At 73.6% G+C, this 56770-nt stretch carries 51 protein-coding genes (1 of these 51 running past the window's edge); 26 read left to right on the forward strand and 25 right to left on the reverse strand.

The window, feature by feature from the left end:
* From ACFVVU_RS18725 to ACFVVU_RS18740, 4 genes are all read right to left on the reverse strand, one after another.
* Positions 1 to 129, reverse strand: partial view of a hypothetical protein gene (locus ACFVVU_RS18725; protein ID WP_387790989.1) — the 5' portion only. The gene continues 282 nt to the left of window position 1, outside the view; 129 of the gene's 411 nt are visible here — the first part of the coding sequence; it begins with the start codon at positions 127 to 129; its stop codon lies beyond the left edge, outside the window.
* A 132-nt stretch (positions 130 to 261) separates the two neighbouring features.
* Entirely contained in the window at positions 262 to 2058 is a 1797-nt protein-coding gene (locus ACFVVU_RS18730) for a trypsin-like serine protease (protein ID WP_387790990.1), read from the reverse strand.
* A gap of 52 nt (positions 2059 to 2110) precedes the next feature.
* Complete coding sequence (locus ACFVVU_RS18735; RefSeq protein WP_387790992.1) at positions 2111 to 2632, reverse strand: hypothetical protein; 522 nt, start codon at positions 2630 to 2632, stop codon at positions 2111 to 2113.
* Positions 2633 to 2747: 115 nt separating this feature from the next.
* The gene (locus ACFVVU_RS18740) at positions 2748 to 2951 is read right to left on the reverse strand and encodes a hypothetical protein (RefSeq protein WP_387790994.1); all 204 of its coding nucleotides are present in this window, start codon (positions 2949 to 2951) and stop codon (positions 2748 to 2750) included.
* A gap of 166 nt (positions 2952 to 3117) precedes the next feature.
* On the opposite strand from ACFVVU_RS18740, the gene ACFVVU_RS18745 reads away from it, so the two are divergent.
* Positions 3118 to 6453, forward strand: coding sequence for an ALF repeat-containing protein (locus ACFVVU_RS18745; protein WP_387791112.1), 3336 nt, complete (start codon positions 3118 to 3120; stop codon positions 6451 to 6453).
* A 101-nt stretch (positions 6454 to 6554) separates the two neighbouring features.
* Here the strand turns inward: ACFVVU_RS18745 and ACFVVU_RS18750 are convergent, their stop codons facing one another.
* From ACFVVU_RS18750 to ACFVVU_RS18775, 6 genes are all read right to left on the reverse strand, one after another.
* Complete coding sequence (locus ACFVVU_RS18750) at positions 6555 to 7445, reverse strand: dihydrodipicolinate synthase family protein (protein ID WP_387790995.1); 891 nt, start codon at positions 7443 to 7445, stop codon at positions 6555 to 6557.
* 1 nt (position 7446) lies between these two features.
* On the reverse strand, positions 7447 to 8262 hold the full coding sequence (locus ACFVVU_RS18755; protein WP_387790997.1) for an aldolase: 816 nt from the start codon (positions 8260 to 8262) through the stop codon (positions 7447 to 7449).
* 209 nt (positions 8263 to 8471) lie between these two features.
* Positions 8472 to 8657, reverse strand: coding sequence for a hypothetical protein (locus ACFVVU_RS18760; protein ID WP_380689715.1), 186 nt, complete (start codon positions 8655 to 8657; stop codon positions 8472 to 8474).
* A 332-nt stretch (positions 8658 to 8989) separates the two neighbouring features.
* Positions 8990 to 9433 (reverse strand): hypothetical protein, encoded by a 444-nt coding sequence (locus ACFVVU_RS18765; RefSeq protein ID WP_380689713.1) that lies wholly within the window; start codon positions 9431 to 9433, stop codon positions 8990 to 8992.
* Between the two features lie 68 nt (positions 9434 to 9501).
* Complete coding sequence (locus ACFVVU_RS18770) at positions 9502 to 14715, reverse strand: pre-peptidase C-terminal domain-containing protein (protein ID WP_387790998.1); 5214 nt, start codon at positions 14713 to 14715, stop codon at positions 9502 to 9504.
* A 388-nt stretch (positions 14716 to 15103) separates the two neighbouring features.
* The gene (locus tag ACFVVU_RS18775; protein WP_387791000.1) at positions 15104 to 15907 is read right to left on the reverse strand and encodes a hypothetical protein; all 804 of its coding nucleotides are present in this window, start codon (positions 15905 to 15907) and stop codon (positions 15104 to 15106) included.
* A gap of 445 nt (positions 15908 to 16352) precedes the next feature.
* On the opposite strand from ACFVVU_RS18775, the gene ACFVVU_RS18780 reads away from it, so the two are divergent.
* Together ACFVVU_RS18780 and ACFVVU_RS18785 are read left to right on the forward strand one after the other, a co-directional pair.
* Complete coding sequence (locus ACFVVU_RS18780; protein ID WP_387791002.1) at positions 16353 to 16994, forward strand: AAA family ATPase; 642 nt, start codon at positions 16353 to 16355, stop codon at positions 16992 to 16994.
* Between the two features lie 77 nt (positions 16995 to 17071).
* A complete protein-coding gene (locus ACFVVU_RS18785; protein WP_380680299.1) occupies positions 17072 to 17827 on the forward strand; it encodes a thioesterase II family protein in 756 nt (251 codons plus the stop codon).
* A gap of 96 nt (positions 17828 to 17923) precedes the next feature.
* On the opposite strand, the gene ACFVVU_RS18790 is transcribed toward ACFVVU_RS18785, so the two are convergent.
* Positions 17924 to 18412, reverse strand: coding sequence for a MarR family winged helix-turn-helix transcriptional regulator (locus ACFVVU_RS18790; protein ID WP_380680296.1), 489 nt, complete (start codon positions 18410 to 18412; stop codon positions 17924 to 17926).
* Positions 18413 to 18504: 92 nt separating this feature from the next.
* On the opposite strand from ACFVVU_RS18790, the gene ACFVVU_RS18795 reads away from it, so the two are divergent.
* From ACFVVU_RS18795 to ACFVVU_RS18810, 4 genes are all read left to right on the forward strand, one after another.
* Entirely contained in the window at positions 18505 to 18879 is a 375-nt protein-coding gene (locus ACFVVU_RS18795) for a DoxX family protein (RefSeq protein WP_380680293.1), read from the forward strand.
* A 208-nt stretch (positions 18880 to 19087) separates the two neighbouring features.
* Positions 19088 to 20914, forward strand: a complete 1827-nt coding sequence (locus ACFVVU_RS18800; RefSeq protein ID WP_387791004.1) for a S8 family serine peptidase — start codon at positions 19088 to 19090, stop codon at positions 20912 to 20914.
* 224 nt (positions 20915 to 21138) lie between these two features.
* Positions 21139 to 23121 (forward strand): LodA/GoxA family CTQ-dependent oxidase, encoded by a 1983-nt coding sequence (locus ACFVVU_RS18805; protein WP_380680287.1) that lies wholly within the window; start codon positions 21139 to 21141, stop codon positions 23119 to 23121.
* Positions 23118 to 24311, forward strand: coding sequence for a tryptophan 7-halogenase (locus ACFVVU_RS18810; RefSeq protein ID WP_387791006.1), 1194 nt, complete (start codon positions 23118 to 23120; stop codon positions 24309 to 24311). The genes ACFVVU_RS18805 and ACFVVU_RS18810 overlap by 4 nt, the downstream gene beginning before the upstream one ends.
* Here ACFVVU_RS18810 and ACFVVU_RS18815 read toward each other — a convergent pair.
* On the reverse strand, positions 24274 to 25074 hold the full coding sequence (locus ACFVVU_RS18815; RefSeq protein ID WP_380680281.1) for a DUF4389 domain-containing protein: 801 nt from the start codon (positions 25072 to 25074) through the stop codon (positions 24274 to 24276). The genes ACFVVU_RS18810 and ACFVVU_RS18815 overlap by 38 nt on opposite strands.
* A 329-nt stretch (positions 25075 to 25403) precedes the next feature.
* Between ACFVVU_RS18815 and ACFVVU_RS18820 the strand changes: the two genes are divergently transcribed.
* The 9 genes from ACFVVU_RS18820 (at position 25404) to ACFVVU_RS18860 (ending at position 35234) form a co-directional block, all read left to right on the forward strand.
* Positions 25404 to 25793, forward strand: a complete 390-nt coding sequence (locus tag ACFVVU_RS18820) for a hypothetical protein (RefSeq protein WP_380680278.1) — start codon at positions 25404 to 25406, stop codon at positions 25791 to 25793.
* Positions 25790 to 27763 carry a GMC family oxidoreductase gene (locus tag ACFVVU_RS18825; RefSeq protein ID WP_387791008.1) on the forward strand — a complete coding sequence of 658 codons (1974 nt, stop codon included), beginning with the start codon at positions 25790 to 25792 and terminating at the stop codon, positions 27761 to 27763. The genes ACFVVU_RS18820 and ACFVVU_RS18825 overlap by 4 nt, the downstream gene beginning before the upstream one ends.
* Positions 27760 to 28653: a hypothetical protein gene (locus tag ACFVVU_RS18830; protein ID WP_387791010.1), complete on the forward strand. Its 894-nt coding sequence runs from the start codon at positions 27760 to 27762 to the stop codon at positions 28651 to 28653. Before ACFVVU_RS18825 ends, ACFVVU_RS18830 begins: the two co-directional genes overlap by 4 nt.
* A 169-nt stretch (positions 28654 to 28822) precedes the next feature.
* Positions 28823 to 29356, forward strand: a complete 534-nt coding sequence (locus tag ACFVVU_RS18835) for an EF-hand domain-containing protein (RefSeq protein WP_380680270.1) — start codon at positions 28823 to 28825, stop codon at positions 29354 to 29356.
* Positions 29357 to 29416: 60 nt separating this feature from the next.
* The gene (locus tag ACFVVU_RS18840; RefSeq protein WP_387791012.1) at positions 29417 to 30571 is read left to right on the forward strand and encodes an isocitrate/isopropylmalate family dehydrogenase; all 1155 of its coding nucleotides are present in this window, start codon (positions 29417 to 29419) and stop codon (positions 30569 to 30571) included.
* On the forward strand, positions 30568 to 31188 hold the full coding sequence (locus ACFVVU_RS18845; protein ID WP_380680264.1) for a cysteine hydrolase family protein: 621 nt from the start codon (positions 30568 to 30570) through the stop codon (positions 31186 to 31188). Before ACFVVU_RS18840 ends, ACFVVU_RS18845 begins: the two co-directional genes overlap by 4 nt.
* Positions 31185 to 32189, forward strand: a complete 1005-nt coding sequence (locus ACFVVU_RS18850) for an SAM-dependent methyltransferase (RefSeq protein WP_387791013.1) — start codon at positions 31185 to 31187, stop codon at positions 32187 to 32189. Before ACFVVU_RS18845 ends, ACFVVU_RS18850 begins: the two co-directional genes overlap by 4 nt.
* Positions 32190 to 32288: 99 nt before the next feature.
* Positions 32289 to 32990 (forward strand): type 1 glutamine amidotransferase domain-containing protein, encoded by a 702-nt coding sequence (locus ACFVVU_RS18855; protein ID WP_387791015.1) that lies wholly within the window; start codon positions 32289 to 32291, stop codon positions 32988 to 32990.
* A 300-nt stretch (positions 32991 to 33290) separates the two neighbouring features.
* Positions 33291 to 35234 carry a glycerophosphodiester phosphodiesterase family protein gene (locus ACFVVU_RS18860; protein ID WP_387791017.1) on the forward strand — a complete coding sequence of 648 codons (1944 nt, stop codon included), beginning with the start codon at positions 33291 to 33293 and terminating at the stop codon, positions 35232 to 35234.
* Positions 35235 to 35408: 174 nt separating this feature from the next.
* On the opposite strand, the gene ACFVVU_RS18865 is transcribed toward ACFVVU_RS18860, so the two are convergent.
* From ACFVVU_RS18865 to ACFVVU_RS18885, 5 genes are all read right to left on the reverse strand, one after another.
* Positions 35409 to 35933 carry an AAA family ATPase gene (locus tag ACFVVU_RS18865; protein ID WP_380680252.1) on the reverse strand — a complete coding sequence of 175 codons (525 nt, stop codon included), beginning with the start codon at positions 35931 to 35933 and terminating at the stop codon, positions 35409 to 35411.
* 142 nt (positions 35934 to 36075) lie between these two features.
* Positions 36076 to 37167, reverse strand: coding sequence for a bile acid:sodium symporter family protein (locus ACFVVU_RS18870; protein ID WP_387791019.1), 1092 nt, complete (start codon positions 37165 to 37167; stop codon positions 36076 to 36078).
* On the reverse strand, positions 37164 to 37478 hold the full coding sequence (locus ACFVVU_RS18875; RefSeq protein WP_387791020.1) for a hypothetical protein: 315 nt from the start codon (positions 37476 to 37478) through the stop codon (positions 37164 to 37166). Before ACFVVU_RS18875 ends, ACFVVU_RS18870 begins: the two co-directional genes overlap by 4 nt.
* Positions 37475 to 38365 carry an oxaloacetate decarboxylase gene (locus tag ACFVVU_RS18880; RefSeq protein WP_387791022.1) on the reverse strand — a complete coding sequence of 297 codons (891 nt, stop codon included), beginning with the start codon at positions 38363 to 38365 and terminating at the stop codon, positions 37475 to 37477. The genes ACFVVU_RS18875 and ACFVVU_RS18880 overlap by 4 nt, the downstream gene beginning before the upstream one ends.
* A gap of 214 nt (positions 38366 to 38579) precedes the next feature.
* Complete coding sequence (locus ACFVVU_RS18885) at positions 38580 to 39482, reverse strand: LysR family transcriptional regulator (protein ID WP_380680240.1); 903 nt, start codon at positions 39480 to 39482, stop codon at positions 38580 to 38582.
* Between the two features lie 114 nt (positions 39483 to 39596).
* On the opposite strand from ACFVVU_RS18885, the gene ACFVVU_RS18890 reads away from it, so the two are divergent.
* On the forward strand, positions 39597 to 40427 hold the full coding sequence (locus tag ACFVVU_RS18890) for an oxidoreductase (RefSeq protein WP_380680237.1): 831 nt from the start codon (positions 39597 to 39599) through the stop codon (positions 40425 to 40427).
* Positions 40428 to 40502: 75 nt separating this feature from the next.
* Here ACFVVU_RS18890 and ACFVVU_RS18895 read toward each other — a convergent pair whose 3' ends face one another.
* The 3 genes from ACFVVU_RS18895 to ACFVVU_RS18905 form a co-directional block, all read right to left on the reverse strand.
* The gene (locus ACFVVU_RS18895; RefSeq protein WP_387791024.1) at positions 40503 to 41459 is read right to left on the reverse strand and encodes an acyltransferase domain-containing protein; all 957 of its coding nucleotides are present in this window, start codon (positions 41457 to 41459) and stop codon (positions 40503 to 40505) included.
* A 154-nt stretch (positions 41460 to 41613) separates the two neighbouring features.
* A complete protein-coding gene (locus ACFVVU_RS18900; RefSeq protein ID WP_387791114.1) occupies positions 41614 to 42444 on the reverse strand; it encodes a class I SAM-dependent methyltransferase in 831 nt (276 codons plus the stop codon).
* A gap of 273 nt (positions 42445 to 42717) precedes the next feature.
* Positions 42718 to 43260 carry a PadR family transcriptional regulator gene (locus ACFVVU_RS18905; protein ID WP_387791116.1) on the reverse strand — a complete coding sequence of 181 codons (543 nt, stop codon included), beginning with the start codon at positions 43258 to 43260 and terminating at the stop codon, positions 42718 to 42720.
* Between the two features lie 175 nt (positions 43261 to 43435).
* On the opposite strand from ACFVVU_RS18905, the gene ACFVVU_RS18910 reads away from it, so the two are divergent.
* From ACFVVU_RS18910 to ACFVVU_RS18930, 5 genes are all read left to right on the forward strand, one after another.
* On the forward strand, positions 43436 to 44800 hold the full coding sequence (locus ACFVVU_RS18910) for an MATE family efflux transporter (RefSeq protein ID WP_387791026.1): 1365 nt from the start codon (positions 43436 to 43438) through the stop codon (positions 44798 to 44800).
* 39 nt (positions 44801 to 44839) lie between these two features.
* Positions 44840 to 45040 carry a hypothetical protein gene (locus ACFVVU_RS18915; protein ID WP_387791028.1) on the forward strand — a complete coding sequence of 67 codons (201 nt, stop codon included), beginning with the start codon at positions 44840 to 44842 and terminating at the stop codon, positions 45038 to 45040.
* A gap of 20 nt (positions 45041 to 45060) precedes the next feature.
* Positions 45061 to 45915 carry a hypothetical protein gene (locus ACFVVU_RS18920; RefSeq protein WP_387791031.1) on the forward strand — a complete coding sequence of 285 codons (855 nt, stop codon included), beginning with the start codon at positions 45061 to 45063 and terminating at the stop codon, positions 45913 to 45915.
* An 86-nt stretch (positions 45916 to 46001) separates the two neighbouring features.
* Positions 46002 to 46580, forward strand: a complete 579-nt coding sequence (locus tag ACFVVU_RS18925; protein WP_387791032.1) for a DUF4240 domain-containing protein — start codon at positions 46002 to 46004, stop codon at positions 46578 to 46580.
* A gap of 151 nt (positions 46581 to 46731) precedes the next feature.
* The gene (locus ACFVVU_RS18930) at positions 46732 to 47061 is read left to right on the forward strand and encodes a hypothetical protein (RefSeq protein ID WP_380680219.1); all 330 of its coding nucleotides are present in this window, start codon (positions 46732 to 46734) and stop codon (positions 47059 to 47061) included.
* Positions 47062 to 47209: 148 nt separating this feature from the next.
* On the opposite strand, the gene ACFVVU_RS18935 is transcribed toward ACFVVU_RS18930, so the two are convergent.
* Together ACFVVU_RS18935 and ACFVVU_RS18940 are read right to left on the reverse strand one after the other, a co-directional pair.
* Positions 47210 to 48670 (reverse strand): MFS transporter, encoded by a 1461-nt coding sequence (locus ACFVVU_RS18935; protein ID WP_387791034.1) that lies wholly within the window; start codon positions 48668 to 48670, stop codon positions 47210 to 47212.
* The gene (locus tag ACFVVU_RS18940; RefSeq protein WP_387791037.1) at positions 48667 to 49290 is read right to left on the reverse strand and encodes a TetR/AcrR family transcriptional regulator; all 624 of its coding nucleotides are present in this window, start codon (positions 49288 to 49290) and stop codon (positions 48667 to 48669) included. The genes ACFVVU_RS18935 and ACFVVU_RS18940 overlap by 4 nt, the downstream gene beginning before the upstream one ends.
* A gap of 74 nt (positions 49291 to 49364) precedes the next feature.
* On the opposite strand from ACFVVU_RS18940, the gene ACFVVU_RS18945 reads away from it, so the two are divergent.
* Positions 49365 to 49553 (forward strand): hypothetical protein, encoded by a 189-nt coding sequence (locus ACFVVU_RS18945; protein ID WP_387791039.1) that lies wholly within the window; start codon positions 49365 to 49367, stop codon positions 49551 to 49553.
* A gap of 55 nt (positions 49554 to 49608) precedes the next feature.
* On the opposite strand, the gene ACFVVU_RS18950 is transcribed toward ACFVVU_RS18945, so the two are convergent.
* From ACFVVU_RS18950 to ACFVVU_RS18960, 3 genes are all read right to left on the reverse strand, one after another.
* On the reverse strand, positions 49609 to 50940 hold the full coding sequence (locus ACFVVU_RS18950; protein WP_380680207.1) for a cation:proton antiporter: 1332 nt from the start codon (positions 50938 to 50940) through the stop codon (positions 49609 to 49611).
* Between the two features lie 7 nt (positions 50941 to 50947).
* On the reverse strand, positions 50948 to 51433 hold the full coding sequence (locus tag ACFVVU_RS18955; RefSeq protein ID WP_355361085.1) for a TrkA C-terminal domain-containing protein: 486 nt from the start codon (positions 51431 to 51433) through the stop codon (positions 50948 to 50950).
* Between the two features lie 236 nt (positions 51434 to 51669).
* Positions 51670 to 51849, reverse strand: a complete 180-nt coding sequence (locus ACFVVU_RS18960) for an antitoxin (protein WP_355361082.1) — start codon at positions 51847 to 51849, stop codon at positions 51670 to 51672.
* Between the two features lie 229 nt (positions 51850 to 52078).
* On the opposite strand from ACFVVU_RS18960, the gene ACFVVU_RS18965 reads away from it, so the two are divergent.
* The 3 genes from ACFVVU_RS18965 to ACFVVU_RS18975 all read left to right on the forward strand — a co-directional run bounded on the left by ACFVVU_RS18965 (position 52079) and on the right by ACFVVU_RS18975 (position 56713).
* A complete protein-coding gene (locus tag ACFVVU_RS18965) occupies positions 52079 to 53569 on the forward strand; it encodes a M28 family metallopeptidase (RefSeq protein WP_387791118.1) in 1491 nt (496 codons plus the stop codon).
* Positions 53570 to 53732: 163 nt separating this feature from the next.
* Positions 53733 to 55145: a dihydrolipoyl dehydrogenase gene (gene lpdA, locus ACFVVU_RS18970; RefSeq protein WP_380680203.1), complete on the forward strand. Its 1413-nt coding sequence runs from the start codon at positions 53733 to 53735 to the stop codon at positions 55143 to 55145.
* A 230-nt stretch (positions 55146 to 55375) separates the two neighbouring features.
* The gene (locus ACFVVU_RS18975) at positions 55376 to 56713 is read left to right on the forward strand and encodes a hypothetical protein (protein ID WP_387791042.1); all 1338 of its coding nucleotides are present in this window, start codon (positions 55376 to 55378) and stop codon (positions 56711 to 56713) included.
* The last annotated feature ends 57 nt before the right edge of the window (positions 56714 to 56770 follow it).

The raw sequence follows: 56770 nt of genomic DNA on the forward strand, positions 1-56770 counted from the left end.
GCCGGGGTCGAACAGCCCCGGCGTCTCGTAGCCCTTGTGCGTCCAGCACCCGGCCAGTGGTTTCCAGTTGCCGCCGTCGCCCAGCATGAAGGACGTCACGGTGCCGTCGTGGTGGCGCAGGTGGAACATGGCCGTGCAGGCGCCCGTGAGGGTGGCGGCGCCGACCAGCCCGGTCGTCCGGCCGGAGCCCGGGTGCGGGCGAGTCGTCGGAGGACGGTCCTTCCTGGCCGGGTGGGAACGGGGGAGGGGCGGGGCATGCCGTCAGCCGACCGTGGACCAGTCGGACCAGCCGCCGCCGTTGGTGTTGTAGGTGTGGGCCATGACGTCGTCGGTCCCCAGGCCGAAGACCTCGGCGGTCCTGGTGACGGGGTTGTAGACGACGGAGGGAGAGCCGCCGAACGTCCGGGCGCCGGTCGCGGTCCAGGGGCCCCAGCCGGTGGTGCTGCTCCAGGTCGCGCGGTACACCGTCGCGTTTGTGCCGGTGGCGAAGACGTCGAGGGTGTGGGTGACGGGGTTGTGGAGGACGGCCGGCACACCGGTGAACTGTCGTACGGGGCCGATGACGGACCAGCCGGACCAGCCTGCGCCGTCGGTGTTGTACTGGTGGCCCATCATGCCGAGGGCGATCGGGGTGAAGACCTCGGCGGTCCTGGTGTCGGGGTTGTAGACGGTGGCGAGGGCGCCGGACGACGAGGCGCCGGTCGCGGTCCAGGGGCCCCAGCCGGTGGTGCCGCTCCAGGTCGCGCGGTAGAGGGAGCGGTCGGTGCCGGTGGCGAAGACGTCGAGGGTGTGGGTGACGGGGTTGTGGAGGACAGCAGGCGAGCCGAGGAACCGTCCTCCGCCGTCGATGGTGAACCAGCCGTGCCAGCCCGCGCCGTCGGTGTTGTAGAGGTGGGCCATCACGCCGTCGGAGCGCAGGGCGAAGACCTCGGCGGTTTTGGTGTCGGGGTTGTAGACGGTGGTCGGGGACCCGACGAACTTCCAGGTGCCGGTCATGATCCAGGGACTCCAGCCGGTGGCGCCGCTCCAGGTCGCGCGGTAGAGGGAGCCGTCGGTGCCGATGGCGAAGACGTCGAGGGTGTGGGTGACGGGGTTGTGGATGACGCTCGGGGATCCGACGAACCGCGCCCCGGGATCGAGCACGTACCAGCCGGTCCAGCCCGCGCCGTCGGTGTTGTAGGAGTGGATCAGGGCGCCGTCGCTCCGTAGTGTGAAGATCTCGGCGGTCCTGGTCTCCGGGTTGTAGACGGTGTTCCGGCCCGTCGACCGGCCGGTGAGCTGGGCGGCCCACTCGGCGAGGGTCTGCCCGATCCAGTCCCCGAGGTCGTCGACCCGGGTGTCGTAGGCGCCGGTGCGGGTGCTCGTGGTGGCACCGAGGCAGTTGTTCTGCCAGGAGCGGCTGTTGACGGCGGCGAGTTCGTAGCGGTCGCCGAGCTGTCGCAGTGCGGGACCGCCGGTGTCGCCCTTGCAGACGGCAGCATCGGCGGGGGCCTTCGGCGTGATGGCCAGGCCGGCCGGGTCGACTGCGCCGACGGTGAAGAGGGCGCTGTGGAGCTTGTCGGGCACCCACTCGGTGGCGGTGCGGCCGAAGCCCGTCACCCGCAGCTCCTCGCCGGTGGTGGGTGCGGTGGTGGCCACGGCGAGCGGGGTGATGTCGGTGACCGGGGTGGCGAGTCGGGCCAGGACGAGGTCGCGGTCGGTGCGGGGGACGAGTTCCGCGATGTCGCGTACCTGGCCCGCCGTGGTGGTGAGGTCGGTGCGGCCGATGGTGGCGGTGGTCCTGAGGGCGGGTGGGCCGGCGGGGACGTTTGTCGGCCGGGCGGGGTCGTCGGCGAAGCAGCCGGCGGCGGTGATGATCCAGTACGGGTCGACGAGGGCGCCGCTGCAGGCGCGTCGGCCGTCGCCGATGTCGAGCTTGGCGGTGAAGGCGTAGGAGCCGGTGGGCGGCGTGTCGCCGATGACGGCGTTCGCCGGAGTGCCCGACAGCAGGGCGCCGGTGAGGGTGGCGGCGGTGACGGGGGCGGTCATCCAGGTGGAGCGTGTGCGTGAGCGGGACATGGGGTGGTTTCCTTCCTTGCCGGGCCGAAGGCGGTGGCCGAGGAGAGCGGGGTCACGCCTTTGCGGTGATCTCCAGCAGGGTGAACACGCGGTTCTGCGGGTCGGCGGTCTCACCGACCCACGTCCACTTGTTCTTCTGCACGTCGAAGGACTTGTCCTCGGTGCCCGTCCGCATGTCGAGCCGCACGGCGTAGTCATTGCCCAAGGCGCTGTAGACGGAAGGGAGTTCCAGGCTCAGGCGGCCACTCGTGCCGGTGATCAGGAAGCAGAAGCGGCCACGGCCGACCGGGTCCGTGGCCGTCATGCCCCGGGCCTCCACGATGAGCAGGCCCGGCCGGCCGTCGCAGGTGGTGAGCACGATGTGGCCATCGCCGCTCTTCAGCCTGATGCCGCGCTCCTGGAAGATCTTGTCGGCCTGCGGGTAGGCGAAGTCCTCGACCGCCGGCGGCGGGGTGTCGTCCGCAGCGGTCCCGGCCGCGGCGGGCACCGGGGCGGCACCGACCGCGGTGAGGCCCATCAGGGCGACGGCACCGGCGATGGTGCCGGCGGTCAGGCAGCGGAACAGAACCTTCATGTTGATTCGGCCTCCTCGGGCGGAGTTCCACGGGTCTGTGGCGCGGCGTGCGCGAAGTACGCCGGCTGGGCCGTCCGGGCTCGTGGTCGATCTTTTTGCCATCGGATCGGCGGCCTCAATTGGTATCACGGCGGGACGGCTTCGGAAAAGGGTCGCATTCCGGCCAAGATTGCCCGCGGAACGGTCCTGCCGGTATTCCCTGGGGAATCCGATCTTCCATGCATTTCTGCTGTTCATTGGGCATCAGGGCGGTGTCGACCGACTGCCCGGCAGGCTCCTCGATTTGGCTCGTCAGATGTCCACCGAATTCGTTCTCCATTCCTTGCCCCCGTGGCCTGTGTAATTGTGCGAAAGCGGTTTCGGATGATTCCGCGGGCAGTCGGCCCGGCCGTCGGGCCTTTTCGAGGCGTCGAGGAGAAATGATCAACAAGATATTGAGTCCGACTCTTTCGCGTGCGCGACAAGTGCGCGCTCGGTTGACCGCGGTGACGGCGTTGTCGCTGACCATGGCGGTCTTCGGAACGACGGTGGCGGGGGCGGTCCCCGCAGATCCCGGGCCGCCGCCGTTGCCGGTGGGCGCGCGTGCCCAGGTGGTCGAGGCGTGGATGGCCGGCGGGTCGGCGGTCCGCGATGCCGCGGCCGCCGCGCTGGTCGGCAGCGATGGCGCGATCACCGAGTTCCTGGCCACCGGCCTGCAGCGGGCGACCACCGAGGACGAGCGCTTCGCGGTCCTCAAGATGCTCGCCTTCGCCGGCCCCGGCGTCCGGGCCGCCGCCCAGCAGGCGCTGAACGGCTCGGACGCGCAACTGCACGAGTTCGTGCTGACCGGCTTTCGGGATCCGCTGCAGGAGGACCGGCGGGTGGCGGTCCTCAAGGCCATGTCCACGGGTGGGAGCGCGGTCCAGGACGCGGGGCAGCGGGCGCTCAACGACGGTTCCGCCAAGGCGTTGGCGGACTTCCTCGAAACGGACCTCGCGCAGGCCCGCGAGGAGGATGACCGGGTCCGGGTCGTCAAGATCCTGGCGACCGCCGGCCCCGAGGTGCAGAAGCTCGCGCAGCGGGCCCTGAACGGGACGGCCGACGACATCGCGGACTTCCTGGAGACCGGGCTGGAGCTGGCCCGGGCCCGGGACCAGGAGACATTGACGATCAGCCAACTCGTCGACGTGGCGACGGAGGCCGGCGAACGGGCCAAGGCGCAGACCGAGGCGGCCAAGGCGGCGTCCGAACAGGCGGAGGAGGCCTCGCGGCTGGCGAAGGAGGCCGCGCAGAAGGCGGCGGCGGAGGCCGCCGCGGCCAAGGACGACCTGGTGAAGGCGGGGCAGGCCGCGAACCGGGCGGCCGAGGCGGCGCAGGGCGCCGCCAATGCCGCCCGGACCGCGATCCAGGCGTCCAACACGGCGGTGGCCGCTGCCCGGACGGCGGCGAACGCGGCCCGGGGAGCGGCCAGTGCCGCCGCTGCCGCCGGGCAGGCCGCCACCCGTGCCTACCAGGCCGCCTCGGCGGCCCGTCAGGACGCCGGTCAGGCCCAGGCCGCCCGGAACGCGGCGCAGGCCGCACGTGCGGCGGCGGCCGGTGCCCGTACCGCCGCGGAAGCGGCTTTGCACGCGGCCGCTTCGAGCGCGGAGGCCGGTCATTCGGCGGACGCCGCGGCCAGCGCCGGGCGGAACGCGTCGGCTGCCGCGGATGCGGCGGCCTCGGCCGGCCGGTTCGCGGATCAGAGCACGGAGCAGTCTCGGCGGGCGGCGGAGGCCGCTGCCGTTGCCCGCCGTGCGTCCGCCTCGGCCGACGAGGCCGCCAAGCGGGCCAACTCGCTGGCGGCCCGGGCGGCTTCGGCCGCCCGCGATGCCCACGCGGCCGCGAACGGGGCCGCCACCCACGCGGAGAACGCCGCGCGGGCGGCGGAGGACGCCGTGGGCCAGGCGGGCAACGCCCAGGACTGGGCGAACAAGGCGACCGAGCACGCCAACGCGGCGCTGGCGGCCGCCCAGACGGCCGGCAACGCGGTGACGGTGGCGCAGAACGTGGAGAAGCTCGCCCGGGAGAGTGAGCAGGAACAGCTCGCGGCCGACACCAGGGCGAGCGTCGAGGAGGCGGCGGAGCTCCGCGAGGGCGAGCAGCAGGAGGAGAAGGCGCGGGAGGTCGCGATGACGCAGGCGGCCGCCGTCGACACGGCCACGCAACAGCTGGTCGCCCGGGCCGCCGATCCCACCGTCGACGTGAAGGCCGCGGCCGGCGCGGGCCGCCGGGCCGCCGTCAACCTGCTGGCCAGCAGCGGCGCGTGGACCAGCCGTGCCGCCCAGACCGCGCTCGGCGGTACCGACGAGGAGGTGATCGGCTGGGCCGCGTCGGAGTATCCGAAGGCCCTGCAGCAGGACGACCGGGAGAAGACCCTGCTGATCTCCACGCTCGGTGGCCCGCGTCTGGCGGAGGCGGCCCAGCGGGCGCTGGCCGCCGGCAGTCCGGCGCGGATCCAGACCTTCCTCACCCAGGACGTCTACTCCGTCCAGGAGGAGGACAACCGGGTCCGGGTCCTCAAGTTGATGAGCACCGGGGGCCGGGCGGTCGTCGATGCTGGGAACAGGGTCCTGAGCGACGCGTCGCCGAAGGCGCTGAGCGAGTTCCTGGCCACCGGCTACTGGCAGGCGCGGGCCGAGGACGACCGGGTGGCCACGCTCACCGCCATGGGCAGGGGCGGTCCCGCCGTGGAGGCACTGGGCCAGGTCGTGCTGTCCGGGCCGGCCTCGATGCAGAGCGACTTCGTCGACTGGGGCCAGTACCGGGCGGCCCAGCTCGACCAGGACGCCGCCACCCACGTGGCCGCGGTGCGCGCGCTGATCGCGAGCGCCGCCCAGGTCGCGGCGCTGGCGAACCAGAACGCGGCGGAGGCGTCCGTGGTCGCGGCCCGGGCCCGTTCGGCGGCCGCCGAGGCCGGTCAGTGGGCGGACCGGGCGCAGGCGTCGGCCTCGGAGGCGAAGGGCTACGCGGACGAGGCGCGGCGCAGGGCCGCGGAGGCCGACGTCTCCGCCGCCGCGGCGGCGTCCTCGGCCCAGCAGGCCAGGAACGCCTCGGTCACGGCGAGGCTGGCGAGCCGCCAGGCCAACTACTCGGCGAACCAGGCCGCGGCGTCGGCGAACAGCGCGGTGGCTGCGGCGAGCAGGGCCAACGCGGCGGCCGAAGACGCCCGACGGGACTCGGAGGCGGCCGGCAGGAGCAAGGAGGAGGCTCAGAAGGCGTCGGATGCCGCCAAGGCCATCGAAGAGCGGAAGCGCGGGGAGGAGGCGGTGGCGGCGGCGACCAGGGCGGCCGAGCAGGCCCGCCAGAACGCCGCGAACCACGTCGATCCTGCCGACAACGCGCGCAACGACGTCATCCAGGTGCTCGCCCACCAGGGCGGACCGGGCAGCTCGGGTGGATCCGGCGATGACCTCAAGGCCAAGGCGCGTGCGTATGCCGGGTACACCCAGGAGCTCAGCCTCTACTTCGGAGTCGCGTCGGTGCTGGCACTGGCCACTGAGTTCACCGCGCCCGCCGCGGGGTACCTCAGTCTCACGTCGATGACCCTGGGCGGGGTGAGCATCGTGCTGACCGGATACGGGTACGGCTGGACCAGTAGCGAGTTCAAGTCGGCCCTCACCGGGTACGCGCTGAAGACCGTCTTCTTCGCGAAGGGACGGGCGGTCACGTCGTTCGCGCAGGCCGGCGGGAAGGCCGCGGCGACCGCGGCGGAAAGGGGGGCACGGGCCGTCGTCGGTGCGGGATCGGCCCTCGTGAGTCTGGCCCAGTCGAAGCCCTGGAAGCGGTACAACCCCTTCGGGTGAGCCGGTCCACCCGGTGTACCCCGGGGCATGCGTGAAGCCGTGTGCGGCGGTGGCCCGGAGCCACCGTCGCACACGGCCGCGTGCCGGTGCGTGCCGACGCCTCACGCCATGGTGGCGAGGAGTTCGGCGAGGCGGGCGGTGCCGGGCTCGTCGAGCGGGAGCAGGGGGCGGCGCGGGGCGCCCGCGTCGAGGCCGAGCAGGGCCAGGCCGGCCTTGACGGTGGTGGGCAGACCACCGCGGAGGATGAACTCCAGGACGGGCAGCTGACGGTAGAACACCTCGCGGGCGGTGTCCAGGTCCCCGGCGCGCACCGCGCGGTGGAGTTCCAGGACCGGGCCCGGGATCAGGCAGGGGGCGGCGGTGCACCAGCCGGCCGCGCCGGCGGTGAAGGCCTCCAGGGCCAGCGGGTTGCTGCCGTTGTAGAACGGCAGCGCGCCGTCGGTCAGCTGGGCGAGCCGGTGCATCCGCTGCACGTCGCCGCTGCTCTCCTTGACCATGGTGATGTTCTCCACCCGGTCGACCAGCGAGACCATCAGCTCGGGGGAGAGGTCGATGCCGCTGGTGGCCGGGTTGTTGTAGATCATCACCGGGACGGAGACGGCGTCCGCGACCTCGGTGAAGTGCCGGACCACCTCGCGTTCGTCGAGCTTCCAGTAGGACTGCGGCAGCACCATCACCGCGTCCGCGCCCGCCCGTTCGGCGAACCGGGCGCGCCGTACTGCGCTGCGGGTGGTGAGGTCGGCGACGCCGACCACGGCGGGCACCCGCTTGGCGACGGCGGAGAGCGCGGCCTCGGCGGTGGTGTGCCACTCCTGGTCGTCCAGGTAGGCGCTCTCGCCGGTGGAGCCGAGCGGGGCGATGGCGTGGCAGCCGGCGTCGATCAGCCGGTCGACGAGGGCGGTGAGGGCGGCGGTGTCGACGCCGCCCGCCTCGCCGGGGGTGAACGGGGTCACCGGGTAGGCGATGATCCCCTCCAGGACGAGTCCGGCCATCTCAGACACCACCCTCGGTGCGGGCGCCGGCGACGCTGAGCGCGTCGCCGTGACCGGCCCGCAGCGCGCGGCGGGCGTAGTAGCCGAAGTTGGCCTGGCTGCGCTTGTCGGTCGAGGTCCAGTCGTGGGCCTCCCGGGCGAGTGCCTCGGGTATCTCCTGGATCCGGCCGGCCGCCGAGGCGAGCAGCTGGAGCCGGGCGGCCCGCTCGAAGAGCACGGCGAGCGTGCAGGACTCCTCGACGCCGCCGGTGGCGACCAGCATGCCGTGGTGGGCGAGGAGCAGGGCGCGCTTGTCGCCGAGCGCGGCGGAGATCAGCTCACCCTCCTCGTTGCCGACCGGGATGCCGGGCCAGCTGGGCAGGAAGGCGCAGTCGTCGTACAGCGGGGTGAGGTCCATGTGCGAGACGACCAGGGGTGTTTCGAGCATCGACAGCGCCGAGATGTGCGGCGGGTGGGTGTGGATGATGCAGTTCACGTCGGGCCGGGCCCGGTAGACCCAGCTGTGGAAGCGGTTGGCGGGGTTCGCCATGCCCTCGCCGTCGAGGACTTCGAGGTCCTCGTCGACCAGCAGCAGGTTGTCCTCGGTGATCTCGTCGAAGCCGAGTCCGAGCCGCTGGGTGTAGTAGGTGCCGGGCTGTTCGGCGCGGGCGGTGATCTGTCCGGCCAGGCCGGAGTCATGGCCGGCGTCGAACAGGATCCGGCAGGTGAGCGCGAGCTTCTGACGGATGGTCCAGCCGTTGTCGGGGATGGCGGTGCGCATCCTGCGTTGTGCGAGGTCGACCAGCTCCGCCTTGGCGGTGGTCATGGTGTCGGCCATGCCGGGATTCTCCTTCGTCCGGGTGGGGGCCGCGTGCTGCCCGCGCCCCGGGGGAGGCAGGGCGGCACGCCGGTGTCCCGCGGCCGGGGGGCCGACCGCTGAACACGTTGTTCACCATAGGACACCTTGTGTCCTCGTGTCGACGGAGAACCGGGGCCGAACCATCCGACGGGCCTTTCGGCGGACCCTCGGGGCGGCCGTTCTCCGGCTCAGCTGTCGCCGCCCGTGCGGCGGATCAGCCCGGAACGCTCGGCGTCCGACCGCAGATCGCCGCCGGGGGTGTCACGGGTGGTGCGGTCGCCGCGGGCCGCGGCCGTGCAGAGGGCGAAGACGAGCAGGGCGCTCGCCGCCGCGGCGAGGATGCCGAGGGCGGCCAGGACGCGGAGCCAGGTCACGGAAGGTGCCTCCAGGAGGACGCGCGAGCAAGTGCCGCCGGTGATATCGGCAGACCGGCCCGTCGGGTCGAGCATCCACGGGCGGTTCCAGTGGCTGCCCGCCCGCGCGCACGGTCGTGCACGCGGGCAGCCGGAGCGCGAACGGCTTAAATGGGCCCCGGCCGTGCGCCCCCTCTGCGCGCCCTGGATCCGCCCTGGCGCCTTCCCCTGCACCGCCGGCCGGCTCGCTCCCTCCAGGCAGCCGGATCCCGCCAGGAAAGCAGGCGAGCACGGCCGGAGCGTGCCCGCATGCTCCGGCCGTGCTCGGCCGTTCCGATCCGAAAGCCGGCAGGTCAGGACGGGGTGGGCTTGTACAGCTCCCACGCGTCACGGACACCCTGCACTCCACAGAGGTGCTTCCGCGCGGCGGTGAGGACCGCCTCTCCCCGCTCGGTGGCGAAGGCCGTGTTCGCAGAGGCGACCAGTTCGGCCTGCGACCGGCCGGCGAAGGAGTAGTAGCAGAGGTGGATCCCCTCGGTCCACGCGTCGACGTCGTTGGCCGCCAGTGCGGGGTCGACGAGCCGCAGGTCGTCGAGGTACGCGTCCAGCCCGGCCTGCGGCACGGGCTCGAAGCCGCGGACGACGGACCTGTTCTCGCCGGACGGGGTGGCGCTGCTCGGGCTCGCCGGAGCGGTGACCGTCGGCACGGCACCGCTGCCGCCGTTGCCGCACGCGGTCAGTGCGGAGGCGACGGCGGCTGCCAGCAGGGCGACCACGGAGCCTCGGATCTTCTTCATCGTTCCCTCGGAGGTAGGCCGGGCCGACCGGCCGGTTGGCCGGTCGGCCCGGGGTGGCGGGGCGGGGATCAACCGGTCAGAGCGAGCTTCGCGGTCAGCGAGCCGGTAGCGGCGCCCTGCGGGTCGAACAGCACCGTGTACCGGCCGGCCGAGGGCAGGGTGGTGGCACCGAACGTGCACGACGTCCCGCAGTACTGCGGGGACAGCAGCACGGAGCCGTCCGGCTTCAGCACCGAAACCCTGGCCCCGTAGGAGCCGCCGCCGACGCCGGCGGAGAAGGTGAACGCCGCCTTCTGGCCGGCTCCGGCGCTGAACGTCCAGACGCCGTTCTGCCCCGGCACCACAGTGTTCAGCGCGGCCGCCGTGCCGTCCGTCGCGAGCGGCACGGTCGCATCGGCCGGAACGAACCAGACCTTGGCCGTGAGCGACCCGACCGCGGAGCCCTGTGGGTCGAAGACCACTGTGTAGGTGCCGTCCACCGGCAGCGCCAGGGTGTCGTAGAAGCACGCGTCACCGCAGTACTGACCGCTGCGCCACACGGAGCCGTCCGGTTTGAGGACGTACGCCCTGGCCTTGAGTGAATCGAGCGTGCCGGCGGACAGGTCGATGAAGACGCGCTGGCCGGTCGTTCCGCTGAACGACCACCGGCCGTTCTGTCCCGGGGTGGCCGTGGTGACCCGGTTGGCCGTGCCGTCCGGAGTGACCGTGTTCGTGGGGTCCGCGGGCACCGTCCACGCCTTGGCGGTCAGTGTGCCGGCGGTGCCGCCGGAGGCGCGCAGGGCGATGGTGTAGGTGCCGTCAGCCGGTAGGGCCGTGGTGTCGAACCCGCAGGAGGTGCCGCAGTACTGTGAGGCCAGGAGCGTCGAGCCGTCCGGCTTGAGGACCGAGACCTGGGCGTTGAAGTCGCCCAGTGTGCCGCCGGAGAGGTCGATGTAGATCCGCTGGCCGGTGGTTCCGGTGAACGTCCACGCGCCGTTCTGGCCGGGTGCGGTGGTCGTCAGGGTCGATGCCGTGCCGTCGGTCACGAGTTGGCGCACGATGTCGGCCGAGACGCTGGCGGTCATCGATCCGACGGCGGTGCCCAGCGGGTCGAAGAGGATCCGGTAGGTGCCGTCGGCCGGCAGGGACGTCGTGGCGATGGTGCAGGTGGGGCCGCAGTAGCGTGGGGTGTGCAGGACCGAGCCGTCCGGCTTCAGGACGGAGACCTGGACCTTGAGCGAGTCGAGCGTTCCGCCGCTGAACCCGAAGGCCACTTGCTGCCCGGCCGTCCCGGCGAACGTCCACACACCGTTCTGGCCCGGGGTGACGGTGGTCAGCCGGCTGGTCGTGCCGTTCAGCGGGAGGGCGGCCGTGACGTCCGCCGGGACCGTCCATGCCTTCGCCGTCAGTGAGCCCGCGACGCCGCCGGAGGCGCGCAGGGCGACGGTGTAGGTGCCGTCAGCCGGTAGGGCCGTGGTGTCGAACCCGCAGGAGGTGCCGCAGTACTGTGAGGCCAGGAACGTCGAGCCGTCCGGCTTCAGCACCGACACCTCGGCCTTCGTGGAGGTGAAGGTGCCGCCGGAGAGGTCGATGTAGACGCGCTGGCCGGTGGTTCCGGTGAACGTCCACGCGCCGTTCTGGCCGGGCGCGGTGGTCGTCAGGGTCGATGCCGTGCCGTCGGTCACGAGTTGGCGCATGACGTCGGCCGAGACGCTGGCGGTCATCGATCCGACGGCGGTGCCCAGTGGGTCGAAGAGGATCCGGTAGGTGCCGTCGGCCGGCAGGGACGTCGTGGCGATGGTGCAGGTGGGGCCGCAGTAGCGTGGGGCGTGCAGGACCGAGCCGTCCGGCTTCAGGACGGAGACCTGGACCTTGAGCGAGTCGAGCGTTCCGCCGCTGAACCCGAAGGCCACCCGCTGCCCGGCCGTCCCGGCGAACGTCCACACACCGTTCTGGCCGGGTACCGTCGTGGTCAAGGCCGACGAGGTGCCGTCCAGCGGGAGGGCGGCCGTGACGTCCGTCGGGACCGTCCATAGCTTCGCCGTCAGTGAGCCGACCCGGTTGCCCTCCGGGGCGAACACCAGCTTGTAGACGCCGGTCGTCGGCAGGGCGGCGGTGTCGAATACGCAGGCCGGGGCGCAGTAGGAGGTCGAGAGCACGCTGCCGTCGGGCTTCAGCAGGGAGGCTCGGGCGGCGATGTCAGTGATCGTCCCGTCGGACAGGCCCACGGAGACCCGTTGCCCAGCCGTGCCGTTGAACGTCCAGACGGCCTTCTGGCCGGGCACGGTGGTGGTCTGCCGGGAGGCCGTGCCGTCTGCGGAGATGGTCGTGGTGACGTCGGTGACGGTGAAGATCCGCGCGGTCAGGGAGCCGGTGGAGGCGGCCCGCGGGTCGTACCGGACCGTGTAGGCGCCGTCGACCGGCAGGGTGGCCGTGTCGAACCCGCAGGAGGTGCCGCAGTACTGTGAGGCCAGGAGCGTCGAGCCGTCCGGCTTGAGGACCGAGACCTGGGCGTCGAAGTCGCCCAGTGTGCCGTCGGAGAGGTCGAGGTAGACCCGTTGGCCCGCGGTGCCCTGGAAGCTCCAGCCGCCGTTCTGGCCGGGGGCGTTGACGGTCAGTCGCGATGCCGTGCCGTCGGTCGCAGCGGTCGCGGTCGTGTCGGCCGGAATGGCTGTCACCTTCAGCGCGTACGGTCCGGCGGCGTCGTTCTGCGCCGTGACCGCCAGCCGGTGGGTGCCGGCCGCCAGGCCGCGCACCTCGCCGCCCTGGCATCCGTAGCCGGAGCCGGCGGTGGCGCCGCCGGGTGTCAGCAGGCTCCACCGCAGGTTGGCGTTCCCGCTCGGGCAGGCCGTCGGCCGGACGTAGACCGCGGAGCCGGCCGGGAGGTCGAACCGGTATTCGTCCTGGGCCGCGGCGTTCTCCAGGTTGCCCGCGCCGGGTCCGGGCACTCCGTCGGAGACGGTGAGCGGGAGCGTGGTGGTGAAGGACTGCGCCGGGACGGCCTCGATGTGCAGGGCCAGGTTGTCGATGCCGAACGCCTGGCCGCCGATGCCGCTGATGCCGGTCGCGGCGACCGTGAACTCGGCCTGGCTGCTGCCGTGGGTGAACGGCACGGTCACGCGGTACCTGGCATACGGCACGTTCCCGGAGAGCGTTCCGGTGGCCGTCGGGGTGAGGTTGCTTGGGACGGTCACGGTGGGGCTGCCGCGGTCGACTCGGGTGGTGATCGTCTTGGCCTCGGTGCCCGAGGTCCAGTCCCCGATGGCGAGCAGGTCGAACGCGAGCGTGCCGCCGAGGTGCGGAGGCAGGCCCTGGACGTAGGAGCGGTAGGACTCGGTGCTGGTGAAGGGGCCGGCGAAGGAGGTCGTGCCGGGGTCGGTGGCCAGCCTGGCGGGCGACAGGTTGGGCGGCAGCGAGCTTCCCTCGAAGTCGGTGGCCAGGTCGCCGGAGGCGTTGACGCCACGGGCCTGCGGATCGGTGCCGACGGTCTTGCGCTGGGCCGCCGAAGTGGCGAACCGGGTGTCGGCGGTCAGCGCGAGGTCGAGGACACAGCCGTTGAAGGCGGGGCCCGCCGGAACGCCTGCGGCCTCGCACTGCGCGGAGGCCAGGGCGATCTGGTCCGGCGCGAGGTCGTGCCAGGTGACGATCGAGCGGGGGAAGGTGAGGTCGGTGAAGGTCGCCGTGCTCTGGCCCGGGCCGTAGGTGAACAGTGACGATTCGCCGGTCACGCGCCAGGAGTCGGCGTAGTCGCTGTGGAGCAGGGTGGCCGAGGCGTTGGCAGGCAGCTGGGTGCCGTTGGCGTACCGCAGGTCGTTCGCGGGGTTGCCGTCGGCGTTGCCGAAGAGCCCGACCAGGTCGCTGTCCGCGGACGGCGGCACCCAGAGGCTGGCCTTGCCGTACGACCAGGCGAAGACCGGGCCGCCGACGCCCTGCCAGGTCACGAGGTAGCGGTTGGAGGAGTCGCGGGTGACGAAGGTGCCCTCGCCGAGTGAGAGCAGCTTGCCGCTCTGCAGGGTGTACGGGCTGCCGTCGAGGGTGAAGCCGTTGTTGTCGAACTCGACGCGGTGCTCGTTGACGTCCATCGCGACCCGGCTCACCGTGGAGACGTTGCTGTCCGCCCACAGCGGAGTGAAACGCCCCTGGATCGTGAAGCCGTAGCGCTCGGACTCGGCGAGCAGGAACTCGCCTGCCGACTGGAGGTCGTAGTTCAGCCCGTCGACGGTCGCGATGTGCGGATCGCCGTTGGCGTGGGCGCCGTAGTGGTCGAGTACGTACCAGAGGATCAGCGTCGCGAGGGCCACTCCGCCCAAGGCGAGTGCGGCCGGCGCGGTCAGGCCGACCTCCGCCAGGAAGGCGGCGCCCGCCGCCGTGCCGAGCCAGGCCTCCAGCTCGGAGATCAGCGTGGCGGCGACGACGGTCGCGCCCCCCGCGGCGAGCACGTTCTGCGGGACGCCGTCCCGGACCAGGACCTCGATCTTCTGGAGCAGCTCCGCGGGCACCGGTACCGGTACCGGCGGGACCGGGGGAGTGGTCGGTTCCGCGGTCGGTGTGCTGGACGGCGAGGCCGTCGGTTGGCTCGACGGCTGGGTGATCGGGGGTGCCGGCGGTTGGACGCGGTCCTTGTCGCACACCGCCTTGTCCGGCTCCTCCTCGATGTGCAGCAGCCCGGCCTGCGGCGAGGTCGCGACGTAGGTGCGCCGCGTGAAGCCGCTCTCACCGGCCGACGTCTTGCAGGTCTCCTTCGAGTCCCACACCTGGAACTCGTCCCGGTAGGTTCCCCACCGGTTCAGCACGGTGCCGCGCCGGACGCCCGTCATGCCCTGGCCGCGGAAGTGCTGGATGTACCCGTCGACCTGGGTGCTCCAGTCCGCGTAGTCCTTGTTCTCCGTGGTCTTGGCCTCGTAGACGTCGACTCCGGCCCCCGCGTTGGTGCGGTCGTACACCACGATGTCCGGGCGCTTGCTGTCGGGCAGCTGCATCTCCCACTGGACGTTCGGGCTGATGGTCCCCAGGCTAGGCGTCTCCAGCCTGTCGCTGAGGTACTTGACGGCGCGGGCCTGGCCGATGGCCTCGACCCCCTGGCCGCAGGACGACCGCCGCAGCACCAGCCCGGGCGGGCCGGCCTGCAGACACCCGGGCGCCTTCTTCAACCGGCGTCGGGTCGTGTACTCGTACCCGTTGATGCAGCGCTTGGCCTCGCCGCTCTGTCCGATTTCCCAGTTCTTGTCATTCGTGCACGGGGCGGCCATGGCTATGCCGCCGCCCCAGTACTGCTCGATGGGGGCTATGAGCCCGAATATCAATATGAAGGACAGAAAGAGACATAAGCGACGCATGGCTTCTCCGAAGAGCGATAGGCGATCACGGCGGCGCTGATCGTAGTCAGTCGCGATCGCCTCGGGCCAGAGCGTAGGCGGAACGTTCGCATAACATCGGATGTACCCGGAGTCCGGGTCCGAGTGGTGTGAAATGGAATTGACCCATCGAAGCCGATCGCCCCGGTTCGGGTGCAGATGTCCCCCGGGCCGGTCGGTCGTCGGTGGATGTCGCGGGGATTTCCGGGGAAAGCAGTCCGTTGGGAAGGAATTGCGTGGTGCGAAAAGTGCCGAAGCGGGCGCGGGATTGACGGTCGATCGCCCGTGTGGCTGAAGTCCCTGACTCCAGCCACATGATCCGAACCCTGCGAAGCCCCTAGAACGCCCCGCTCACGTCGAAGAAGCCGACCTCGTGTGCCGGCGGGAGTACGAGGACCGGGCGGGGGTCGGTGCCGTCGAGCGCGCAGTCGAACAGGCCGGCGGACAGTCGTTGGACGAGCCGGTCGCCGACCACCGCGGGCACACCGCCCACGTAGCCGGGAGCCCGGGTGAACCGCCGGACCGCTCCGGTGGCCACGTCCTGGAGGAACAAGGGGGGTACGTCCTCCTCGGAGAACTCCTCGACCAGCAGCAGTTCCCGCTCGCCGGTCCAGGTCCCGTTGGGGCTCCCCAGCGTGCCCAGCCCGTCGTAGCGGGTGAGGACCGACCCGTCGGCCACGGACAGGACCACCGTGTCGGTCCGGTCCGACTCCTCGTCGATGTAGCTCACCGACACCAGCCCGCCGTCCGGGGACCAGGCCACCCCGCTCTCCGACCGCCAGCCGGCGGCGGACCACAGCGGCCTCCGCACGCCCGTCGTCAGGTCGGTGATGTCCACCCGTACGTCGTCCTCGTCAGCCAAGGTGGCCATTGACCGCCCGTCGGGTGACAGCGCGGCCTGGTAGACGAGACCGTTCGCCTGGGCATCGAACACTTGCCGCCGACCCGTCGCCAAACAGGACAGCACCAGGTCCCGGTCCGGCTGGTTCTCCGGCCCTGTCCGCACCAGCACGTGACCGCCGTCCCAGGAGAGTGCCAGAGGAACGGCCGCCGGATCGCGCGGCAGCCCGGTGGCCTCGACCAGTTCGCCCGTGTCCGCGTCCGACACCACCAGAACACCGGTCCCGTGCGCAGCGTTCACCAGCGCTGCGAATCCGGCCCGCCGCACCGGTCGCACGTCGATCGAACCGGGCCTGAACTCCGCTGACCTGTCCGCCATTACGGCACCTCCACGGCATCCCACCGGGGCCTCCCCGGGCGCGCCGGAGCATAGCAACCGGCGGTGTCCGGCCAGGGTGCGGACGACGTGCCGCAGCCCGGACGACCCCACCGTCGCCTGCCGTGACCTCGGGGCCTGACGTTCCCCCGGTGCGTTCTGCACGATCCGTGTCCGTGTTGCATGCCGTCCAGCCGGTGGAAGCGGAGGGTCGACGGCCCGGAGGGAACCGTTCGCGGCCCGGGCGGTGTGGATTGTTATCGTTCCGGGTCGGACGCGGAAGGGGTGAGAGGGCGGCATGGACAGGTCGGCCATCGTGGACGGGCCGGGGGCGGTCCCGCCCGGCGCGGGACGGACGACGGGGGCGGGGATGGAACCGCGAGGCCTGCTGGACCTGCGCGGCGAGGACGGCGCACCGTTCGCCGTCCACTACCCGGGCGATGCGGTCGTGGTGGTCTCCGGACTGCCCGGCAGCGGCAAGAGCACCCTGCTGCGCCGCTGGTCCGCCCGCGCCCCGCGGGCCGTCACCGTGGACCCGCGGGCGGTGCACGAGGCCTGCGCCGCCGTGATGCCGGACCGCCTGCCGTACGCGGTCTACCGGCCGTGGGCGCGACTGGAGCACTTCCGCCTGCTGCGCCGCTCGGTGCGCCGGGGCGGGCCGCTGCTGGTGCACGACTGCGGCAGCCGGGCGTGGATGCGCCGCTGGCTCGCCCGGGAGGCGGCCCGGCAGGGGAGGGAGCTGCACCTCGTCCTGCTGGACGTGGGCGAGGCCACCGCCCTGGACGGTCAGCGGGCGCGCGGGCGCCGGGCCTCGCGCCGGGCGTTCGCCCGGCACCGGCGGGGCCTCGGCCGGCTGCGCGCCGCCCTCGGCGCGCACGCGCGCGGCGCCGCCGTGACGCCCGTTCCGGAGGCGGTGTCGGTCCTGCTGCTGGACGGCGTCTCCCGGTCCCGGGCGGCGGAGGCGCGGTTCGGCCCCGGCACCGGCCCGGGTGCCGGTTCAGCCCAAGGTTGACGCGGGTGCGGGTCGGCCGGGGACACTGGGGCGAAAGATGATCCTGTCGACCCGTCAGCCGCGAGGGAGTGCCCTGAATGTCCGGCAGCACCGCCGTCACCGACAGCCTCTGGTTCCGCCGATTCCACCCCTTCGACGCGGCGCCCGCCCGGGTCGTGTTCTTCCCGCACGCGGGCGGCTCGGCCGGCTTCTACCGGGACTGGTCCGCCGAACTCTCGCCGTACGCCGACGTGCTCGCCGTGCAGTACCCCGGCCGGCTGGACCGGATCGACGAGCCGGCCCTGGACTCGCTGACCGAACTCGCCGAGCGCGTCTACACGGCGCTGCGGCCGTGGGCCGACCGGCCGCTGGTGCTGTTCGGGCACAGCATGGGCGCGGCGGTCGCCTTCGAGGTGGCGCGCCGCTTCGAGCGCGACGGCGTGAGCGGCCCGGTGCGGCTGTGCGTCTCGGGCAGCCGGGCGCCGTCCCACCCCCGTGACTCGGCTGTGCACCTGATGCCCGACGAGGGGCTGATCGCGGAGCTGGCCCGGCTGGGCGGCACCGACGAGCGGCTGCTGGCCGATCCGGAGCTGCGGGCGCTGATCCTGCCGTCGCTGCGTGGCGACTACACGGCGATCGAGACGTACCTCGCCGAGCGGGGGGAGCACGTCGCGGTCCCGGTCACCGCGCTGACCGGGGACGCGGACCCGCGGGTGACGGTCGAGCAGGCGCACGACTGGGCCGCGCACACCACCGAGGCCTTCGACCTCCACGTCTTTCCGGGCGGCCACTTCTACCTGACCCCCGAGCGCCGCGCGGTGCTGGACGTCGTGACCTCCCACCTGCGGGCCTGACGGCACCGGGCCCCGGCGCGGCGCCGTCATCCCCGGGCGCCGCGCCGACCGTACCGGACTGTCGCGGGCCGGCGCCGTCGCCGGCGCCGTCGCGGGTCAGCGCCGGGGCGGGGGCCAGGTCAGGCCGGGGTCCATGGCCTGCAGGACCTGGAGGCAGATCCGGCGCAGCTGTTCGAGCTGTTCGGGGTCCAGGGGGTCGACGACCAGGGACCGCACCTGCTCCACATGGCCGGGCGCGCTGTCGACCAGCTTCCGGAAGCCCTCCTCGGTGAGCACGGCGTTGGTGGCGCGGCCGTCGCCCGGACAGCGCTCGCGGCGTACGTAGCCCTGCCCTTCGAGCCGGGTGACCACGTGCGACAGGCGCGAGAGCGAGCCGTTGGCGAGGACGGCGAGGTCGCTCATGCGCAGCGTGCGGTCCGGGGCGTCGGAGAGACCGGCCAGGACGAGGTACTCGAACTGGTTCAGGCCCGAGTCGGTCCGCAGCTGGGCGTCCAGGGCGGCGGGCAGTTTGATGATCATCGCGCTGAACGCCTTCCAGGCCTCCAGTTCGGATGCGCTGAGCCAGCGCGGTTCGTCCCTGTTCATGGCGATCACTCTAGTAACCCGAACATTCACTTGACGCTTCAAGTAGGCGCGGCGTATTTTGCTTGAAGCTTCAATTCAAATTTCGGAGTGACATGAACGTCTTTCTCTGGGTCCTCGCCGGCCTCCTCGCCGCCCTCTTCCTCGCGGCCGGCACGCCCAAGCTGCTCCAGTCCAAGGAGAAGGTCATCGAGGCCACCGGGACCTGGGCGGTGAACTACCCGCCCGCCGCGATCAAGGCGATCGGCCTGCTGGAGATCCTGGGCGGCATCGGCCTGGTCCTGCCGGCCGCCGTCGACATCGCGCCCGGTCTGGTGCCGGTCGCCGCGACCGGGCTCGGGATCGTCATGATCGGTGCCGCCGTGGTGCACGGCCGACGCGGTGAGGGTCGCAGCGTGGTGGTCAACGTGGCCCTGCTGGTCCTCGCGGCGGTCGTGGCCTGGGGGCGGTTCGGGCCGTACGCGTTCTAACGGACGGTCAAGCGGCGGTCGGGGATGGGCGGAATCGGTCGCGGGAAATCAAATGTTGACACGTTTGTGACAGCGGGGCGTGCGTAAAGCCTTCCCCAAGTGCGCACCGTTCTGGCATGTTGCGCTCAACCCCGTGTGACCCCCTCAAGCACGGGCCGATCGGAGGACGCACGTGTCACCCCTGATATCCCGTCCGATATTTCGTCCGATGTCCCGGCAGGTCGGCCGCCCCACCGCCGCGCTCGCCCTCCTCGCCGCCGCGGCCCTGGCGGCCCCCGCGACCCTGGCGACCGCGGCGCCCGCCGCCCCGGCCGGACCGGTCCCGGCGGCCGCCCCGGCAGCCCCCGCCCCGCAGGCCCCGGCCGCGGTGACCGCTCCGTCGGCCGCCGCCGGCTGGGCCGCCGGGACCCGCGCCTACCTGGTGATCAGCGCCCCCGCCGACGTCGCCGCCGCCAAGGCCGCGGTGACCGCCAACGGCGGTACGGTCTTCGCGAGTTACGACGCGATCGGCGTGGTCGTCGCCCACGCGACGGCCGGCACCTTCGCCACCGCCCTGCGCGCCGTGCCCGGCATCCAGCAGGTCGGCGCCACCCGGACCTCGGACGTCCCGGCCGACGCCTACAACCCGGCGCTGCCGGCCAACCCCGCCCAGTCGGCCACCACCCTCACCGAGACCAACCGCTGGGACATGACCCAGATCAAGGCCGACCAGGCCTGGGCCGTCTCCACCGGCTCCTCCGCCGTCAAGGTCGGCGTGCTGGACACCGGCGTCGACGACCAGCACCAGGACCTCGCGCCCAACTTCGACGCCGCCGACTCGGTCTCCTGCGCGTACGGGAAGCCCGACACCCGCACCGGCGCCTGGCGCGACGTCGACACCCACGGCACCCACGTCGCCGGCACCATCGCCGCCGCCAAGAACGGCAAGGGCGTCGTCGGCGTGGCCCCCGGCGTCAGGATCGCCTCGGTGCGCATCGCCGAGCCGACCAGCACGCTGTTCTTCGCCGAGAACACCGTCTGCGGCTTCGTCTGGGCCGGCGACCACGGCTTCAAGGTGACCAACAACAGCTACTACACCGACCCCTGGCAGTTCAACTGCCCGGACAACCTGGACCAGGCGGCCATCATCGAGGGCGTCCGCCGCGCCCAGGAGTACGCCGAGGGCAAGGGCTCGCTGCAGGTCGCCGCCGCGGGCAACTCCAACTACGACCTCGCCAACAAGACCACCGACAGCGACAGCCCCAACGACTCCACCAAGGTCACCCGGACCATCACCAACGCCTGCCTGGACATCCCGACCGAGCTGCCCGGCGTGGTGACCGTCTCCGCGATGGCCAGTGGCACCGCGAAGGCCTCCTACTCCAACTACGGCCGGGGTGTCATCGACGTCGCCGCGCCCGGCGGGGACGGTGCCACCGGGGTCTACTCCACCCTGCCCGGCGGCAAGTACGGCACCAAGAGCGGCACCTCGATGGCCTCCCCGCACGTCACCGGCGTCGCGGCGCTGATCGCGAGCGCCAACCCCACCTTCACCCCGGCCGACCTCCGGGCCAGGATCGCCGCCCAGGCCAACGACGTGGCCTGCCCCGCGTCCGACGGCCGCTGCACCGGCACCACGGCCGTCAACTCCTTCTTCGGCGAGGGCCAGGTCGACGCGCTCAAGGCCGTCGGCGGCGGCACCCCGCCGGCGGGCAAGTACTTCGAGACCCTGACCGACGTGGCGATCGCCGACAACGCCACCGTGGACAGCCCGCTCACCGTCACCGGCGTCGGCGGCAGCGCCCCCGCGGCGCTCAAGGTCGGCGTCGACATCAAGCACACCTACCGCGGTGACCTGGTCGTCTCCCTGGTCGCCCCGAACGGCACCGTCTACCTGCTGGAGGACTTCCCGAACGGCGACAGCGCCGACGACGTGGTCAAGACCTACACGGTGAACGCCTCCGCGAGCCCGGCCGACGGCACCTGGAAGCTGCGCGTCAAGGACGGCGCCGCCGGCGACACCGGCACCATCGACGCCTGGAACCTGACCTTCTGATCCTTCCGGTCCTTCCGGTCCTTCCTGTCCTTCCGGTCCTTCGGGACCTTCCGGTCCTTTCGACGGCCGACCCGTCCGGCGGGCAGCGCGGACGGGCCCGGCGCGGCGCGCGCTTCACCCGTGTGCGCCCTCCACTGCCCTGGTTCGGCTACCGAAGAACCAGGGCAGTGGGGCATTCCGGCGCCGCCGGCCCGCGCGCCCCCGGCCGCCGAGAGGACCGTCCGTTGACCGACGACATCGCCTACGCCAGGATCCACCCCGCCATCGGCATCGCCCGGGTCGGCAACAGCGCCCGTGACGACGGCTGGTTCTACGGCCCGGAGGTCCCCGACCCGCCCGCCGAGCCGGCGGGCTCCTACAAGGACGACCAGGGCGCGATCAAACGCCAGGCCGCCCGCTTCCGGATCTACGGCTACACCGCCGACGGCCGGGCCGTGCGCGAGCTGACCGTCACCGACGCCCAGGTGACGATCGAATGGTCGGTGCACGTGGCCAACAAGAAGGCCGCCTGGTACGAGTTCAGCCTCCCGCTGGACATCCCCGACATGAAGGACAAGCCCGAGCCCCGGCGCAACGCCAAGGTCGCCGACCGCGCGAGCCTGATCATCGATCCCGGCCCCAAGAAGCTGGTGGCCGGCCGCACCGACGTCGTCGAGTTCACCGGTGGCTCCTTCCTCGGCACGGCCGTCCCGCTCGGCCGGATGCACACCGACCCGGCCGGCCGCCTGGTGGTGCTCGGCGGCCTCGGGAAGTCCCGCAATCCCAACGGCGACGGACTCCACTCCTACGGCAACAACGACGGCTGGTGCGACGACACCTCCGACGGCCCGGTCACCGCCACCGTCACCCTCGGCGGCAAGGCGCTGCGCGTCGACCCGGCCTGGGTGGTGGTCGCCCCGCCCAACTACGCGCCCGACGTCAAGACCGTGCGGACCCTGTACGACGTGCTCCACGACCTCTTCGTCGCCGAGGGCGGGCTGGAGCCGCCGAAGACCGTCAACTTCGACCGGGACGTCAAACCGATCCTCCACCGGTTCTGCGAACTCCAATGGGTGAACAAGGGCTTCGCCACCCACTTCGGCTTCGGCGGGCCCGAGTACTTCCTGGCCCCCGACCACCTGGCCAGGCTCGGCAGCCCCTCGGCCACCCAGGAGGAGCTGCGCCGCCAGGTCTACACCTCGCTGCGCGACCCGAAGCGGGACGGCATCTCCCCGGTGCCCTGGCCCTGGATCTACGGCGACGGCATGGTGAGCAAGCCGGTTTCCACCGCGCTGCTGCAGTACCTGACGCTCTCCCCGACCCAGGACTCCGTCCTGCTCGCCTGGATGAAGGGCGAGTTCGAGACCACCCCCTGGCCGGGTTTCCCGACCGACCTGGAGAGCGCGCCGGTCGCCGACCAGCCCGGCCTGCTGGACCGCGCCGCCCTCGACTTCTGCCTCGCCGACGCCTTCCACCCCGGCTGCGAGGTCACCTGGCCGATCCGCCACGCGACCCTGTACAGCGACCCGCTGCGGATCCGCCCACGCCCCGCGGGCACCGTCGAACCGGACTACGGCGAGAGGCTCAGCCAGGCCCGGGCGCTCGGCCCCGACGGTCCGCTGCACCAGTCCGGGCCGGGTGACCTGACCCGCTGGATGGCGGTGCCCTGGCAGTCCGACACCGCCAGTTGCCGCTCGGGCTACGAGTCCATCGCCAACCTCGGCCCGCGTTACGACCCCTACCTGCCGACCTTCTGGCCCGCGCGGGTGCCCAACCACGTCCTGAAGGAGAGCGACTTCCGGATCGTCAACAAGGAGACCACCCCGACCGAGGAGGACGGCCGCGAGGCCGCGTTCGCGCACCGGGCCTCCTGGCTGCGCGGCCTGAAGGGCGATCACGACCAGCAGCTCATGCAGGCCGCGGCCGAGTGGTACAAGTTCGGCATCGTCGAGGTCCGCGCCTACACCGTGGGCGACGGCCGCTTCCCGGACCGGATCCTGGTCGAGTCGGTGCCCGGCTTCGACCTCACGGGCGTCTCCGACAACCGCAACCTGGTCGCCGTCCACGTCCCCGCCGCGGTCGTCGGCGAGGACGCCTTCACCGCGCAGACGGCGAGCGTGGTCCTGGAACACACCGGCCTGTCCGGCGAGGAGGTCGTCATCGGCTACTTCGACAAGGTCGACCCCTTCGGCGTGGACGCCGGGCGGCCCGCCGAGGGCGGCTCGTGACGCCGTCGTACGACGTGGTCGTGGTGGGCGGCGGTCCGGCCGGTGCGGCCGCCGCCCTCGCGCTGGCCGGCCGGGGGCGCGGCGTCCTGCTCGCCGACGCCCCCGGCGGACCGCCGGCGATCGGGGAGGCGCTGCCCGCCGCCGCCCGGATGCTGCTGCGCGACCTCGGCGCCGCCGGCACCGTCCCCGGCGACGGGCACCTGCCCTGCTACGGCAACCGCTCGGTGTGGGGATCGGCGGCGCCGGCCTCGGTGGACAGCATCCGCGACCCCCACGGGCCCGGCTGGCACCTCGACCGGCCGCTGTTCGACCGGCGGCTGCGCGAGGCCGCCGCGAGCGCGGGGGCGGAGGTCCGCACGGCCACGGCCCGCCCCGTGCGGCGGCATCCCGACGGCACCTGGACGCTCGCCCTGCACGGCGGCGCGGGGCCCGGCGCGGTGGTGCGCTGCCGCTGGCTCGTCGACGCCACCGGGCGCCGGGCCGCCGTCGCCACCACCCACGGTGCCCGCCGGCTCGTCGGCGACCGGCTGGTCGCGCTGCACCTGGTGCTCGGGCCCGGGGACGGCGTCGCCACGGACAGCACCACGCTCGTCGAGGCCGGGCCCGACGGCTGGTGGTACAGCGCGCCGCTGCCGGGCGGTCGGCTGCTGCTCGCCTTCTTCACCGATGGCGACCTGCCGGCCGCGCGGGGCGGGGCGGAGGCGTTCCGGCACCGGCTCGCCGTCACGGGCCCCACCGCCGCCCGGGCCGCCGGGCACCGGTTCCCGTCGTGTGCCTCGTCCCGCTCGTCCGCCTCGTCCGCCTCGCTCGCCGCGCCCGTCCGTGCCCCGGCGCACACCGCCCGCCTCGACCGCGTGCACGGCGAGGGCTGGACCGCCGCCGGGGACGCCGCCGCGGCCTTCGACCCGCTGTCCTCCCAGGGCATCCTCACCGCACTGTGGACCGGCCGCGCCGCCGGTCTCGCGGTGGACGCCGCGCTGGCCGGCGACCCGTACGCGCTCGACCGCTACGCGACCGCCGTCACCGGCGTGGTCATCGCCTACCGCCGCAACCACGCCGCCCACTACGGCCTCGAACGGCGCTGGCCCGCCCGGCCGTTCTGGCGGCGCCGCCACCCGTCCGCGCCGGCCGTGCCCGCGCCGGACCCGTTCGTCAGCCGGCCGGCGGGCCCGGCAGCAGCGGCCCGGTGACCTCCTTGACCTCCTGGTCGTCGTCGTTGACGCTCGCGGTGATCGAGCCGGTCGCGCTGGACAACAGGCCGAGCAGCAGGAAGGCCACCAGCAGCCCTCGGCCCGCACCGCTGAGCACCAGCGGCCGGGTCGCCGACACCGGGCCGCCCGGCTCCGAGCCGGGCTCGTCGCCGAAGAGCTGCTTCGGGTAGGCCGGGGTCAGCATCATCAGATAGGCCAGGTACCGCATGCGGTAGCGCAGCACCGCCGCCGTCGCCTCGAACAGCGGCTGCGGCATCCGCCCGAGGATCAGCACCACCAGCCAGCTGATCCAGCCGACCACCCACCAGCCGGCGAACAGCAGCCCCTGCACGACGGCCGCCGGAATGACCAGGACCAGCCGGAAGAACACCGCGAGCCGGTTGAGCTCGCCCGGCCGCAGCTCGACCCGGACGGGGTGGTCCGGAGCGCGGAAGGCGAAGGGCGGATAGCGGTCGTGGGTCAGCAGGAGGTAGGACGTCACCCGGGTCTCGTACGGCAGGTACGCCGACAGGTAGTCGGCGGCGAAGCCGGGCAGGCGGCCCAGGACCAGTGCGCCGAACCAGCCGACGACCGTGACGAAGAAGGCCACCACCGACAGCGCCCAGACCACGATGAACTGCGGGATCAGCAGCAGGAGCCGCAGCAGCACGGTCAGCCGGTTCTGCGGTCCGGGGGCGGGCAGGTCGAGCGGGGGCAGCCACTCCGGCGGGTAGCGGACGGCTTCGGGGGGAGCCTGCCACATCGGGGGCCTCCAGGTCTCGGCACCGGGCGGACGGCGCGACGAGGCCGCGCGTGCTCCGAAGATCGCAGCCCCGCCGCGCTGTCCGCGCGCTGCGCTGCTCCATCCGGCGGAGTGCGCGCCGGGCGGTCCGCTCCGATCATTTCGACATCTGATCCGACAAGCGCTTGGTGGCCATTCAACGAGGTGGCGGACAGAAGACCGGCAGGTTCGAACGATTGCGGTCGGAACACCTCGGGAGGCGGTCGGCGGGGCAGCATCGCTCCCAACGCGATCGGGTTCCCGCCGATCGGCTGTCATGTTCGGGGCGTGCTCACCACGGAGGTGCCGGTTTGCCAGCGATCGACGACCACGACCACGACTACCGGTCCGACGCGGCCGGCGAGGTCCGCGTGCCCGCTGCGGACAGCCTCCCGGGCCTCGCCGACTTCGACGCCTTCCTGCGCCTCTCCGCCGATCTGACCGGCTTCGAGGAGACCGAGCTGCGCGACACCGGGATGGCGCACGAGCACCACCGCACCCTGCTCGCCCACCACGTCCGCGACGAGCACGCCCTGCTCCACCTCTGGTACGTCGGCGCCTGGCCGGACGAGCCGCCCTCGTCACCCCGAGCCCACGACCGGGGCCTGATGTGGCGCACCTTCCACGGCGCCGCCCCCGGCAGCGCCGCCCCCGGCCACGGCAGCTGGGCCCGGGTCCCGCACGACGGCGGCGACCGGTGAGCCGCCCGACGTCGGACCGCCACGCCGACGGCAACCGCCACGCCGACGGCAACGACCCCGTCGACGGCGACCGCCCCTGGGACGTCGTCGTGGTCGGCGCCGGCTTCGCCGGCTCGCTGGTCGCCCACCGCCTCGGCGGACACGGTCACCGGGTGCTCGTCCTGGAAGCCGGTCACGCCGTCCCAGGCCCCGCCGTGACCGGCACCGCCCACCGGGCCGCCGGCGGCGGCACCCCCACCTCGCCCTACCCGCGCAGCGCCGACGCCCCCTCCCCGGACGTCGACGACCTGACCGGCCTGCCCGACGGCGGGTTCACCGCCACCGGACACCTCGTCCAGCACGGCCCGCTGCCCTACGCCAGCGGCTACCTGCGGGCCAACGGCGGCACCGGGCTGCTCTGGACCGGCCTCGCCCCGCGCATGCACCCCGAGGACTTCCGCACCGCCGACCTCGGCCACGGCCGCAACTGGCCGATCGGCTATCCGGACCTCGAACCGTACTACCGCCAGGCCGAGCGGGAACTCGGCGTCGCCGCCGACGCCGCGCAGCAACGCCGCGCCGTCGGCCTGCCCATCCCCGACGACTACGCCTTCCCGATGCGCCCCGTCCCGGCCAGCCACCTCGACCGGCTCGCCGCCCGCGCCCTCGACGGCCGGACCGCCCGGGACCCGGCGGCGGACGGGGAGACCCGGCTCACCGTCAGCACCACCCCGCACGCCCGCAACGCCCGGCCGACGCGCGACGCGGACGGCGTCCACCGGCCCACCCGGGACGCGGACCGCGTCGATCACCCCGACCACCCGGAGGGCCCGCTCTGCCAGGGCGCCGCCGCCTGCGTCCCGGTCTGCCCCACCGGCGCCAAGTACACCCCGCTGCGGACCCAGGCCCGCTGGGCACCCGGCGTCCGGCTGCGCACCGACGCCGTGGTGAGCCGGGTCCTGGTCGACGGCACCGGCCGCGCCACCGGCGTCGAGTACCACGCCGAGGGCGCCACCCACCGGGTCCGCGCCGAGCTGGTCGTGCTCGCCGCCCACGCGATCGAGAACGCCCGGCTGCTGCTGCTGTCCGGTCTCGCCAACCGCAGCGACCAGGTCGGCCGCAACCTGATGGACCACCCGGTGCTGCTCACCTGGGGCCTGCTGCCGCAGCCGACCGGTCCCTACCGGGGGCCGGGCTCCACCAGCGGCCTGGAGGCCTTCCGGTTCGGCGCCGCCCGGGCCCGCCGGGCACCCTTCCGGATCGAGATCGGCAACTGGGGCTGGTCCTGGGCCGGCCGGCCGCCCGGGGTCGAGACCGCGGACCTGCTGCGCGCCGGGCTGCGTGGCAAGGAACTCCGCGATCGTCTCGGCGACCGCCTCGGCCGCCAGTTCTCGCTCCAGTTCGAACTGGAGCAGCCCGCCGACCCGGCCAACCGGGTCACCCTCGACCACGGCCGCCGCGACCGGCTCGGACTGCCGAGACCCGCCCTGCGCTACGACCTCTCCGGCTACGTCCGGCAGGGCATGGACTCCGCCCGGGCGGTCTCCGACCAGCTGTTCGCCCTGCTCGGCGCCGAGGACCACACCCGCTACGACGCCGGCCCCGGCTGGCCCGGGCGCCTCGAACACCGCGGCCGGGTCCACGGCTACCGGGGCGCGGGGCACGCCGGCGGCACCCATGTGATGGGCGACGCGCCCGGCACCTCCGTGGTCGACGCGTGGCAGCGCTGTTGGGACCACTCCAACCTGTACGCCGTCGGCTGCGGCTCGATGCCCTCCCTCGGCACCTCCAACCCCTCGCTCACCATGGCCGCGCTGGCCCTGCGCAGCGCCGACCGCATGCACCGGGAGCTGACGGCGCTGCGGCGGCCGGCCGCCGTCGCCGCTCCGCTTCCGTCCCCGTCCCCGTCCCCGTCCTCGCCGTCCCCTGCGTCCCCTGCATCCCCTTCGTCACCGACCTCGTCCCCGACGCCGTCCAGGGAGCCCTCATGACCGGTCTGCCGCTGCCGCCCGTGCCGGAGCCGTACTACCTGCCCTTCCACTACGGCGCGCTGCACAACATCGGCGTGGACTTCCTGGTCGAGCCCGGACCGGTGCGGGCCCTGCTCGCCGAGCGGCATCCCGCGCTGGCCGCCGCCGACTTCGGCGGCCGGGCCTGCGTCTCGCTCAACTACCAGCTGTACTTCGCCCAGTACCCGACCGGCGGCGGGATCACCGAGGAGGTGGAGATCAACGTCATCGCCCATCCGGCGTCCGCCGTCGACCGGCTCCCGGCCGTCGACTACGGTCAGTACGCCCGTGGCCACGACCAGACCAGGCTGCTCGGCATCGCCCGCCTCCACGTGCTCTGCGACAACCCGCTCGCGATCGACGCGGGCACCCGCCTCTACGCCGAACCCAAGCACCCCGGGTGGTTCACCGCCGTCCTGCCCTCGCTCAACGCGGCCGCCGTGCACGACCGCTGGTCCTTCGTCTGCCACCGCGCCGGCCTCGGACCGGAGGGCCTGCGGCGGTACGAGGAGGAGCTCTTCGCGGTCGAGGCGGACCTCGCCGGTCTCGACGGCGAGCCGGTGGTCAACACCCCCGTCACCGGTTACGGCACCGACTCCGCCGGGCGGCTGCTCGCCGGTCCGCTGACTGTCCACCAGCCCTACCGCTTCCACCCGCTCGACGCCCGCACCGCCGACCGGATCCGGCTCACCCCCGGGCGGCAGCGGCCGGGTCCGGGGTCGGAGCCGGAGCCGGGGGCGGAACCGGGGGACCGCAGCCGGGAGGCCGCCGCCGACCTCGCCCGCCTGGTCGGCGAGGCACCCGCCGCCGGCGTGTGGACGTACCAGTCCGCCCCGGTCGCCGCGCACCACCGCCCGTACTACGTCCGCTGACCCGGGCACCCGGGACGGCCCGGCGTCGCACCGACCGTCGGCCGAGCCGGAGCGCTTCACTCCATCAGGTGAAGCGGACGGCGACGGCCCGTCCGCACCGCCACCGCTCGCCGATAGTGGGGACCGATCGGGCACCGAGCCCCCGACGTACGGAGAGAAGGAGCGGCACATGCGGAACGAGGCCACCCAGCGGGTCGAGCTCGTCTTCGAACTGTTCGACGCCAATCGCAACGGCGTGATCGACATCGGCGACTTCGATCTGATGTCCAGGCGCGTGGTCGAAGCCGCCGCCGACTCGGACGAGACAGCCAAGGAGGCCATCCGGGCCGCCTTCCGGCGCTACTGGGTGGTCCTGGAGACGGAGCTGGACGCCAACGGGGACGGCGTGGTGACCCGGGAGGAGTTCCGCGCCTTCGTGCTGTCGCCCGAGCGCTTCGGTCCGACGATCGCACAGTTCGCCGACGCCCTGGCCGCGCTCGGCGACCCGGACGGCGACGGCCTGGTCGAACGCCCACGGTTCGTGGCGCTGATGATCGCTATCGGCTTCGGACACGCCAACATCGACGCCCTCTTCGACGCCTTCGGACCGACCGCCGACGACCGGATCCCGGTGGCCACCTGGGCGGAGGGCATCCGCGACTACTACGCCCCGGACAAGGCCGGGATTCCGGGCGACCGCCTGGTGGGCAGCCCGACCACCTGATCAGTCCGGCGCCGGCATCCCGCCCGTACCGGACCAGTCGACGACCAGCCGAGGAGCAGTGTGAAACCAGCAGTCGGACTCGCCGTGGGCCGGGGAACGGGCGTGGAGCTCGCCGCCGTCTTCGAACGGGCCCTGCACCGGATCGTGGCCCCGCACGGCGCCGGGATAGAGATCGTCCGGTCCCCGCGGACCTACCACTCCTACGTCTCGCTCCGTCAGGAGGTGGGCGACACCGAGCGGATCCGCCGGCTCACCGAGGAGGACGCCGGTCACTACGAGCGGTTCTGCCGCGAGCTGGCGCGGGCGGGCACGACGGCCGTCTTCCGGACGGCCGTCAACGCCCAGTCGCTCTACCTGGTCCGCCAGCGTCTGCAGGCCGTCAAGGTCGAGCCGATCGCCGCCGGGGACGCCTCGCTGCTGCTGGTCCGGGACGAGGCCCAGGGCTTCTACACCGGGGAGAACCGGCACGCCCCGGGCGTGGTCACCCGCACCATGGAGTTCAGCCGGGAGATCACCGGCAAGGTGCTCGACTACGCGGTCCGGCGCGCCTGGCGGCAGTGGCCCGACCGCGGGCCCGCCCGGGTGGTGATGGCCTACAAGTTCCATCTGCTGGACGGTGCCCTGGACGACTGGGTGGAAGAGCTCGGGCGGGGCCTCGGCGTGGAGGTGCGGCTGTTCCAGCCCGACACGGTCAACCGCAACCTGATCACGCACGGCCTCGGCGACCGTACGGTCATCCTGGCGGGCAACGAGTGGGCCGACATCATGCACGTCGTCCTGCTCGACCGGTTCGGCGGTGCGCGGCAGGAGAGCCGCTGCACGGAGAACGTCCACCTCCACCCGGAGCTGGCGGAGCTGGTGGAGTACCAGACCGTGCACGGCTCCGCGGACGACCTCACGGGCAAGGACACCGTCAATCCGGTCGCGACCCTGCGTGCCGCCGCGGTCGTCGCGGAGCGGCACGCGGGCTGCCCGGGAGCCGTGGCCACCGTCGAGCGTGCCCTGGCCGTCGCCGAGGAACAGGGCATACGCACCCCCGACCTCGGCGGCCGGCACTCCACCACGGCGGTGGTCGACGCGGTGCTCGACGCCCTGACGGCGCGGGCGTCCGCCGGTCCGTCGCCGGTAGGTCCGCCGTCGGTCGGCGCCGCCCGTTCCTCCGGCCCGCTGCCCGGCGCCACGCTGCCCGTCGGCACGCTCGCGGACCGTTCGTGAGTGCCGCTGCGCAGCGGACCGCGCTGATCGTGATCGACCTGCAGAACGACTTCTGCGCCGGCCCCGTCGCCGCCGCCCGCTATCCCGGGGATCCGCAGCGGCTCGCCACCGTCGCCGCCAACACGGCCCGGGCCGTGCGGACGGCCCGCGCACACGGTACCGAGGTGGTCTTCGTCCGCTTCCTCGGCGACCCGGTGCACCAGGGCGTCGCCTGGCGCCACCGGGACGCCGTCCTGGGCAAGCGCCCCAAGTGCCTCGAAGGGAGCTGGGGCGCCGAGTTCCACGGCGTCGCGCCGGAGCCCGGCGAGGAGGTGTTCACCAAGCACGCCACCTTCGACGCCTTCCTCACGGAGGGCTTCGGCCCGTACCTCACCGGCCGGGGGATCGGGCACCTGGTGTTCGCGGGCGTCTTCGCCGACGTCTGCGTGGACAGCACCGCGCGCACCGCCTTCCAGAAGGGCTTCCACGTGACGGTGCTCCGTGACTGCACGGCCGCGCTGCACCACCCCGACGAGGACGTGCTGCGCTTCATGAGCCGCGTCTACGGCGCCCGCGTCACCACCCACGACCGACCCGCCGTCTGGACGCGGCTTCCCGAGCACCTGGAGAGACCATGACCACCGCCGCGGCCGCCCCCGGCACCAGCGCCGTCACGACCTCGGTCGGTGCCGCCACCGGAGTCGCCGCCGGTGCCGCCACCGGCGTGGACGGGGGCGTCGGACGGACCGCGCTGATGGTCGCCGCAGCCCGGGCGATCGAGAGCCACCGCCCCGGAGCGCTCGCCCGGGACCCGCTCGCCGAGCACTTCGTCCGCGCCGCCCGCGCCTCCGCGCACTGGCCGGTCCACCCCCGGGACGTCCCGGGCGGTGGGGACGGCGGGGACGGCGCGGAGGATCCGCTCTGGGGGCGGCTCGGCGGCTACTTCGCGCTGCGGACCAGGACCCTGGACGACCACCTGCTGCGGGCCGCCCGGCTCGGGGCCCGGCAGGTGGTGCTGCTCGGTGCCGGGCTGGACGCCCGCGCCCACCGCCTGGACTGGCCGTCCGGCACGACCGTCTTCGAGCTCGACCGGGCCCGGGTGCTCGCCTTCAAACAGCAGGTCCTGGACCGGATCGGCGCGCGGCCGGCCGCGCGGCGGGTGCCGGTGGCCTGTGACCTGCGGGTCGACTGGGCCGGCGCGCTGACCGCCGCCGGCTTCCGCCCCGGCGAGCCGAGCGCCTGGCTGGCCGAGGGCCTGCTGCTCTACCTGCCCGCGGCGGCGGAGCGGCGACTGGTCGCCACCGTCGACCGGCTGAGCGCCGCCGGGAGCAGTCTGGCCTATGAGGTGAAGCTCGGCCTGGAGTCCTCCGTCGTGCGCCGCAACCCCGTGTACCTCGCGGCCCGTGACCGCCTCGGCATCGACCTGCTCGCGCTGTTCGACGACGAGCCCCGGCCCGACACCGCCGCGGACCTGACCGCCCGGGGCTGGTCCACCGTCACCCGCACGCCCTTCGACTTCACCCGTCACTACGGCCGCGGTCCCCGCCCCGAGCCCGATGACGCCCTCGCCGCCAATCGCTGGACCTTCGCCGCCCGCGGCCCGCTGGCCGGCCCCCGCTGCCGGCGGGCCAGGGGTTGACCCGAAGGGCTCTCCGAATGGTGCGGACCTCGGGGCGGCCCTACCGTCGAGGGCACGAGCGAGTCGAGTACGACCGGCCGACGATCCGGAGACCCCACCATGTCGAAGAAGATCCTTTTCGTGATGACCGGCGCCGACCACTGGACGCTGGCCGACGGCACCCGGCACCCGACCGGCTACTGGGCCGAGGAGGCCGCCGCGCCGTACGAGGAGTTCAAGGCCGCCGGGTGCTCCGTCACCGTGGCCACGCCGGGCGGCGTGGTGCCGACCGTCGACGCCGCCAGCCTCGCCCCGGACGTCAACGGCGGGGAGGAGGGCGCGCGAAGGGTCGCGGAGGTGCTCGCCGGGGCCGAGGAGTTCAAGCGCCCGACCGGGCTGGCGGACGTCCGGCCGGACGACTACGACGCCGTCTACTACCCGGGCGGCCACGGTCCGATGGAGGACCTGGCGGTCGACGCCGACTCCGGCCGGCTGCTGGTCCGCGCGCTGAGGTCCGGCAGGCCGCTCGGCGTCGTCTGCCACGGGCCGGCCGCGATGCTGGCCGCGGTCGAGGAGGACGGCGGCAACGCGTTCAAGGGCTACCGGGTCTCGGCGTTCAGCAATGAGGAGGAGGCGCAGGCCGGCTTCGCCGACAAGGCGAAGTGGCTGCTGGCCGACCGCCTCGCCGAGGCCGGTGCCGACGTGCAGGTCGGGGAGCCCTGGGCGCCGAAGGTGGTGGTCGACCGCAACCTGGTCACCGGTCAGAACCCGGCGTCCGCGGCCCCGCTCGCCGTCGAGCTGTTGAGGAAGCTGTCCGGCTGACGGGGCCGGGCGCCGACCGCGGACGTCGCCCGCCCGGTCCGGTCCGGTCCGGTGCGGCGTCGGCCGTCGGTTTGTCCCGCCCGGCGTGTTGCACGGAGCGCAACGTCGCAGGTCCGCCGGGCGCTGCCGCCACCGGACCGCCGCAAGGGCCGCCGCAAGGATCGCCTGCGCATCGTGCGGAAGCGAACCGGCCATGGACGGCAAGGATTCCGCCACCGCCGCCAACCGCACGCGCAATGGTCACGAACGGTTTTCGGAGTGGTGGCTTCCGGTTCGGTCGCCGTCCCTAGCGTGCCGCCCATGACACAGAGTCACCGCCCCCACCGTGCACGCCGAACCGGTCTGCTGGCCGCCGCCGTCGCCTCCGCACTGAGCCTCACCACCGTCGCGCTGACCTCCCCGAGTGCCGCCTCCGCCGAGCCCGCCGCCCCCGCCGTGGCGCCCGCCGCCCCGGCCGCCGGCGAGGTCGTCGTCGACGAGCACTTCGCCGGCCCGGCCCTCCCCGCCGGCTGGAACGCCGTCGAGGGCGACTGGAAGATGGAGAACGGCCGGCTGGTCGGCACCTCCGCCAACTCCGGTCAGCAGAGCCGGATCACCTTCGGCCGCCACCTCGACGACTTCCGCATCGAGGCGACCGCCCGCTTCGAGAGCGCCCAGGACGCCGCCCGCTGGACCGCCTTCGGCCTGGACGTCCCCGCGAGCGGCGCCACCCCGTGGTCGATCGCCACCATGCGCTCCGGCACCACCGCGAGCAACGGCCTGGAGTTCGCCCAGCGCACCCCCGCCAACAGCTGGAACGTCACCAACACCGGCTCCGCCCCGACCGCCGCCGGCACCGGCCGTGACGTGCGGATCGCCGTCGAGGTGCACGGCACCACCGCCCGCTGGATCTTCGACGGCAAGGAGGTGATGCGCACCACCCAGGTCGCCCGCACCGCCGACGGCGGCCAGGCGCTGGTGGTCAACGGCTCGAAGGTCTCCTTCGACGACCTCAAGGTGACCGCGCTCGCCCCCGGTGGCTGGCTGCGCCCCGCCGGCTCGCCGCTCACCGTGTTCGCCCACCGCGGCGCCTCCTCCGCCGCCCCGGAGAACACCCTGGACTCGGACGAGGTCGCCCGGCGCGGCGGTGCCGAGTGGATCGAGAACGACGTCCAGCCCAGCAAGGACGGCGTCCCCTACGTGCTGCACGACGACACGGTGAACCGCACCACCAACGGCAAGGGCCGCATCCGCGACCTGACGGCCGCCCAGCTGGACGCGCTGGACGCCGGCTCCTGGTTCGGCCCGACCTACGCGGGTGCCCGGGTGCCGAGCCTGGCCGCCCAGCTGGAGGACCTGCGCACCCGCGGCGGCAACCTGCTGCTGGAGATCAAGGGCGCGCACACCCGTGACGAGGTCGCCCGGATCGTCAAGGAGGTCCGCGACCACGGCATGACCGGTCGGGTCTTCGTGCAGAGCTTCGAGGTCGACGCCCTGCGCTACACCCGCGAGCTGGCCCCCGAGCTGCCCCTCGGCCTGCTGCGCGGCGACCTGGACGCCGACCCGGTGGCCATCTCCAAGGAGCTCGGCCTGTCCGCCTACAACCCGGCCGACGGCGCCCTCGCCTCTCGCCCCGGCGTGGTGAAGGACCTGCACGCGGCCGGTGTCGCGGTCAATGTCTGGACCGTCGACTCGGCCGCCCGCTGGAAGGCCCTGGAGGCCGCCGGCGTCGACGGCATCATCACCAACCGCCCGGCCGAGCTGGCCGGCTGGAACTCCGCCTGGCTCCAGGGCGGGACCGTCACCACCCCGCCGGCCGCACCCACCGTGGCGATCACCTCGCCGGCCTCCGGCGCGACCCTGGACCGCGCCCAGCAGCCGGTGACCGCCGTGCAGGCGAGCGGCGCGGACACCGTCCGGCTCACCCTGGACGGCAAGGAGCTGCCGGCCGGTTCGCCGCTGGACACCACCGCGCTCACGCTCGGCAAGCACACCCTGCGGGCCGAGGCCACCGGCCCCGGCGGCCGCGCCGAGACGAGCACCGAGTTCACCGTCGCAGCCACGCCGACCGGCCTGGCCTCGCTGGTGCTCACCTCCGGCGCCGAGCGCAACGCCGTCGCCACCCTCACGGTGATGCTCGGCCAGGGCCAGTACCAGCCGCTCGCCCACTGGGCCGACAACCAGGCCGGCCGCACCATCCCCGCCGACCGTGCCCGTCTGATCGCCGCCGACGCCCGCGCCCTGGACGCCGCCCCGCGCGGCTGACCCTCGTACCCCCCGCTCCACCCCGGGGACCTCGCGCCGCCAGCGCGGCCCGAGGTCCCCACCCGTTTCGGCCTCGTCAACCCCTCTTGCCTCCTGTCCCTCCGATCGATCGGCCGCCGACGCCGATACGGACATCGGGTGGAAGAGGGCCGCTCGTGGGGCCGTGATCAAGCCTCAGCCGTTGATGGCCTCCACGATCTGCAGCGCGGCCTGAGCGGGCGTGAGGTGCGTGGTGTCGACGACCTCGGCCTCGTCGTGCAGCCAGGTACGGGCCGCCTCGGCGTAGGGCTCAAGGTGCTGGAGGCGGAACCATGAGTCGGGGCCGACCACAGTGTCCCCCGCGATGCGCGCGCGGAGGGTCTCCTGGTCGGCGTGGAGGACGAAGTGCCGCACCGGAATGGCGTGTTGGGCGAGGCCCCCGCTGATCTCGCGCCAGTACTGCTCGACCAGGACAGTCATCGGCATCACCAGAGTCCCACCGGTGTAGTCGAGTACGCGGCGGGCGGTCTCGACGACGAGCGGCCGCCACGGCGGCCAGTGCTGGAAGTTGTCCGTCCTGGGCAGCCCCGGTGTGATGTCCATGAGCGTCTCGCCGACCTTCTCCGCGTCGAACACCCGTGAATCCGGGATCAACTGCTGTACGAGGGCGCTGGTGGTCGTCTTGCCTGCACCGTGGGTTCCGTTGAGCCATACGATCATGGGTCTGACGCTAGCGGTGTTCAGCCCGCAATCTGGTGCCAATCACAGCACAGGACTGTTCTGGGGCGGGGTTGGGAGTGTCGAAATCGGCCGGGTTGGGCGGGGCGGGCCAGGAGGAGCTCGCCCGCGTCGCCCGGGGGTGTCAGGCGGCTTCGGGAGAGGCACGAGTGGGAGGGGGTGACTCCTCGCCGGCCGGTTCGTCGTTGTCCGGTGCCCGGGCCCAGCGGGCGGCGAGCAGGGCGCCCGCCACGAGCTGGAGTTGGTGGTACGTCATCAGCGGCAGGACCAGGAGCCCGGCCTGCGGGCCGAAGAGGACGGTGGCCATCGGCAGACCGCCGGCCAGGCTCTTCTGCGACCCGCAGAGCACCGCCGCGATCCCGGAGGCCCGGTCGAGGCCCAGCAGACGCGCGCCGAGCCGGACGCCGGCCAGCACGACCGCGAACAGGACCAGCAGGACCGCCCCCAGGCCGAGCAGGGCGGACGGCGTGACGGTCGACCAGACGCCCTGTGCCACTGCGCCGCTGAACGCGGTGTAGACGACCAGCAGGATCGAACCCCGGTCGACCGGGGCGAGCAGCCGGCGGTACCGGCCCAGGAAGCCGCCGATCCACGGCCGTAGCAGCTGCCCGAGCAGGAAGGGTGCGAGCAACTGGGCGCAGATCCGCAGCAGGCCGTCGGCCGACAGCGCCGCGTGGGCCCCCAGCAACCAGGCCGCGAGCAGCGGCGTCAGCACCAGGCCGACCAGACTGGAGTAGGTGCCGGCGCAGATCGCCGCCGGTACGTTCCCGCGTGCGGCGCCGGTGAGCGCCACCGAGGACTGCACCGTGGACGGGACCACGCAGAGGAACAGCACACCCGCCCGCAGGTGCTCGGTGAGTGCGCCCGGTACGAGCACCGTCACGGCCGCTCCCAACGCCGGGAACAGGACGAAGGTGCAGGCCAGCACGAGCCCGTGCAGTCGCAGGTGGCGCAGCCCGGCGACCGTCTCACGGGCGGAGAGCCGGGCGCCGTACAGGAAGAAGAGCAGCGCCACCGCGAGGCCGCAGGCCAGTTCGGCGCCCCGCGCCGCCCGTCCGGTGGCGGGCAGCAGCGCGGCCAGCGCCACCGCCCCGGCCAGCGCCGCGACGTACGGGTCGAGCGCGCGCCACCACCGGCGGCGTCGTTCACCGCTCACGGCCGGGCGGCCCCGGGCCTGCGCCGCGGGCGGTGCCCGGTGCTGACGGGCCGTGGTCATTCCCCGCTCTCTTCGTCCGTCTCCGGGAGCGCCAGGGCGGTGCCCAGCAGACCGGTCGCCACGGCGGTGGAGCCGTCGTGGTCGCTGCCGGCCGAGCCGCGCCCGATCTGAAGGTCGGCCGTTCGGTCGATCTCGATGATCGAGTCCGCCCGGGAGTTGTCGATCACCGTGACGAGGCTGCGCTCGGCGGACGCCTCCGGTGCGAGGACGCAGCCGATGACCGCCCAGGCCCAGGCTCCGGCCAGCCCGGTCGCCGTGGCCAGCCCGGTCGTCATGGCGAGCCCGGGGGAGTCGGGCCTCCGGAGCGTCACACGCCCACCTCTTCACGGGCGGACGGGCGCGGGATGTTCCGTTCCAGCAGTTCGGTGGACTCGCGCACACCGATCTCCCGCCGCTGCCCGGCGGCGGCCGGCAGCCGCCCGTCCGCCACCTTGAGCCCGGCGAGCGCCTCGTCCATCGCCTGGTGGGCGGCGAACAGGCAGGGCGTGCTGTAGATGGCGACGTCCACCCCGAGCGTGCCCAGCTCGGAGAGCGACAGCCGGGGCGACTTGCCGCCGGCGATCTGGTTGAACAGCAGCGGTTTGTCGCCCACCACCCGGCGGATCCGCCGGATCCAGTCCTCGCTGCGCACGCCGTCGACCAGCACCACGTCCGCGTCGGTGGCGGCGAGGGCCTCGGCCCGGCGCAGGATGTCGGCCTCCTCGGTGGCGTCCGTGCGGGCCACCACGACGAGGTCGGTGCGGGCGGCGAGGACCTGGTCCAGCTTCTCCAGGTACTCGTCGAGGGGCAGGACCTGCTTGCCGTCGGCGTGGCCGCAGCGGCGCGGCCGCTTCTGGTCCTCCAGGATGATGCCCGAGGCGCCGATCCGCTCCAGGCGCCGCACCACGTGGCAGGCCACCTCGGGGTCGACGTAGCCGTCGTCGATGTCGACCAGCAGGTGGTGCCGGGGGAAGGCGCCGCGCAGTCGCTCGACGAAGGCGACCATGTCCGGCCAGGCGATGAAGCCGATGTCGGGCAGGCCGTAGTAGGAGGCCGCGAAGCCGAAGCCGGAGACGAACATGCCGTCGTAGTGCGCGGCCGCGATGGAGGCGGAGTACATGTCGTAGACACCGATGAGCGGGGTCGTCCCCGGGGCGGCGATCCGCTCGCGCAGCCGCTGCCCGTAGCCGTGGTGAAGGTTCCCGTGACGCAACGCCATCTCCTCGTCTGCCAGGGGCCCGTGCGCGACACGCACGGTCCTTTGCCATGAGTTGGCCATTCCTAGGGCCAACTGAGACGCCATCACTATGCGCTCTTTAATGTTCCGTGGGCAAATCTTTAAATGAAGTTCCCTCGTTGGAGTGAATGCAGTCATATGAGTACGAGAAATGCGATGAATTTGCCCGCCGCCCCGCCGCCCCGCCGCCCCGCCGCTATCCGGCGACCGTGGCCCGGCACGCGTCGGCGTACGCCCGCACCAGCGGCCGGTGCTCGTCCTCACGGCGCCAGGCCAGCACGTAGCGGCAGGCGCCGACGCCCCTCACCGGGCGGGTGGTGACACCGCCCAGGGTGATCAGCGGGGCGTTGCCCGCCGCCACCAGGCAGACGCCGAGGCCGGCGATCAGCGCCTCGTAGGTCTCCTCCACGCCGGCGATCTCCGCGCCGATGCGCGGCGGCCGGCCGCCGCGGGCCTCCAGGGCCAGCCAGTGGTCCCGCAGCGGCCCCGCGCTCGCGGGCAGGGCGAGGAACGGCTCGTCGGCCACCTCCGCGAAGTCGATCCCGGCCCGGGCGGCGAGCGGATGCGTGTCGGGCAGGGCGATCAGCCGGGGCTCCTCGGCGACCAGCGTCCACCCGAAGCGCTCCTCGTCGGGCAGCGGAAGCCAGACGAAGGCGACGTCCACGCCGCCGTCCGCCAGGCCCGCCGTCGGGTCCTCCCAACTCACCTGGCGCAGCCGGGTGGCGGCCTCCGGGTGCGCGGCACCGAAGCGCGAGCGGACGGCCGGGAGCAGGCCGCCCCGGGCCGGACCGGTGCTCATGCCCACCACGAGCGTGCTGCGCTGCTCGGCCTTGGCCGCCTCCACCGCCGCCGCGCCCTCCGCCCAGGCGGCCAGCACCCGCCGGGCGTGCGGTAACAGGGCCCCGCCGGCGGCCGTCAGCGCCACTCCGTGCCGGTCCCGCCGGAACAGCTCCGCGCCCAGCCGCCGCTCCAGCGTCCGGATCTGTTTGCTCAGCGCGGGCTGCGACAGGTACAGCCGTTCGGCGGCACGGGTGAAGTGCAGTTCCTCGGCGACGGCGACGAAGCAGCGGAGGTCTCGGGCATGGACGTCCATGGTCATAACCGTTGGTTATCACCGCGGATCTTGGACGGGCAACGGAATTCGGCGGCACCCTGATCGGTGTCAGGAGTTGCCCGATCAACGGGATCCACCGGATCCAACGGGGAGTATGTCGTGAACAAGGTATGGCTGGTCACCGGTGCGAGCAGCGGCTTCGGGCGGGCGATCACCCGGGCGGCCGTCGCCGCCGGCGACGTGGTGGTCGGCGCGGCCCGGCACCCGGAGGCGCTGGACGACCTGGTGGCCGCGCATCCCGACCAGGTGGCGGCGCTGCGGCTGGACGTCACCGACACGGCCGCGATCGAGGAGGCCGTCCGGGGCGTCGTGGCCCGGTACGGACGGATCGACGTGCTGGTGAACAACGCGGGCCGCACCCACGTCGGCGCCGTCGAGGAGACCACCGACGAGGAGCTGCGCCGCCTGTTCGACCTGCACTTCTTCGGCCCGGCGGCCCTGGTCCGGGCGGTGCTGCCGCACCTGCGGGAGCGGCGCTCGGGCGCGATCGTGCAGATGAGCAGCGTGGGCGGGCAGCTGTCGTTCGCGGGCTTCGGTGCCTACAGCGGGACCAAGTTCGCACTGGAGGGCCTGTCCGAGGCGCTGGCGGACGAGGTGCGGGAGTTCGGCATCAAGGTCCTGATCGTGGAGCCGGGCGCCTTCCGGACCTCGTTGTTCGAGACCGGCCGGGCCGGGGTCAGCGCGGACAGCGGGGTGTACCCGAAGGTGGAGGGCACCCGCGCCATGGTGGCCGGCGGGGACGGCTCGCAGCCCGGCGACCCGGCCAAGGCGGCGGCGGTCATCCTGGCCGCGCTGGAGGCGGAGTCGACCCCGCTGCGGCTGCCGCTCGGGGAGGACTCGGTGAGCGCCGTCCTCGCCCACCTCGACCAGGTCCGGGAGGACGTCGCCGCCTGGGAGGAGCGGTCCACGGCCACCGCCTTCGACGTCTGAGCCGACCGGGGCTCGATCGGGCCCGATCGGGGCCGGCCGGGAGCCGACCGGTGCCGATCGGGAGCCGGCGGCCGCTCAGAGCGCGAGCCGGCCGCCGCACACGTACCAGTGGCCGCCCGCCCGCAGGTGGTCGACCAGGGCACGCTGGACGACCGTGTCCCGGGGGAGCGACTCCAGCGGCCGATCGACGTCGCCGAAGACGTACCGCAGCGGATTGGTGTCCTCGGGTACGTGCGGTCGGCCCGGCCGCCGCAGCGGGGCGAACCGCCGCTGGAAGCGCAGGATGTTCGAGTCGTCCGGCAGGTAGTCGGCGAGCTGCGGGTCGAGCAGCCAGGAGAAGACGCAGGCGTTCCGGTACGGCTCGCCCGGGAAGTACCGGGGGAAGAACGCCCGGGCCCGGTCCAGCGCGCGGTCGCACGCCTCGGGGGAGAGCGGGCCGCAGTGGTCGGGGATGTGCACCTGGAGGGTCCACTCGTCGGCCCCCGCCGCCCGCGCCGCCTCGGCGTCCGCCCCGGTCAGCCGGCGGCGCTGGAACTGCAGCCGGCCGAGCTGGAAGAGCTCGCCCCGGAAGTGCAGCGTCAGCCAGCGTGGATTGCCCAGCCCGGAGTGGCCGCGCCACCGGCTCACCACGAGCTGCCGGCCGAGGTCGGCCAGCGTCGACCGGGTGACCTCCGGTGGGACGTCGAGCGCGCGGTGGTGGGCCCGGGTGTACGGGGCCAGCGCGGTGAAGAGCAGCGTCGCGAGGCCCGCGCCGTCCGCGACGCCCGCCGGCCAGTCCCGGTCGATGCCGGCCGGTTCCCCGAGCGTTCCCACGGCGCCCGCCTGGGCGTGCAGCGTCTCCTCGAAGAGCGCCCGCAGTCGCCGGTCCCGGACCAGCCGGGTGCGGGCCGCCAGCAGGCCGTTCACCTCCTCGAACGGCACCGAGAGCGCCAGCAGCGCCTCGGCCAGGTCCTCGTCGGCCGGAAGGCGGGGACCCTCGGGCGGGCCGGGGGCGTGCGGCTGGTCGGACGGGTACGGCGGTCGTGGTTCCACAGGGCCTCCACGGTGCGGGATCGCTCCGCCGGCCGGGTCGGCGGGCGTACCGGCCGACCCTAACCGCGGTCCCCTGGCGCGCCGGTGGGCGTCCGAGCAGCGGGACCGGCGCAGCTGCGTGAACACCGGCGCGCGGCCGCTGGTGCGGGAGTGGCTACCGGCCCCGCCGACCACCGGTCCCGCCCGGACGGGACCCTTGCCGCTCCCGCAGCGCTCGCAGTCCCCGCCGGACGGCCCGGGTGGCCGCCGGCGGCAGCAGGTCGAGCAGCAGCCGGCGCGGGCCCGAGTGCGAGACCGCGGGCCGCGCGGCGACGTTCAGCCGCAGCACCCGCCGGTCCGCGATGGCGTCCTCGTCGACGGTGAACCCCTCGGCCCGCCAGTCCCGGGTGAGCAGGGCCTCGCGGACCGGCTCCGGATCGCCCCACGTCCCGTAGAACTTCATCGGGGTCAGCAGCACCGGTCGCAGCCCACCGGTGAACACCGCCTGCCAGACCGCCGCCGATACGCCCGGGGTGTGCTCCGAGCGGTAGTCGTCCAGCGCCACCAGCCCGTCCGGGGCCAGCGCCTGCCGCGCGACCTCGATGTCCCCGGCCACGTGCTCGTAGAGGTGGGAGGCGTCGACGTGGACGAAGCGGCAGCTGCCGGCCGGGATGCGACCGTCGGCCAGCACGGAGGCCGGCGCCTGCACGATCGTCGGCAGTTCCGGGTGGAACGCCAGGTAGTTGGCCTCGAACCCGCGCCTGGTCAGCGAGGACCGGTAGGACATCGTCATCTCGGCGTCGTTGTCGGCGTCGCCCGCGTCGGAGTCGAACAGGTCGCAGACCGTCAGCCGCTCGCCCGGCCGCAGGTGGTCGCCGAGCAGGACGGCGCTGCGCCCCAGGTAGCTGCCGAGTTCGAGGATGTCGCCGGTGAGCCCGGCCGTGCTCTGGGCGGTGAGCAGGTGGTGGAAGGCCTCCTGGTCGAGCCGGAAGAACCAGCCGGGAATGTCCGCCGGGTGCGCCGGACGGGGTGTGTCCGGGGTGGTGGCGGGGCGGGCGGCGGGGCGGCGGGCGGCCGGCTGGTCGGAGGCGGCGGTCTCGGCACTGGGCACGGCGGTCTCCCTGGGGACGGGACTTGGGCGGGCGCGGGGCGGGCCCGTGCCCTGGTCACGCGCGGCGGTGCCGTGGTACCGGACGGATCGGCCGTGGTGGATGGCGGCTCATCATAGTCACGCCGCACCCGGCCGGGACCGGTTTCGGCCGGAGCGTCCGGCCGCTGTTCACACGTTCGGCGCGTCGCCCTCCAGGGCGGCGATCGTCTCGGCCAGCCACGCCCGCTCGGCCGCTCCGGAGGCCCGGGCGACCAGCAGCATGCCGCGCCGGAACGGATCGCGCTCCCGCTCGGCGGTGACCGGCCGGCCGTCGGCGTCGTGGAAGAAGCTGCTCGGTGCCTCCAGGAAGGCGAGCCGCCGCCGGAGCACCGCGGCCTGCCGGGCCGGGTCGTCCAGCCGGTCCAGGAAGGCCGCGACGGTGAAGAAGCGGATCTGGTCGGAGATCTCGACCTCCTCCGGATCGGCCAGCCGGCGCTCCAGCTCGGCCCGCCCCTCGGCGGTCAGCTCCAGCACCTGCCGGGGGACGGCCCCGCTGCCCGGCTCGCTGCGCCGACGCAGCAGCCCGGCCTTCTCCAGGCGGGTGATGGCGGGGTAGAGCGCGCCGTCGCTGACCGGCCGGGCGTGGCCGGTCAGGCCGGTGACCCGGGACTTCAGCTGGTAGCCGTGCAGCGGTTCGTCGTACAGGAACCCGAGGATCGCGAGCGTCAGCACGGTCGAGGCCTCTCCGTCGTCGTGGCGTTCCGTCCGAGCCGGCGTGCGCGCCCTGCGGTCGCGCGCCCCGTACACGGACAGCATGGTACCTCTTGTCGATGTGCATCGATTCGATGTATCTCTATTCGAGGCCGATAGGGGACGGCCGCGGCCCGCGGGACCACGGGGAGGAAGCATGCGGGGACATCTGCCACGGCTCGTCGCGCTGGCGGGACCGGTCTACGGCGAACTGCTGTCGGGGGTGGTGGCATCGGTCATCGGCACCTACTGGGTGGCCGGACTCGGCGGGCCCGCCGTCGCCGCCGTCACCCTGGCCGGCACCGTGGAGAACCTGCTGCTCGGCCTGGTCCTGGTGGTCGCCTCGGGGACGACCGTGCGACTCGCGCGGGCCCACGGGGCCGGGGACGGGGCCGCGGCCGCGCGGGTCGCGGGCGCGGCCTGGCGGCTCTGCGCGCTGGGCAGCCTCCTGCTCGCCGTCCCCGGTTTCCTGCTCCGCGAACGGCTCGCGGGGGCCTTCCTGGACGGTGAGGCCGCCACCCTCGCCGCGGACTGGTTCACCGTGGCCTTCCCGGCCTTCGTGCTCTTCTTCGGCCAGCGGGTGGCCGACGAACTGTTCAAGGGCGCCGGTGACACCCGGACGCCGATGCGGGCGGCGCTGCTCTCCAACGCCCTGCTGCTCGTCCTGGACCCGGTGCTGATCCTCGGACCCGGCCCGTTCCCCGCGCTCGGCGTGACCGGCGCCGCGCTCGCGCTGTCCCTTTCCCGGGCGGTCGCCCTCGCGGTCACCCTGCTGCTGCGGCGACGCCGCCGGCTGCCGGCTCCGGCGGGCGGGCTGCTCGCCGAGGCCCGCGCGATCACCGCCGCCGGTGCGTCGTTCGGCCTGGACTTCACCGCGCGGATGGGCGTCGGCACGGTCCAACTCGCGCTGGTCTCCTCGTTCGGCGTCTCCGCCGTGGCCGGCTACGGGGTCGGCTACCGCGTGCTGCTGATCGTCACCATGGCCTTCTACGCCGTCCGGCAGGCCGCCACCATCGAGGCCGCCCGTCTGGCCGGGGCGGGCTCCGCCGCGGCCGTGCGCTCGCTCGGCCGCGACACCGCCGGGCTGGCCGCCCTCCTCGGCGCGGGCGCCGCCGTTCTCTGCGCGGCGGCCGCGGTGCCGGTCGCGGCGCTGTTCGCCGACGACCCGGCGGTGGCCGGTCACGCGGTCGGCTTCCTGCGGATGGCCGGGTTCTACCTGCTGCCCTACGCGCTGGTGGTCGCCCTCGGCGGGGTGCACCAGGCGGCCGGCGGCGGCCGGCCGGTGGTGCTCGCCGTCCTGCTCGGTCTCGGCGCCCAGCTCGCCTCCGGAGCCGCCCTGTCGGGCCCGCTCGGCGTCCGCGGGATCTGGGCCGGTATGACGATCGGCGCCCTCGTCCAACTCGCCCTGTTCCGCCTCCTGCTGCCCCGCCCCCGGCCGGACGCGGGCGGCGCCGGGCCCGCCGCCGATGCCGCTGAACGGGCGTCAGAAATTCGCTTGAGCGATCGAAGGGCGGCTGCTTAAGCTGCACACGATCGATCTCCCGAAAGCGAAGGTGGAGCCATGGAGCTGAGCACTCGTCACACCGCCCTGATCGGCGCGGCCACCGCGGCGCTCGCCGCCGCCGCGGTGGTGAGCGGCGTGAGCGCGGTCCAGGAGCCCGCCACCGCTCCCGGCATCGTCGTCGAGGCGCACATCGGCATGCTCGGCCAGGTCGGCGACGGGCTGGACGGGCTCGCGGTCCAGGACCACATAGCGCTCTGATCCGCCACCGGACACCGCCCGTGAGCGCGCCGACCACGCTGACCGTGCCGACGGTGCTGCCGGTGCTGCCCGAAGGTCCCGGCGACCACCCGGACGGTCCCGCCGGTCCCGGCGACCCCACCGCCCGGATGGTCGCCGCGACGGCCGAGCGGCTGATCCGCCTCTGGGACGGCCGGCCCGAGCTGCGCCACCCCGGGTGGGCACGGCCCTTCCGTCAACTCGGTGACCTGCTGCCCGCGCAGGACGTCGAGTTCGCCGCGCACAACCCGCAGATGGTGCCGCTGCTCTGGTACCCGGCGCTGCGCCACGGCAGCGGGGCGAGGCCGGTGATCGATGTGTTCGACCACCTCCCCGCCGGGTTCGGCCCGCCGCTGCCCCGGCGGCAGGAGCTCTCCCGGGTCTACAGCTGGGCCCTGGCCTCCCGCACCGCCGTGGACTGGATCGCCGACCGCCTCGACGGCCGTGGTCTGCTGGAGGTCGGCGCGGGGAGCGGCTACTGGGCGGGGCTGCTGCGCGCCCGCGGCATCGACGTGCTGGCCACGGACGCCGTGGCCGACGCCGGACACAACGGGTTCACCGACCGCTTCCAGTACACCGAGGTCCGTCCCGGCCGGGCCGCCGAGGACGCCGCCGCCCACCCCGACCGGGTGCTCGCCCTGCTCTGGCCCCCGCACCGGGACCCGATGGCCGCCGATGCCCTGCGCGCCTACCGCGGCCCCGGCGTCCTCTACCTCGGCGACCGCTCCGGTGGCCTGTGCGCCGACCCGGCGTTCTTCGCACAGCTCGCCGCCCACTGGCGCCCGGTGTCCCGCTGTCGCCTGACCCTCCGCTGGCTCGGCAACCACGACACCGCCACCTTCTTCGTCCGCCGCTGATCCGTCGCTCATCCGCCGTCGATCCGCTGTCGCGGTCCCCGTGGGGTCTCTCGGGTGTGTCAGTGGTGGTTGCGATCCTGTGCGGCATGGACGACAAGACCTTCTGGGCGCTCATGGACGAGCTGAGCAGTCAGCCTGGTGACCGGCACGAACGGCTGGAGTGGCTGCGCGGGAGGTTGCGGCGCAGGCCGGCCGCGGAGGCGGTGGAGTTCCAGGCACGGCTGGAGGCCGCGTGCGCGGCGGTTGCCACGGACGCGCTGTGGCGGGCGGTGCGCCGGATCGAGGGCGGCCTGTGCTCGGACGACGGCTTCGACTACTTCGCGCTCTGGCTGGTGGCCCAGGGGCGAGGGACGTACCGGGCGGTGCTCGCCGATCCGGACGCCCTCGCCGACGTCGCCGAGGTGCGGGCCCTGGTGGGGCGGGACCTGCGGGAGTGGCATGACGACGAGTGGCCGGAATGGGAGGAGCTCGACTACGTGGCCCAGGAGGCGTTCGGTGAGCTGACGGGCCAGGAGGACGACGGCTGCGAGGCGTTCCACGCGGCCCTGGACGCCGTCCAGGAGGCATGGGCGGAGCCCGAGGACGAGTCCGGCGCCGCGGCGGCCACCGTACGGGCCGGGACACCCCGGCTCGACGTGCTCTTCCCCGAGGGAGCCGGCTCCTGATCGCTGACGCGGCGCCGACACTCGCCGCCGATCCGCCGCTCGGACGGTGGTGGGGCCGCCGGTACGACGTGGTCATGCGAATGGGCGGTTACCCTGACGGATCGTGTGGGAACTGTTGGCGGAGTTCCAACCCCACCGAGGAGGACCTCCCATGAAACGACTGCTCTGCGCTGCCGCTGCCGCCGCCACGATCCTGTGCCTGACCGGTGTCGGCGCCGCCGCCGCGGCCGACACGGACCCCAACTGGGCCGCCTTCGGCTCGGGCGACGCGGCCTGGCCCACCGACGGGGCGGACTCCAACTGGGCCGCCCTCGGCACCGGTGGGCAGTGGTCCACCGATGGCGCGGACTCCCCCTGGGCCGCGCTCGGCTCGGGCGACGCGGCCTGGCCGACCGACGGGGCGGACTCCAACTGGGCCGCCCTCGGTACGGACGCTCCCGCGCCGGACGCCGGTGCGTCCGTCGAGCAGCCGACGAACTGATGCCGGTGCGACGCACTGAACGGCAGCCCGCCGGGAGCCGCGCCCCCTCACGGTAGGCCCGACCCCGTCGCCCGGCTCGGCCCGATCGCGGAAACGCGGTCGGGCCGAGCCGTTTCAATACCCCACGGACGGACCGACGGCCGGCCGGTCACGCGGCGCGTGCCGCCGGGAGCCGGGTGGCGAGCAGCGCTCCGCCGGCGGCGGTGGCGGCCAGTACGGCGAGGGCCGGGGCGAGGGCGTCGACCAGGGGGCGGCCGGCGGTCAGGGTGGTGGCGGCGGCCACGCCGAGCGCGGGCCCGATGTTCATCGCGGTCTGCTGCAACCCGCCCGCCACCCCGGCCGCGTGGACCGGGGCGGCGCGCACCAGCGCGGCCGTCGCCGTCGCCATCACCGCCCCGAAGCCGGCGCCCAGCAGCAGGAACGCCACACCGAGCACGAGTGCCGGAGTGCTCGGACGCAGGGCCGCGACCGCGAGGGCGCCCGCCGTGATCGAGCACATCCCGGCGACGACCGTGCGGCGCGGCCCGTGACGCCGGGTCAGCAGTGCCGACGCGGGCGCGGCGGCCACCATCGCCACCGCCAGCGGCAGCGCCCGGAGCGCACTGGCGAGCGGGTCGAGGGCCAGCACGTCCTGCAGGAAGTAGGTGGCGAGGAAGAGCGTGCCGAACAGCGCGGCCGAGGCGGCGAGCAGCACACCGAGGGCCGGCGCCACCGCCGGAGCCCGCAGGACGGCCGGCGGCAGCAGTGGGGAGCGGGCGCCCCGCTCGTGGCGGACGAAGGCCGCGGCGAGGGCGGCCGAGGCCGCGAGCCCGAGCCCGCTGCCCGGTGTCGGGCCCCGGTCCGGCAGGCCGGTCAGGGTGAACACCAGACAGGCCAGCGCGCCGCCGAGCAGCGCGGCGCCCGGCAGGTCCAGGCCGGCCGTGCGCTCGCTCGCACGGTCGTCGACATCGACATCGACATCGACATCGGCGTCGGCATCGGCGTCGGCATCGGCGTCGGCATCGGCGTCGGCGTCGGGAAGCGGGACCAGCAGCGCGGCCACCCCGGCCACCGCGGCCGGTGCGAGGGTCAGGAGGAAGACCGACCGCCAGCCCAGCTGGGTGGTCAGAGCGCCGCCGATCACCGGGCCGGCGGCGGCCGAGAGTCCGATCGCGCTGGTGCGCAGCGCGATCGCCCGGCCCAGCAGCTCGGCCGGGTAGGCGGCGCGCAGCAGCCCCAGGGTGGCGGGCTGGAGCAGTGCGCCCGCCGCGCCCTGGAGGACCCGGAGTCCGATCACCCAGCCGATGCCGGGGGCGAGCCCGATGGCGGCCGAGGCGGTGCCGAAGCCGAGCACGCCGACCGCGAAGACCCGGCGGTGACCGTAGCGGTCGCCGAGCCGCCCGGCGAGGACGAGCAGGGCCGCCACCGTGACCAGGTAGGCGGTGCTGGTCCACTGGACGGCGGCGAGGGAGGCGTGCAGGTCGCGCTGGAGGCTGGGCTGGGCGACGGTGAGCACCGTCCCGTCGAGGGCGACGATCGCGGCGCCGAGGATGCTTCCGGTCAGGGTGAGCCGCCGCGCACCGGCCCCGCTCACCGCGCCCGGGCCGCTCGCCACGCCGGTCCCGCTCACCGGGGTGCCGGACCGAGGTGGGCGTCGAGCGTGGCGCGCAGCACGGGGTCCAGGGCGTCGGTTCCGGTGGTGAGGGCGAGGCTGCCCCAGGCGCGGAGCTGGGCGAGGCCGTGCAGGTTGGCCCAGAGCGCCGCCGCGGCGGTGGTCGGGGACGGGTCGCCGTCACCGGTGGGCGGGTGGACCAGGACGACCAGGCGGGTGAGGGCGTCGAACAGCGGGAGCGAGGTGCGCCGCAGCTCGGCGCCGCTGCCTTCGAGGACGTCGTGGCGGAACATCAGCTCGAACATGCCCGGCCGGTCGGCCGCGAAGGCCAGGTAGCCGCGGGCGAGCCGTTCGAGCCGGGCGCGGGCCTCGGCGGGGCCGTGGACGGCGGTCGTCTCGCGGGCGCCGTCGCCGCGCAGTCCGAGGGTGCCGGCCAGTTCGTCGAAGCCGTGCCGGGCGATGGCGGCGAGCAGTTCGGCGTGGGTGGCGAAGTGGCGGCGGGGGGCGCCGTGCGAGACCCCGGCCTGGCGGGCGATCTCGCGCAGGGTGAGCGCGTGCACGCCCTCCAGGGTGAGCAGCTCGACCCCGGCCGCGACCAGGCGGGCGCGCAGGCCGGTGGGGTTGTCCTGTTCGGTCATGGGGGAGTGTCTACCAAGGCGGGGTAGACACTGTCTACTCGCATCCGGGCCCGGTCTGCGGGCACAATCGCGGCATGGACGAGGGTGGCGAGCCGGCCTGCTGGCTGGACCGGGTGTGCGACGAGTGCGGGCGGCTGCGCGAGCGGTCCGGCCCCGGCCCCTGCGAGCACTGCGGCGGCGGTGCGCGTGCCACCGAGGGCGTGCCGTCGAACAGCGAACGCGCCGAGGACGCGGAAAGCCCCGGGGCGGACCACCGGAGGTGACCCGCCCGGGGGCAGGGTGTGCGGTCGGCGCGATCGCGCGCCGTTCAGGACCCGGTCAGCGCGACAGACCGTCGAGCGGCTGACCCTCGTCCAGCGGATCCTCCCGCGGCGCCGCGGCGTCCTCCACGGGCTCCGCGGCGTCCGCCGACGTGCCCTGCACGGGGATCCGCGCCTCGGGGATCCGTGCCTCGGAGGTCCGCGCCTCGGGGGCCCAGGGACGCCGGCGCCGGGCGAGCACGGCGCCCAGCCGTTCGACGGCGGGCTGGGTGTACCGGGCGGCGAGCGGGCCGGTGACCACCAGGATGAGCACGTACGCCGTGGCCAGTGGGCCGAGGCCGGGCTCGATCCCGGCCGTGACGGCGAGCCCGGCGATCACGATGGAGAACTCGCCGCGCGAGACCAGTGCCCCGCCGGCCCGCCACCGGCCGCGGGTGGCGATCCCGGCGCGGCGGGCCGCCCAGTAGCCGGTCGCGACCTTGGTGAGCGCGGTGACCACGGCCAGCAGCAGGGCCGGGAGCAGCACCGGTGGGATGCTGGTCGGGTCGGTGCTGAGGCCGAAGAAGACGAAGAACACCGCCGCGAAGAGGTCCCGCAGCGGGCTGAGCAGGGTGTGCGCGCCCTCGGCGGCCTCGCCGGAGAGCGCGATGCCCACCAGGAACGCGCCGACCGCCGCCGACACCTGGAGCTGCTGCGCGATGCCCGCGACCAGCAGGGTCAGCCCGAGCACCACCAGCAGCAGCTTCTCCGGGTCGTCGTGGGAGACGAACCGGGAGATCACCCGGCCGTAGCGGAGTGCGACGAAGAGCACCGCGCCGGCGGTGGCGAGGGCGATGGCCAGCGTGATCGACCCCGCGACCAGTCCGGCGCCGGCCAGCAGCGCCGTCAGGATCGGCAGGTAGACCGCCATCGCGAGGTCCTCCAGCACCAGGATGCTGAGGATCACCGGGGTCTCCCGGTTGCCGAGCCGGCCGAGGTCGCCGAGCACCTTGGCGATGACGCCCGAGGACGAGATCCAGGTGACGCCGGCGAGCACCACGGCGGCCACCGGGCCCCAGCCGAGCAGCAGCGCGGCGACCGCGCCGGGTATCGCGTTGAGCAGGAAGTCGACCGCGCCGGCCGGGTACTGGGCCTTGAGGTTGGTGACCAGGTCGGCGGCGGTGTACTCCAGACCCAGCATCAGCAGCAGCAGGACGACGCCGATCTCGGCGCCGGTCGCCACGAACTCCTCGCTGGCGCTCAGCGGCAGCAGCCCGCCGGTGCCGAAGGCGAGCCCGCCGAGCAGGTAGAGCGGGATCGGGGAGAAGCCGTAGCGGCCGGCGATCCGGCCGAGCAGTCCGAGGACGAGGATGACCGAGCCGAGCTCGATGAAGACGGTCGCGGTGTGCACCCCCCGATCACCCCCGCTCCAGGATCGCCGCCGCCGCGTCCACACCCTCGCGGGTGCCGATCACGATGAGCGTGTCGCCGCCCGCCAGCCGGAAGTCCGGCGCGGGGGAGGGGACGGCGCCGGTGCGCCGCAGCACGGCGACGATCGAGGCGCCGGTCTCGGTGCGCATCCGGGTCTCGCCGAGCAGTCGCCCGTTCCAGTACGAGGTGCCGTCGACCGGGAGCCGCTCGGCGACCAGGCCGAGGTCGGTGGTGTGCAGCAGGGCCGGGTTGTGGTGGGCCGGGGTCAGGGCGTCGACCAGGGCGGTGGACTCCTCGGCGGTCAGTCGGAAGGCCTGCGAGCAGGCGTCGGGGTCGTCCGAGCGGTAGACGTTGAGGCTGCGTGAGCCGTCCCGGTGGGCGATCACGGACAGGTGCCGCTGTTCTCGGGTGGTGAGGTCGTACTGGACTCCGACACCGGGGAGCGGGGTGGTCCGGACACGGGCGATCGACACGGCGGCTGTCCTCTCGTCAGGGCGGTTCCCAGAGGCTGCGCACGGCGCGGGCACGCCGGAGCACGGGACGCCGGCGCCTGACCGCGTATGAGACGCGAACGCGCAACCGGACTAATAGTAATGAGTATGTAAAGTCTGAAAATAGTGCCCCGGTCCGTGTGTGCACCGGGAAGCGCGCACACGAACCGGGGCGGCGGGCCGGTGACTGCGTGACGGCCCGGGTTCGGGGGAGGGGGCTACTGCGGCGGGCGGTCGTCGCGCAGCTGGTCCTTGAGCTTCTCCTGGCCCGTGTCGACCTGGCCGCTGTACTTGCCCTGGGTACGTTCGTCGACCATGTCACCGGCCTTGTCGACGCCCTTCTCGGCCTGGTCCTCATGGCCCTTGAGCATGCTCTTGAGCTTGTCGAACATGGACATGTGGTCACACTCCCGGATGAGACGGCCCCACCTCTCCCAGCATCGCCGCACACCGGGGTGTCCGCATCCGGTCAGCTTGTGCGCCGGGCTTGGCAAGGGGTCGCGGAACATGTCAAATCGGGAGTCCCACGGACCGTCGGAAGGACAAGCCTTGAACGCTCGGACCGGTCGCCCGCCCGCCACCCTCCGCGCCCGCACCGCCCCCACCCGCCGGACGGCGGGCGCCGCGCTGGCGGTGGCGGCGCTGGTCACCCCGCTGCTGCTGGTCGGCACCGGCAGCGCCGCCGCCGACCCGGACCCGGCCCGCAAGGGGGCGAAGCTGGCCGCCCGCCTGGCGGAGGAGAGCAGTGCGGACGGCGCCTACGACACCCTGGAGGCGCTCCAGCGGATCGCCCGCCGCAACGGCGGCAACCGGGTGGCCGGCTCCTCCGGCCACGACCAGTCCGCCGGTTACGTCTACGAGCAGGCCCGCCGGGCCGGGCTCAAGGTGTCCAAGCAGCAGTTCGAGTACACGTACTTCAAGGAGCTGTCCGAGCGGCTCTCGGTGGTTTCCCCGCAGGCCGAGGACGTCGCGATCAAGGCGATGACCTACTCGGTCGGCGGCCCGGACCAGGGTCTGACCGCGGCGCTCGCGGTGGTCCCGGTCGACGCCACCACCGGCTGCGAGGCCGCCGACTACGCCTCCGGCGCGGTCACCGGGAAGATCGCGCTGATCCGGCGCGGCGGCTGCAGCTTCGCGGTCAAGCAGGCCGCGGCGGCCGACGCGGGCGCCCTCGGCGCGGTGATCTACAACAACGTCGAGGGCGACCTCAACGGCACCCTCGGCGAGCCGGGCCTCGGGCGGATCCCGGTCGGCGGCATCACCCAGGCCGCCGGACAGGCGCTCGCCGCCAAGGCCGCGGCCGGCCCGGTCACCGTCGCCCTGGACATCCGCACCCACATGGAGAAGCGCACCACCTGGAACGTCATCGCCGAGACCCGCGGCGGCGACCCCGACAACACCGTCGTGATCGGCTCGCACCTCGACTCGGTGCAGGCCGGCCCCGGCATCAACGACAACGCCTCCGGCTCGGCCGGCATCCTGGAGGTCGCCAAGAACCTCGCCAACCGTCCGGTGAGGAACAAGGTCCGGTTCGCCTGGTGGTCCGCCGAGGAGTTCGGTCTGCGGGGCTCCGCGGCGTACGTGAAGGCGCTCTCCGAGGCCGACCGCGCGAAGATCAAGCTCTATCTGAACTTCGACATGATCGCCTCGCCCAACTCCGCGCAGTTCGTCTACGACGGCGACGACTCCGACCACGTGGGCTCCGGCCCCGGCCCGGACGGCTCCGCGCAGCTGGAGCGGCACATCACCGACTACCTCGACCGCCGCGGCCTGCCGCACGAGGGCACCGACTTCACCGGCCGCTCCGACTACGGTCCGTTCATCGACGCGGGCATCCCGGCCGGCGGCACCGACACCGGCGCCGAGGTGATCAAGACCGCCGCCCAGGCCGCCAAGTACGGCGGAACCGCCGGCCAGGCCTTCGACCCCTGCTACCACAAGGCCTGCGACGACATCCGCAACCTGGACCTGACCGCCTTCGACGTCAACATCGACGTCATCGCGGACTCGGTGGGCACCTACGCCTGGGACCTCTCCTCGCTGCACACCCCCGTCCCGCCGCAGCGCACCGAGGGCGGCGGCCTCCAGGAGGGCCACGCGCACGAGGTCGAGGTCTGATCCGGTCCGGCCCGGCCCCCTTGCCCCGCGCGGCGGACGGGGGGCCGGGCCGGCAACCCGGTCGGGCGCCCGGCGGCGGGGGTCCGATGGGTGCGCGGGGCGGGGGCCTGACACCATGGCACCGAGATCACGACACCGTGACACCCTCGGAGGAGTCAGCACCATGAGCAGCACGCACTACGACGTCGTCGTCCTCGGCGCCGGCCCCGGCGGCTACACCGCGGCCGTCCGCTCCGCCCAGCTCGGCCTGAAGGTCGCCGTCGTCGAGTCGAAGTACTGGGGCGGAGTCTGCCTGAACGTGGGCTGCATCCCCTCCAAGGCCCTGCTGCGCAACGCGGAGCTCGCACACATCGTGACCAAGGAGGCCAAGACCTTCGGCATCAAGGTCGAGGGCCAGGTGACCTTCGACTACAGCGAGGCGTTCAAGCGCAGCCGCACCGTCGCCGACGGCCGCGTCAAGGGCGTCCACTACCTGATGAAGAAGAACGACATCACCGAGTACGACGGCCGCGGCACCTTCGTCGACGACCACACCCTGCAGGTCGCCCTCAACGGCGGCGGCTTCGAGGTCGTCACCTTCGACCACTGCATCATCGCCGCCGGTGCCACCACCCGGCTGCTGCCCGGCACCAGCCTGAGCGAGCGCGTGGTCACCTACGAGGAGCAGATCCTCACCGAGCAGCTGCCCGGCAGCATCATCATCGCCGGCGCCGGCGCGATCGGCGTGGAGTTCGCCTACGTGCTGCACAACTACGGCGTGCAGGTCACCATCGTCGAGTTCCTCGACCGGATGGTGCCGCTGGAGGACGCCGAGGTCTCCGCCGAGCTCGCCAAGCAGTACCGCAAGCTGGGCATCCAGGTGCTCACCTCGACCCGGGTCGACTCGATCGACGACAAGGACCCGGCCGCCAAGGTCAAGGTCACCGTCACCGCCAAGGACGGGCAGCAGCAGGTGCTGGAGGCCGACAAGGTGCTCCAGGCGATCGGCTTCGCCCCGCGGGTGCACGGCTACGGCCTGGAGAACACCGGGGTCAAGCTGACCGAGCGCGGCGCCATCGCGATCGACGGCCGCGGCCGCACCAACGTCCCGCACATCTTCGCCATCGGCGATGTCACCGCCAAGCTGATGCTGGCGCACGCCGCGGAGGCGATGGCCGTGATCGCCGCCGAGACGATCGGTGACGCGGAGACCATGGAGGTGGACTTCGCGATGATCCCGCGCGCCACCTACTGCCAGCCGCAGATCGCCAGCTTCGGCTACACCGAGGCGCAGGCCCGCGACCTGGGCTACGACGTCAAGGTCGCCAAGTTCCCGTTCACCGCCAACGGCAAGGCGCACGGCCTCGGTCACCCGACCGGCTTCGTCAAGGTCATCTGCGACAACACCCACGGCGAGCTGCTCGGTGCCCACCTGATCGGGCCCGAGGTCACCGAGCTGCTGCCGGAGCTGACGCTGGCCCAGCAGTGGGACCTCACCGTGCACGAGGTCGCCCGCAACGTGCACGCCCACCCGACCCTGGGCGAGGCGGTCAAGGAGGCGATCCACGGACTGGCCGGTCACATGATCAACATGTGACCGCACTCTTCCGGTGCCGGGCCCGTCCGGCGGAGGGACCGTCCTCCGCCGGACGGGCCCTGTCCGTCGGTCCGTCGGCCACCGGGTCGGCGAACCGACGACCCGGACCCTCGATTGCTTCCAACTGCCGTTGGCTGTAAGGAGTTTATTGCTCATCGTCGCCTGGGTACGGGTGCCTGACCCGTCCGGGGGCAGGCCCCGGAACACCGGGACGAGGGGGGAACGCCTTCATGCGCACACATCGAATGCGCCGGATCGGCGCCAGAGGGACGGCCCTGCTGGCCGCCGTCCTCCTGCTGCTGCTCGGCCTCCCGCAAGGCGCCGGGGCCGTGCCGGTCCGCGGCTACACCGGCTGGTCGATCCTCATGTGCAAGGTCTCCGACAACACCTCCGAGCCGCACACCGCCGGCTGGCTGCGGAGCTTCTTCACCGACTCCGGTGCGGGCACCGGCGGCATGTACGACTACTTCAACAGCGTCTCGGCCGGCGCCGTGCAGATCCGCAACTCCAACGCCGCCGGCTGGTACACCATGCCGTACACCCTCGCGCAGGAGCAGGGCCGCGACCGGGGCACCCGCTTCCAGGACTGCGTCGCCGCCGCGCGCGCCGGCGGGTACACCGTCCCGGCCGGGCACCGCACGATCGTCGTCACCAACGTCGGCATCGACTGGTGGGGGAGCACCAACGCGATCTACCTCGACGGCACCGGCCTCTCCTCGGTCTCCGTCGCCCACGAGATGCTGCACGGCTACGGGCTCGGGCACTCCTACTCCAACGACACCGGCTACCGCAACGCCCCGTGGTCGCAGCCGGGCGAGTACGACGACCCGTGGGACGAGATGAGCGCGGCCAACGTCTACAGCCCGGGCGTCGGCGGCACCTACGGCAACGCCCGGCCGGTCGGCCTGGTCGCCTACCACCTCGACAAGCTCGGCTGGGTGGACCACAGCCGGGTGGCGGTCGCCCCGGCCGGCTGGAGCAGCCACACCCTCACCTCCTTCCAGAGCGACGACGGCTCCCACCCGCAACTGCTGCGGGTGCCGATCGGAACGGACCCCTTCCACTACTACACCGTGGAGTTCACCCGGAAGCTCGGCTACTCCGCGGGCATCCCCAACGACGTCGTGCTGATCCACGAGATCGTCAACGGCACGCCCTACCTCCAGCGGACCCTGGACGGCGGCGCCCGGCTGCCCGTCGGCTCGCTGAACGCCAACGGCGACTCGATCTCGACCTCGATCAGCGGCGGTACCGCCACCGTCACTGTCTACTCGGCCACCTCGGTGGCGGCCTACGGTCCCAACACCTGTGTCGCCGGCTACGTCTGGCGGGACGGCGACAACCGTGACTACACCTGCGTGACCCCGGCGAACCGGAGCCAGACCGCCGCGGACAACGCGGTCCGCGCCGGCCGCTGGGTCTCCGGCCCCTACGGGCCGCACACCTGCGTCAACGGCTACGTCTGGCGCGAGGCCTGGCCGGGCGACGACGTCTGCGTGACCCCCGCGCTCCGCTCCCAGGCCGCGGCCGACAACGCCGCCGCGCCCTCCCGCGTCCTGCACCCCTGACCGTCGGCGGGTGACCGCACCCGCCCGTCCGCCCCGGCCCGTTCCGCGCGGGCCGGG

It is taken from the genome of Kitasatospora sp. NPDC057965, from assembly GCF_042887135.1.
Classification (GTDB): domain Bacteria; phylum Actinomycetota; class Actinomycetes; order Streptomycetales; family Streptomycetaceae; genus Kitasatospora.

Bases quoted from the DNA above. Each gene is read 5' to 3' on its own strand.
- ACFVVU_RS18730 (WP_387790990.1), bottom strand. From the start codon at position 2,058: ATGTCCCGCTCACGCACACGCTCCACCTGGATGACCGCCCCCGTCACC.
- ACFVVU_RS18735 (WP_387790992.1), bottom strand. From the start codon at position 2,632: ATGAAGGTTCTGTTCCGCTGCCTGACCGCCGGCACCATCGCCGGTGCC.
- ACFVVU_RS18740 (WP_387790994.1), bottom strand. From the start codon at position 2,951: ATGGAGAACGAATTCGGTGGACATCTGACGAGCCAAATCGAGGAGCCT.
- ACFVVU_RS18750 (WP_387790995.1), bottom strand. From the start codon at position 7,445: ATGGCCGGACTCGTCCTGGAGGGGATCATCGCCTACCCGGTGACCCCG.
- ACFVVU_RS18755 (WP_387790997.1), bottom strand. From the start codon at position 8,262: ATGGCCGACACCATGACCACCGCCAAGGCGGAGCTGGTCGACCTCGCA.
- ACFVVU_RS18765 (WP_380689713.1), bottom strand. From the start codon at position 9,433: ATGAAGAAGATCCGAGGCTCCGTGGTCGCCCTGCTGGCAGCCGCCGTC.
- ACFVVU_RS18780 (WP_387791002.1), top strand. From the start codon at position 16,353: ATGGAACCGCGAGGCCTGCTGGACCTGCGCGGCGAGGACGGCGCACCG.
- ACFVVU_RS18785 (WP_380680299.1), top strand. From the start codon at position 17,072: ATGTCCGGCAGCACCGCCGTCACCGACAGCCTCTGGTTCCGCCGATTC.
- ACFVVU_RS18790 (WP_380680296.1), bottom strand. From the start codon at position 18,412: ATGAACAGGGACGAACCGCGCTGGCTCAGCGCATCCGAACTGGAGGCC.
- ACFVVU_RS18795 (WP_380680293.1), top strand. From the start codon at position 18,505: ATGAACGTCTTTCTCTGGGTCCTCGCCGGCCTCCTCGCCGCCCTCTTC.
- ACFVVU_RS18800 (WP_387791004.1), top strand. From the start codon at position 19,088: ATGTCCCGGCAGGTCGGCCGCCCCACCGCCGCGCTCGCCCTCCTCGCC.
- ACFVVU_RS18815 (WP_380680281.1), bottom strand. From the start codon at position 25,074: ATGTGGCAGGCTCCCCCCGAAGCCGTCCGCTACCCGCCGGAGTGGCTG.
- ACFVVU_RS18830 (WP_387791010.1), top strand. From the start codon at position 27,760: ATGACCGGTCTGCCGCTGCCGCCCGTGCCGGAGCCGTACTACCTGCCC.
- ACFVVU_RS18835 (WP_380680270.1), top strand. From the start codon at position 28,823: ATGCGGAACGAGGCCACCCAGCGGGTCGAGCTCGTCTTCGAACTGTTC.
- ACFVVU_RS18850 (WP_387791013.1), top strand. From the start codon at position 31,185: ATGACCACCGCCGCGGCCGCCCCCGGCACCAGCGCCGTCACGACCTCG.
- ACFVVU_RS18855 (WP_387791015.1), top strand. From the start codon at position 32,289: ATGTCGAAGAAGATCCTTTTCGTGATGACCGGCGCCGACCACTGGACG.
- ACFVVU_RS18860 (WP_387791017.1), top strand. From the start codon at position 33,291: ATGACACAGAGTCACCGCCCCCACCGTGCACGCCGAACCGGTCTGCTG.
- ACFVVU_RS18865 (WP_380680252.1), bottom strand. From the start codon at position 35,933: ATGATCGTATGGCTCAACGGAACCCACGGTGCAGGCAAGACGACCACC.
- ACFVVU_RS18870 (WP_387791019.1), bottom strand. From the start codon at position 37,167: ATGACCACGGCCCGTCAGCACCGGGCACCGCCCGCGGCGCAGGCCCGG.
- ACFVVU_RS18880 (WP_387791022.1), bottom strand. From the start codon at position 38,365: ATGGCGTTGCGTCACGGGAACCTTCACCACGGCTACGGGCAGCGGCTG.
- ACFVVU_RS18885 (WP_380680240.1), bottom strand. From the start codon at position 39,482: ATGACCATGGACGTCCATGCCCGAGACCTCCGCTGCTTCGTCGCCGTC.
- ACFVVU_RS18910 (WP_387791026.1), top strand. From the start codon at position 43,436: ATGCGGGGACATCTGCCACGGCTCGTCGCGCTGGCGGGACCGGTCTAC.
- ACFVVU_RS18915 (WP_387791028.1), top strand. From the start codon at position 44,840: ATGGAGCTGAGCACTCGTCACACCGCCCTGATCGGCGCGGCCACCGCG.
- ACFVVU_RS18925 (WP_387791032.1), top strand. From the start codon at position 46,002: ATGGACGACAAGACCTTCTGGGCGCTCATGGACGAGCTGAGCAGTCAG.
- ACFVVU_RS18930 (WP_380680219.1), top strand. From the start codon at position 46,732: ATGAAACGACTGCTCTGCGCTGCCGCTGCCGCCGCCACGATCCTGTGC.
- ACFVVU_RS18940 (WP_387791037.1), bottom strand. From the start codon at position 49,290: ATGACCGAACAGGACAACCCCACCGGCCTGCGCGCCCGCCTGGTCGCG.
- ACFVVU_RS18945 (WP_387791039.1), top strand. From the start codon at position 49,365: ATGGACGAGGGTGGCGAGCCGGCCTGCTGGCTGGACCGGGTGTGCGAC.
- ACFVVU_RS18960 (WP_355361082.1), bottom strand. From the start codon at position 51,849: ATGTCCATGTTCGACAAGCTCAAGAGCATGCTCAAGGGCCATGAGGAC.
- lpdA (WP_380680203.1), top strand. From the start codon at position 53,733: ATGAGCAGCACGCACTACGACGTCGTCGTCCTCGGCGCCGGCCCCGGC.
- ACFVVU_RS18975 (WP_387791042.1), top strand. From the start codon at position 55,376: ATGCGCACACATCGAATGCGCCGGATCGGCGCCAGAGGGACGGCCCTG.